49 protein-coding genes and 2 tRNA genes (1 of these 51 running past the window's edge) are annotated in these 57671 nt (G+C 68.5%); 16 read left to right on the top strand and 35 right to left on the bottom strand.

Annotated elements, in window-relative coordinates; translation table 11 throughout:
* The 3 genes from ACH34W_RS25375 to ACH34W_RS25385 form a co-directional block, all read right to left on the bottom strand.
* On the bottom strand, positions 1-380 hold a 380-nt coding region (locus tag ACH34W_RS25375), incomplete at its 3' end, for a hypothetical protein (RefSeq protein WP_395963530.1).
* Positions 377-2446, bottom strand: coding sequence for a hypothetical protein (locus ACH34W_RS25380; protein ID WP_395963531.1), 2070 nt, complete (start codon positions 2444-2446; stop codon positions 377-379). The genes ACH34W_RS25375 and ACH34W_RS25380, both read right to left, overlap by 4 nt.
* Positions 2447-2749: 303 nt before the next feature.
* Positions 2750-3538 carry a nuclease-related domain-containing protein gene (locus ACH34W_RS25385; RefSeq protein ID WP_395963532.1) on the bottom strand — a complete coding sequence of 263 codons (789 nt, stop codon included), beginning with the start codon at positions 3536-3538 and terminating at the stop codon, positions 2750-2752.
* 137 nt (positions 3539-3675) lie between these two features.
* Between ACH34W_RS25385 and ACH34W_RS25390 the strand changes: the two genes are divergently transcribed.
* Positions 3676-4479, top strand: coding sequence for a MerR family transcriptional regulator (locus ACH34W_RS25390; RefSeq protein ID WP_395963533.1), 804 nt, complete (start codon positions 3676-3678; stop codon positions 4477-4479).
* Positions 4476-7079 carry a VIT domain-containing protein gene (locus ACH34W_RS25395; RefSeq protein ID WP_395963534.1) on the top strand — a complete coding sequence of 868 codons (2604 nt, stop codon included), beginning with the start codon at positions 4476-4478 and terminating at the stop codon, positions 7077-7079. The genes ACH34W_RS25390 and ACH34W_RS25395 overlap by 4 nt, the downstream gene beginning before the upstream one ends.
* Positions 7080-7152: 73 nt before the next feature.
* Here the strand turns inward: ACH34W_RS25395 and ACH34W_RS25400 are convergent, their stop codons facing one another.
* Positions 7153-8595: an MFS transporter gene (locus ACH34W_RS25400; protein WP_395963535.1), complete on the bottom strand. Its 1443-nt coding sequence runs from the start codon at positions 8593-8595 to the stop codon at positions 7153-7155.
* 102 nt (positions 8596-8697) lie between these two features.
* On the opposite strand from ACH34W_RS25400, the gene ACH34W_RS25405 reads away from it, so the two are divergent.
* Together ACH34W_RS25405 and ACH34W_RS25410 are read left to right on the top strand one after the other, a co-directional pair.
* Entirely contained in the window at positions 8698-9099 is a 402-nt protein-coding gene (locus ACH34W_RS25405) for a MarR family winged helix-turn-helix transcriptional regulator (RefSeq protein ID WP_395963536.1), read from the top strand.
* 321 nt (positions 9100-9420) lie between these two features.
* Positions 9421-11037, top strand: coding sequence for a PP2C family protein-serine/threonine phosphatase (locus tag ACH34W_RS25410; RefSeq protein WP_395963537.1), 1617 nt, complete (start codon positions 9421-9423; stop codon positions 11035-11037).
* Here ACH34W_RS25410 and ACH34W_RS25415 read toward each other — a convergent pair.
* Positions 11015-11821 (bottom strand): SDR family oxidoreductase, encoded by an 807-nt coding sequence (locus ACH34W_RS25415; RefSeq protein ID WP_395963539.1) that lies wholly within the window; start codon positions 11819-11821, stop codon positions 11015-11017. The two genes, ACH34W_RS25410 and ACH34W_RS25415, sit on opposite strands and share 23 nt — an antisense overlap.
* A 189-nt stretch (positions 11822-12010) precedes the next feature.
* Positions 12011-12553 (bottom strand): peptidoglycan-binding protein, encoded by a 543-nt coding sequence (locus ACH34W_RS25420; RefSeq protein ID WP_395963541.1) that lies wholly within the window; start codon positions 12551-12553, stop codon positions 12011-12013.
* 231 nt (positions 12554-12784) lie between these two features.
* Here ACH34W_RS25420 and ACH34W_RS25425 point away from each other — a divergent pair, with 231 nt between their 5' ends.
* Positions 12785-13933, top strand: coding sequence for a serine hydrolase domain-containing protein (locus ACH34W_RS25425; protein ID WP_395963542.1), 1149 nt, complete (start codon positions 12785-12787; stop codon positions 13931-13933).
* A gap of 372 nt (positions 13934-14305) precedes the next feature.
* Here the strand turns inward: ACH34W_RS25425 and ACH34W_RS25430 are convergent, their stop codons facing one another.
* The 3 genes from ACH34W_RS25430 to ACH34W_RS25440 all read right to left on the bottom strand — a co-directional run bounded on the left by ACH34W_RS25430 (position 14306) and on the right by ACH34W_RS25440 (position 16880).
* The gene (locus tag ACH34W_RS25430) at positions 14306-15091 is read right to left on the bottom strand and encodes an ABC transporter permease (protein WP_395963543.1); all 786 of its coding nucleotides are present in this window, start codon (positions 15089-15091) and stop codon (positions 14306-14308) included.
* Entirely contained in the window at positions 15088-16104 is a 1017-nt protein-coding gene (locus ACH34W_RS25435) for an ATP-binding cassette domain-containing protein (RefSeq protein ID WP_395963544.1), read from the bottom strand. Before ACH34W_RS25435 ends, ACH34W_RS25430 begins: the two co-directional genes overlap by 4 nt.
* A 110-nt stretch (positions 16105-16214) precedes the next feature.
* On the bottom strand, positions 16215-16880 hold the full coding sequence (locus ACH34W_RS25440) for a DUF4097 family beta strand repeat-containing protein (protein ID WP_395963545.1): 666 nt from the start codon (positions 16878-16880) through the stop codon (positions 16215-16217).
* Positions 16881-17139: 259 nt separating this feature from the next.
* Between ACH34W_RS25440 and ACH34W_RS25445 the strand changes: the two genes are divergently transcribed.
* Complete coding sequence (locus tag ACH34W_RS25445) at positions 17140-17895, top strand: helix-turn-helix domain-containing protein (protein ID WP_395963919.1); 756 nt, start codon at positions 17140-17142, stop codon at positions 17893-17895.
* 622 nt (positions 17896-18517) lie between these two features.
* On the opposite strand, the gene ACH34W_RS25450 is transcribed toward ACH34W_RS25445, so the two are convergent.
* Positions 18518-18688, bottom strand: coding sequence for a hypothetical protein (locus ACH34W_RS25450; protein ID WP_395963547.1), 171 nt, complete (start codon positions 18686-18688; stop codon positions 18518-18520).
* A gap of 146 nt (positions 18689-18834) precedes the next feature.
* Between ACH34W_RS25450 and ACH34W_RS25455 the strand changes: the two genes are divergently transcribed.
* On the top strand, positions 18835-19305 hold the full coding sequence (locus tag ACH34W_RS25455) for a hypothetical protein (RefSeq protein ID WP_395963548.1): 471 nt from the start codon (positions 18835-18837) through the stop codon (positions 19303-19305).
* Positions 19306-19401: 96 nt separating this feature from the next.
* Here the strand turns inward: ACH34W_RS25455 and ACH34W_RS25460 are convergent.
* From ACH34W_RS25460 to ACH34W_RS25470, 3 genes are all read right to left on the bottom strand, one after another.
* Positions 19402-19477, bottom strand: a tRNA-Thr gene (locus ACH34W_RS25460).
* Between the two features lie 56 nt (positions 19478-19533).
* On the bottom strand, positions 19534-21048 hold the full coding sequence (locus tag ACH34W_RS25465) for an alpha/beta hydrolase (RefSeq protein WP_395963549.1): 1515 nt from the start codon (positions 21046-21048) through the stop codon (positions 19534-19536).
* A gap of 76 nt (positions 21049-21124) precedes the next feature.
* Positions 21125-21880 (bottom strand): TetR/AcrR family transcriptional regulator, encoded by a 756-nt coding sequence (locus ACH34W_RS25470; protein ID WP_395963550.1) that lies wholly within the window; start codon positions 21878-21880, stop codon positions 21125-21127.
* A 118-nt stretch (positions 21881-21998) separates the two neighbouring features.
* Between ACH34W_RS25470 and ACH34W_RS25475 the strand changes: the two genes are divergently transcribed.
* Both ACH34W_RS25475 and ACH34W_RS25480 read left to right on the top strand, forming a co-directional pair.
* Entirely contained in the window at positions 21999-23462 is a 1464-nt protein-coding gene (locus ACH34W_RS25475) for an MDR family MFS transporter (protein WP_395963551.1), read from the top strand.
* Between the two features lie 123 nt (positions 23463-23585).
* Positions 23586-24590: a glycoside hydrolase family 6 protein gene (locus ACH34W_RS25480; RefSeq protein ID WP_395963552.1), complete on the top strand. Its 1005-nt coding sequence runs from the start codon at positions 23586-23588 to the stop codon at positions 24588-24590.
* A 387-nt stretch (positions 24591-24977) separates the two neighbouring features.
* Here ACH34W_RS25480 and ACH34W_RS25485 read toward each other — a convergent pair whose 3' ends face one another.
* Complete coding sequence (locus ACH34W_RS25485) at positions 24978-25658, bottom strand: YceI family protein (protein WP_395963553.1); 681 nt, start codon at positions 25656-25658, stop codon at positions 24978-24980.
* 375 nt (positions 25659-26033) lie between these two features.
* Between ACH34W_RS25485 and ACH34W_RS25490 the strand changes: the two genes are divergently transcribed.
* The 3 genes from ACH34W_RS25490 (at position 26034) to ACH34W_RS25500 (ending at position 29236) form a co-directional block, all read left to right on the top strand.
* Complete coding sequence (locus ACH34W_RS25490; protein WP_395963554.1) at positions 26034-26792, top strand: DUF427 domain-containing protein; 759 nt, start codon at positions 26034-26036, stop codon at positions 26790-26792.
* A 195-nt stretch (positions 26793-26987) separates the two neighbouring features.
* The gene (locus ACH34W_RS25495; protein ID WP_395963556.1) at positions 26988-28097 is read left to right on the top strand and encodes a ferredoxin reductase; all 1110 of its coding nucleotides are present in this window, start codon (positions 26988-26990) and stop codon (positions 28095-28097) included.
* Between the two features lie 17 nt (positions 28098-28114).
* Complete coding sequence (locus ACH34W_RS25500) at positions 28115-29236, top strand: fatty acid desaturase family protein (protein ID WP_395963557.1); 1122 nt, start codon at positions 28115-28117, stop codon at positions 29234-29236.
* A gap of 385 nt (positions 29237-29621) precedes the next feature.
* Here ACH34W_RS25500 and ACH34W_RS25505 read toward each other — a convergent pair whose 3' ends face one another.
* Both ACH34W_RS25505 and ACH34W_RS25510 read right to left on the bottom strand, forming a co-directional pair.
* Positions 29622-30497, bottom strand: a complete 876-nt coding sequence (locus ACH34W_RS25505) for a M23 family metallopeptidase (protein WP_395963558.1) — start codon at positions 30495-30497, stop codon at positions 29622-29624.
* 85 nt (positions 30498-30582) lie between these two features.
* Positions 30583-31446, bottom strand: coding sequence for a M23 family metallopeptidase (locus ACH34W_RS25510; RefSeq protein WP_395963559.1), 864 nt, complete (start codon positions 31444-31446; stop codon positions 30583-30585).
* A gap of 1003 nt (positions 31447-32449) precedes the next feature.
* Here ACH34W_RS25510 and ACH34W_RS25515 point away from each other — a divergent pair.
* A complete protein-coding gene (locus ACH34W_RS25515) occupies positions 32450-33001 on the top strand; it encodes a hypothetical protein (RefSeq protein WP_395963560.1) in 552 nt (183 codons plus the stop codon).
* 194 nt (positions 33002-33195) lie between these two features.
* Entirely contained in the window at positions 33196-34089 is an 894-nt protein-coding gene (locus tag ACH34W_RS25520) for a BTAD domain-containing putative transcriptional regulator (protein ID WP_395963561.1), read from the top strand.
* Between the two features lie 74 nt (positions 34090-34163).
* On the opposite strand, the gene ACH34W_RS25525 is transcribed toward ACH34W_RS25520, so the two are convergent.
* From ACH34W_RS25525 to topA, 9 genes are all read right to left on the bottom strand, one after another.
* A complete protein-coding gene (locus ACH34W_RS25525) occupies positions 34164-35024 on the bottom strand; it encodes a stage 0 sporulation family protein (protein WP_395963920.1) in 861 nt (286 codons plus the stop codon).
* Positions 35025-35151: 127 nt separating this feature from the next.
* Positions 35152-36216: a hypothetical protein gene (locus tag ACH34W_RS25530; protein ID WP_395963562.1), complete on the bottom strand. Its 1065-nt coding sequence runs from the start codon at positions 36214-36216 to the stop codon at positions 35152-35154.
* A 91-nt stretch (positions 36217-36307) separates the two neighbouring features.
* On the bottom strand, positions 36308-37159 hold the full coding sequence (locus ACH34W_RS25535; RefSeq protein WP_395963563.1) for a fructosamine kinase family protein: 852 nt from the start codon (positions 37157-37159) through the stop codon (positions 36308-36310).
* 6 nt (positions 37160-37165) lie between these two features.
* On the bottom strand, positions 37166-37642 hold the full coding sequence (locus ACH34W_RS25540; RefSeq protein ID WP_395963564.1) for a low molecular weight protein-tyrosine-phosphatase: 477 nt from the start codon (positions 37640-37642) through the stop codon (positions 37166-37168).
* Positions 37643-37695: 53 nt separating this feature from the next.
* Complete coding sequence (locus ACH34W_RS25545) at positions 37696-38259, bottom strand: permease-like cell division protein FtsX (protein ID WP_395963565.1); 564 nt, start codon at positions 38257-38259, stop codon at positions 37696-37698.
* A complete protein-coding gene (locus ACH34W_RS25550; protein WP_395963566.1) occupies positions 38256-38753 on the bottom strand; it encodes a SigE family RNA polymerase sigma factor in 498 nt (165 codons plus the stop codon). Before ACH34W_RS25550 ends, ACH34W_RS25545 begins: the two co-directional genes overlap by 4 nt.
* A gap of 583 nt (positions 38754-39336) precedes the next feature.
* Entirely contained in the window at positions 39337-40476 is a 1140-nt protein-coding gene (locus ACH34W_RS25555) for a DNA polymerase III subunit delta' (RefSeq protein WP_395963567.1), read from the bottom strand.
* A gap of 19 nt (positions 40477-40495) precedes the next feature.
* Entirely contained in the window at positions 40496-42577 is a 2082-nt protein-coding gene (gene tmk, locus ACH34W_RS25560) for a dTMP kinase (protein WP_395963568.1), read from the bottom strand.
* A 136-nt stretch (positions 42578-42713) separates the two neighbouring features.
* Positions 42714-45410: a type I DNA topoisomerase gene (topA, locus tag ACH34W_RS25565; protein WP_395963569.1), complete on the bottom strand. Its 2697-nt coding sequence runs from the start codon at positions 45408-45410 to the stop codon at positions 42714-42716.
* A gap of 190 nt (positions 45411-45600) precedes the next feature.
* Between topA and ACH34W_RS25570 the strand changes: the two genes are divergently transcribed.
* Positions 45601-45786, top strand: coding sequence for a DUF5703 family protein (locus ACH34W_RS25570; RefSeq protein ID WP_151559254.1), 186 nt, complete (start codon positions 45601-45603; stop codon positions 45784-45786).
* 342 nt (positions 45787-46128) lie between these two features.
* Here the strand turns inward: ACH34W_RS25570 and ACH34W_RS25575 are convergent, their stop codons facing one another.
* The 3 genes from ACH34W_RS25575 to ACH34W_RS25585 all read right to left on the bottom strand — a co-directional run bounded on the left by ACH34W_RS25575 (position 46129) and on the right by ACH34W_RS25585 (position 50866).
* Positions 46129-48447: a chaplin family protein gene (locus ACH34W_RS25575; protein WP_395963570.1), complete on the bottom strand. Its 2319-nt coding sequence runs from the start codon at positions 48445-48447 to the stop codon at positions 46129-46131.
* Between the two features lie 208 nt (positions 48448-48655).
* A complete protein-coding gene (locus ACH34W_RS25580; RefSeq protein ID WP_395963571.1) occupies positions 48656-49441 on the bottom strand; it encodes a hypothetical protein in 786 nt (261 codons plus the stop codon).
* A 114-nt stretch (positions 49442-49555) separates the two neighbouring features.
* A complete protein-coding gene (locus ACH34W_RS25585; protein WP_395963573.1) occupies positions 49556-50866 on the bottom strand; it encodes a M20/M25/M40 family metallo-hydrolase in 1311 nt (436 codons plus the stop codon).
* A gap of 119 nt (positions 50867-50985) precedes the next feature.
* On the opposite strand from ACH34W_RS25585, the gene ACH34W_RS25590 reads away from it, so the two are divergent.
* A tRNA-Leu gene (locus ACH34W_RS25590) sits at positions 50986-51071 on the top strand.
* Between the two features lie 578 nt (positions 51072-51649).
* Here ACH34W_RS25590 and ACH34W_RS25595 read toward each other — a convergent pair.
* From ACH34W_RS25595 to ACH34W_RS25625, 7 genes are all read right to left on the bottom strand, one after another.
* On the bottom strand, positions 51650-52594 hold the full coding sequence (locus ACH34W_RS25595) for a zinc-binding alcohol dehydrogenase family protein (protein ID WP_395963574.1): 945 nt from the start codon (positions 52592-52594) through the stop codon (positions 51650-51652).
* Positions 52591-53415, bottom strand: coding sequence for an ABC transporter permease (locus ACH34W_RS25600; protein WP_395963575.1), 825 nt, complete (start codon positions 53413-53415; stop codon positions 52591-52593). Before ACH34W_RS25600 ends, ACH34W_RS25595 begins: the two co-directional genes overlap by 4 nt.
* Positions 53415-54248, bottom strand: a complete 834-nt coding sequence (locus ACH34W_RS25605; RefSeq protein ID WP_395963576.1) for an ABC transporter ATP-binding protein — start codon at positions 54246-54248, stop codon at positions 53415-53417. Before ACH34W_RS25605 ends, ACH34W_RS25600 begins: the two co-directional genes overlap by 1 nt.
* Before the next feature lie 7 nt (positions 54249-54255).
* Positions 54256-55233 carry an ABC transporter substrate-binding protein gene (locus tag ACH34W_RS25610; protein WP_395963577.1) on the bottom strand — a complete coding sequence of 326 codons (978 nt, stop codon included), beginning with the start codon at positions 55231-55233 and terminating at the stop codon, positions 54256-54258.
* A 183-nt stretch (positions 55234-55416) separates the two neighbouring features.
* Positions 55417-56640: an amidase gene (locus tag ACH34W_RS25615; protein ID WP_395963578.1), complete on the bottom strand. Its 1224-nt coding sequence runs from the start codon at positions 56638-56640 to the stop codon at positions 55417-55419.
* Positions 56640-57269, bottom strand: a complete 630-nt coding sequence (locus ACH34W_RS25620; RefSeq protein WP_395963579.1) for a flavin reductase — start codon at positions 57267-57269, stop codon at positions 56640-56642. Before ACH34W_RS25620 ends, ACH34W_RS25615 begins: the two co-directional genes overlap by 1 nt.
* A gap of 298 nt (positions 57270-57567) precedes the next feature.
* A protein-coding gene (locus ACH34W_RS25625; protein ID WP_395963581.1) for an IclR family transcriptional regulator crosses the window boundary here: on the bottom strand, positions 57568-57671 show its final stretch. The gene runs 676 nt beyond the window's last position; 104 of the gene's 780 nt are visible here — the last part of the coding sequence; its start codon lies beyond the right edge, outside the window; its stop codon occupies positions 57568-57570.

The raw sequence follows: 57671 nt of genomic DNA on the forward strand, positions 1-57671 counted from the left end.
GCGGGGGGGGTGGGGGCGGGGGGGGGGGGGGCGGGGGGGGTGGCGGCGGGTGGGGGGGCGGCGGGTGGGGTGGCGGGCGGGTGTTTTGCAGGCGCGGGCGGCGTACGCGCTGGGTCGATGGCGGGGGCTGGGCCGATGGCCGGTGGGCTTGTTCCGTCCAGGCCGTCTTGGGCCAGCCAGGACAGGAGGGTGAGGCCACGGGCGGCTTGGAGGCGGCAGAGTTCGACGACCTCGCGGCGGGTGCGAGCGGCGGGCTCCGTCCAGAGGGGCCATTCGACCAGCTGGACCTGGGCGACAAGGCGGGCCAGCTCGGGCGGGACCGGGCGCGGGCTTACCCGTGACTCCGGTCGTTGCGCGAACGCGTGCCCACTCAGGGTCATCCGGTGCCCTTCGGCTCGGGGGTGGACTCTGAAGCGGGCGGCGACTGCGGAGGCGGGTCGGATGACGGTGTCGACGCGGGCGGCGGAGGCGGCGGGGGCTCGCTGCTCGACGGGGGCGGGTCCGACGACGGGGGCGGATCGGAGTTCGGTGGGGACGAAGGCGGGGTTGAGGAGGGCGGCGGGGTGGACGGCTTCGACGGGGGCGGCGTACCAGGCGGGGTGGGCGTTGGCGTGGTGGGTGTGGGCGTCGGCGTACCGGGGTCTGTGGGAGTGGGAGACGGGCGGGGAACGGGGCGCCAGGTGATGTGTACCTGCTGGCCGCCGGGAAGGAACGTGATGCCGCCTTCACCATGACCGCCGGGCCGCCGGAAGACGTGCACGGCGAGGGTGATCGACTGGCCGTTCTGGAGGTGGCCTGAGGAGTCGCTCGGCCGTACGGGACCCCAGGTAACGACACGCCAGGTGACCGGGCCGCCATCAGCTCGGAGCGTGACCGCAGCATCTGATCCGCCCGCCAGGTCGATGTACAGCGGGGACACCGACAGCGTGCCGCTGCCCCCGGGCCGCCCTGGAGCTGGCGAGCCGTCATCGGGTGCTGCGTGGTATTCCCTGCGTGGCGGTGACGGCAGCGCGGTGGGTGGAGCGGCCGAGCGGCGCGCCCCAAGGGGGAAGGTCGCGGACACCGGCGAACTGGCGAACTCGCCCACTCCAGAGTTGTCGGGCGGATCGTACGGCGCTCCGGTGGGCGGGAGGATCGGCGCCACACCGGGACTCGGCAGGCGGCCCGACGCGGTCGTTCCGGTCTCCCGGTCGTTGGCGCCGACGAGCCAGTTGAACGCCGCGGCGCCGGCGCCGAGGAGGAGGACGACCACTGCGGCGACCGCCAGTCCTCGCACACCGGCCAGCAAACGCCCGTCGCGTATGACGTCGGCGAGCGGGCCGACCACAGAGACACGACGGCCGCCCCACCCGGCGCCGGGTGCTGCGCCAACGGGTGATGTGCCGCCGAATGGTGTGCTGCTGGGTGATGTGCCGCCGGATGCCGCGGCGCTTGGTGCTACGGCGCTTGGTGCTACGGCGCGGGATGCCGCGGCGCCGGATGGTGTGCCGCCGGGTGCTGCGGTGGCAGGTGCTGCGGCGCCGGATGGTGAACGGCGCCCTTCGCCCCGTCGCCACCCAGGCAGGCGACGGCCGCCCTGCCACCAGGGCAAGGCGCCGCCTCGCGAGAGGCTGGGGCGGCGGGGGAGGACGGAGCGGCGCGGCTGGGCCGGGAAGCCACCAGGCGTGAACTCGGTGATCCGGGTCGCCACGAACAGCCGGTATCCCACGAGTTCCGGGTCGAGGAAGCAGCTCATGACGCGCAGGCGCAGCGCGTCCGGCGGCTCGGCCTGCGGCAGGAGCCCGTACACCTTGGCGGCCGAGACCGTTCGCGGCCGGAACGCCCCGCACAACGGGCATTCCTCGGCGTGACGCAGGAGCCGGAGACGCAGGTCGTGGTCCATCTCGCCGCGGCGTTCCCGGAGGATCATGCCGCGTTCGGGACAGCCGTACGGCCCCTGGTGCGCCAGGATCTCGGCTGTCAGGGCCACATCAAGCTCGCCGTGTGCCCGGTCGAGCGCACCCTGGGCCTCCTTGACCGGCAGGTCGAAGACGGCGGCGAGATCGGGCACGGAGAGCTGGTGCCGTACGCGCAGCTCCAGGATCTCCCGGCTGAGCGGCGCCAGCCCCTGCACGGCCTGCCACGCCATGATCCGCTGGTCGACGTCCTCCTGGTCATGGCTGGCGACCGGCAGGTCCGGCGGCTGACTTCCGTACGGCAGCCGGCGCCCGCACTCCAGCCGCGCGACGGCGTACAGCCACGGCCCGAAGCGGTCTGGATCGCGCAGCTTGTCGATATGCGACTCGGCCACGATGAACGTGTCGCGCAGCGCCACCTGGGCGGCGTCGCGGCCGCGCAGCTGGAACCAGCAGTACGCGTAGAGCCGGTCGGCGTACGCCTCGTACAACGCAGCGGGCGCACCGGAGTCTCGTGATCGCAAAGCCTCGACCAGGAGGTGGTCATTCATGCTACTGAAACTAAAGGTTCTTCAGTCTCTTCATGGGCGATTTCAAAGGATCGAACTCCAATGGCCGCAATGTTTGTGTCCAGCCCTTGATCGCGATCCGCTATTCCATCCACTAGTGATGCACTTAATGGCATTAGTCGGGATTGTACGGCTTGTCGGACTGTAGAGATCGACTGCTTGGACCTGCGTCGCATACCTCAACGCGTTCAAGGCGACACGAGGAGCAATGAGACTGGTCAGGCGATATGACCGGGCATTAATGACAGAACGAAATTGTGTTACAGGACCCGACACTCGACGTTCCTACTTGCGGAAAAGCGTCTCCAGCATCGGCGGAAGCATCCGTTCTGCAGCGGCGGTGACGGTCGCCACCTGCGCGCTGGTAAACACCACGGGCCGGGCTGACAGAACATCCGGCAGCGGCCGGGCCGCCACGAAGAGCACCCCGCCGTGACGCAGCCCGCTCCGCGGCACTTTCGCCCCATGGACCGAAACCATCGGCGTCACCGGCACCTCATGATCAAGCTCCAGCGAGAGCAGCTCGGCGACCGTCCGGGCAGCCCGCGCGGCAGCACCGGCAAGGTCCCCCGCGGGCTTGTTGCCGACCCACAACCGCCGCCCCTCGGAACGCAGCCGCAGACCCCAGCGCCACCGCCGGCTGGCGATGGCGTACACGCCGGTGATGCCGATGACCAGGTGGTCGAGGTTGGTCGCCGGTGCGCCCGGCAGCGCCCGGTCATGCAGAACCTGGAAACCCGCGGAGTCGAGCCTTGCGAGGCTGCGCCCCGTACGGCGCTCGGCCACCGCGCCCTGCCGCCAGCTGGTCGCCGGGCTCGGGCGGGTGCGTTCGTACACGGTGAACGCGGCGAACGCGGCCATGGCGGTGCCCGGACCGGCCCACCACACGCTGAGCCCGGCCACGACGACGCCGATGCCGCAAGCCAGGACGCCACGAAGCAGGAGCCGTTCCTGCCGGTGTTCCGCGACGAGCATGCGGTATCGCGACCAGGCAGAGGCTCCGGCGTTGGACGTGCCAACACCGATGATCCGCACCGAACGCCCCTTCTCCTCCAGCCGTCCAGGGCTGCCCAAGTCGCCAGCGTGAGCCCCTGACGTCGCGAGTTCAAGGACTTTGACCTTCTTGATGCCGACTCGGGGGAAAGTCCATGATCACCTGACGTGGCCGACGTAGTTGACACTGTCATTATTACAGTGTCACTATCAGAACCATGGAGAGCATCTGGACCATCACCGAGCTGGCGGACCGCGCCGTCGCGGCCCTCGCCGCCGACGACTCCCCGCGGGCCAACGGCCGGGTGCGCGATCTCCCCAACGAGCGGCTGATCCGCTGGTACACCACGATCGGCCTGGTGGACCCGCCCCTGGGCCGCCGCGGCCGCACCGCGCTGTACGGTCGCCGCCATCTCCTCCAGCTGGTCGCGATCAAACGCCGCCAGGCCGCCGGCCGCTCGATCGCCGAGATCCAGACCGAGCTCACCGGCGCCCCTGACGCCGCCCTCCAGCAGATCGCCCGGCTTTCCACGCTTCTTGACGAACCCTCCGGCGAGCCCCTCGACGAGCCTGTCCCCGCAGCGCCGGCCCCGCAGCGTGGCCGCTTCTGGACCACACCCCCCAGCGGCGCAGGCACCCCCGACGCCCCAGCCACACTCGACGGTTCAGCCACGCTGGATGCTTCGTCCACGCTGGATGGTCCAGCCACGGTCGATGCGTCGGCCGCGCTGGATGGTTCCGCCGCGCCCGATGGTTTGATCACGCCCGATGCTTCGGCCGCGTCCCGCGACCCGCACGCCGGTCGAGAGGCAGCCGCACAGGCGGGGGCCGCTCAGCTCGTTCAAGGTGTACGGCTGGCGCCTGACCTCACGCTGCTCTTGAACGTTCCGTCACTCGATGAAGCCGACCTCGCCGCGATCGAGACGGCGGCGCGGCCCCTGCTGGACGAGCTCCGGCGGCGAGGCCTGATCGGCACCGACACCAAATCCCAGTCCGCCGCCACTCCCGGGAGGTCCTCGTGACCGTGCACATCACACCGCTGCCAGAGCCCGTAGCGCCGCCCCCGGCACCTGACGGCGGACTCGGCGCACTCGCCACCGACAAGGGCAACCTGCCGCTCGACTCCGTCGACGTGCATGCCACGATCACCGGCCTGGCCGCAGGCATCGAGGTCGTGCAGGGCTTCCGCAACCCGTTCGACGTGCCGCTGGAAGCCACGTACATCTTCCCGCTGCCCGACCGCGCGGCCGTCACCGCGATGCGCATGGAGGCGGCCGACCGGGTGATCGAAGGCACGCTCAAGGAACGCGGCCAGGCGCGGCAGGACTACGACAATGCGATCGCCGCAGGCAAGCGCGCCGCGATCGCCGAGGAGGAACGGCCCGATGTCTTCACCATGCGGGTCGGGAACATCCTCCCCGGCGAACGGGTGACGATCCGCCTGACCCTCAACCAGCCGTTGCCGTACGAGGACGACGCCGCGACCTTCCGGTTCCCGCTCGTGGTGGCCCAGCGGTTCATCCCCGGTGCCCCGTTGGACGACGCGTCCGCGGGTGACGGCGTCTCGCCCGACACCGACGCGGTGCCGGACGCCTCACGGATCAGCCCGCCGGTCTTGCTGCCGGGTTTCCCCAATCCGGTCCGCCTGTCGGTCACCGCGGACATCGATCCGGCCGGACTGCCGCTCGCCGAGATCCGTTCCGCGCTGCACGTCGTGGCCGAGAGCCGGGAGAACGGCGAGAGCGGCCGTACGACCGTCCGCCTTCAGCCCGGCGAACGCCTCAACAGGGATTTCATCTTGCGCCTCGCCTACACGCCGGGGGACGGCGATGACGAGGCGGTGGCGTTGTCTCTCACTCCGGACGAATCTGAGGAAAAGGCCGACACGTTCTCCGGAGAAGGCACGTTCGCTGGAGAAGGCACGTTCACGCTGACAGTGTTGCCGTCGGGCGCGTCCCAGCGCCGTTCCCGCGACGTCGTCCTCATCCTCGACCGTTCCGGCAGCATGCACGGCTGGAAGATGGTCGCGGCACGGCGGGCCGCGGCACGGATCGTCGACACGCTCACCGGTGACGACCGTTTCGCGGTGCTCTCGTTCGACAACGTCATCGAACGGCCGCGCGACCTGGGCTCGGGGCTGTCCGCCGCGACCGACCGCAACCGGTTCCGCGCGGTGGAGCATCTCGCCTCGGTCGATGCGCGTGGCGGCACGCAGATGTTGCAGCCGCTGGAGGAGGCGTGCACGCTGCTGGCCGACTCCGCCAACGATCGTGTCGTCGTCCTGATCACGGACGGCCAGGTCGGCAACGAGGACCAGATTCTCAGGCACCTGGCACCGCGCCTGCGCGGCGTCCGTGTCCACACGGTCGGCATCGACCGCGCCGTGAACGCGGGTTTCCTGCACCGCCTCGCCGCCGACGGTGAAGGCCGATGCGAGCTCGTCGAGTCCGAAGACCGGCTTGACGAGGCGATGGAGCACATCCACCACCGCATCGGCGCCCCGCTCGCCACCGATCTGACCCTGCATCCCGAAGGTCTCGAGCTCGTGCCGGACACGATCGCGCCTCGCCGCCTCGGCGCCTTGTTCCCCGGCGTACCGCTGGTGATCTCCGGCCGGTACCGCGGCGCCTCGCCGTCCGGGACCTCGCCGTCCGGGACCCTGACCGTACGCGGCGTCACGTCCGACAGCTCCCCATGGGAACAGACCGCCGCCGGCACCGTGACCAAGGACCCTGCGACTGCGGCCATCTGGGCCCGCGCGCATCTGCGCGACCTGGAAGATCGGTACGCGGTCGACGGTGGTGACGACCTCGAACGCCGCATCGTCGACACGTCGCTGCGCTTCGGTGTGCTTTGCAGGTTCACCGCGTTCGTGGCGGTGGACAGCCGGGTCGTGGCTGAACGCGAAGGCTCACCCCATCAAGTCGTCCAGCCGGTCGAGATGCCGGATGGATGGGACGCAGGGCCCGCTATGGCACCTAGGCTGGCCGCTCCGGGGGCGGCCCTGCCTATGTCCTACGGTGGCGCGCCGCTGTCCGCCCAGGGCTCGGCCCCTGCGGCAGACCTTTTCGGAGCACCCCCCGCGCCAGCTGCCGCTGGAGCGCCCCCTGCGGCCCCTGCCGCGCCCGGCGGTTTCCGTGGGAGCAGTGCGCGGCCGATAGACCTCGGAAGCGCTCCGGAGTCTGCCGCTTCTGCAGAGTCTGCCGCTTCTGCGTCACCGGCGTCCGGACGTCCCCGCGCTGGCAGGCCAGGTGGCAGGCATGGAAGTGTCCACTCAGCCCAGGCACTCTCCGGAGCCCGCCATGACCTCGGCAAAGAGCTCCGGCGGCTCCGGCGGGTCGGCGACCAACGCGACGTAGAGCACCTCCAGGAGCTGCTCACCAAGCTGGAGCTGATCGTTCACCGCCTGGAAGGGCGAGGTGTCGACAGCAAACTCGTCGCACCGCTTGTGGCACTGGCGGCGGACCTCCAGGTCGTACGAGCCGAAACCGCCCCCGCGGATCTCGACGTGCTCTGGGAGCGTGCCCTGCAGGTCCTGGCCGACTTCGTTGGTGATCCGGGCAAGAGCGCCACCACCGGCAAGAGCACCACCAAGCGTGCCTTCTGGAAACGTGGCAAGTAGCAAGTAGAAGGCAAGCAGAAACGTGGGCGTCCTCCCGGGTCAGAGGGGGAGGACGCCCACGTCAGCGGAACGATCAGGCGTGCTGCGGCTGGTAGCGGCGCCGGATCAGCGGAACGAGGTTGAACAGGAGCCCGGCCAACGCCACCCCGGTGACGAGGTTGATGCCGGGGTGGAACTGGCCGAAGTCGTTCCCGCCCACGGAGCCGCTCGAGAGCAGGGCGGTCACCACTGCCAGCACCAAAGCGGCACCGACCTGCATCGCGGTTTGCACCAGGCCGGAAGCCAGACCCTGCTCGTGGTCGGCAATGCCCTCCGTCGCCTGAGCCATGATGGAGCTGAAGCCGAACGCGAACCCTCCGCCCAGCAGCAGCATCGTCGGCAGCACGGTGAACGCGTAGTGCGGTGCGTCCCCAGCCGTCGACAGGAACCACACATAGCCCAGGGACATCGAGATCATCGCGGTCAGGATGAGCGGTGACGTCCCGTACCGGTCGATCAGGCGTCCCATGAACGGTGAGCCGAAGGCGACCAGGAGACCGGCAGGCAGCAGCGCCATCGCCATCTTCAGCGGCGACCAGTGCAGAACGTCCTGCAGGTAGAGCGTCATCATGAACTGGAAGCTGAGGTATGAGCCCATCAGCGCAACGACGCTCAGGTTGGCCCGCACGATCGTGCCGACCTTCAGGATGCCGAGACGGATCAACGGGTGGGCCACCTTGTTCTCCGTGTAGAAGAACGCTCCCAGCAGTGCCACGGCCAGCACCACGGAACCAAGGGTGACCGGGTCGAGCCAGCCCCGTTCGGGAGCCGACACCACCGTGTAGACGGCCAGCAACATGCCCGCGGTCAAGGTGATCGCGCCGACCAGGTCGTGGCCGCCCTCCTCGGCGCGCTTGTCACGGGGGATCAAGAAGTAACCGGCCACCAGAGCGAGCACCGCGAGGGGAACCGGAGTGAGGAAGGTCCACCTCCAGCCGAAGCTGGTGAGCAGGCCGCCGAGGATCAGGCCGGACGAGTAACCGCTGGCGCCGAACACCGAGAACACAGACAGTGCCCGGTTGCGCGCGGGGCCCTCATGGAAGGTCGTGGTCAGGATGGACAGCGCGGTGGGCGCGGTGAACGCGGCCGCCAGTCCCTTGACGAAACGGGTGACGATGAGCAGCGTGCCGTTGTCGACCAGACCGCCGATCAGCGAGGCGATGGCGAAGACGGCCAACGCGATCAGGAAGATCTGGCGCCTGCCCAGCAGGTCGGCCGTTCGGCCGCCCAGCAGGAGCAGACCGCCGTACCCGAGCACATAGCCGTTCACGATCCACTGCAGCGAAGTGGTCGACAGGCCGAGCTCGGCGCCGATCGACGGCAGGGCCACACCCACCATCGACACGTCGAGACCGTCAAGGAACAACACGGCGCACAGCACCGCGAGGACGCCCCACAGTCGCGGGGTCCAGCGCTGCTCGCCGGGCTCGGTGGCTTGGGCCGTCTTAGTGACGGGAGACGTTTCGGTGATAGTCACGTCGGAGGACAGTACATGCACGCGCATCAAATGTCTACGCAAGAATTTCTGACGCATTTAATGCGTTTGCATCCATCAACACCCGTCCCCTAAGATGCGCCCATGGAGTCGGAGCCCGAGTTGGTCGGCCGCTGGAGGAGCCTCGCGGCCTGCTACAACCAGGTCGCCTGCCACCTCGATCGCGAGCTGCAGGCGCAACACGGCCTGTCCATGAGCGAGTTCGAAGCCCTGGACCGCCTCATCGACCTTCAGTCAGAGAAGTGCCGTATGCAGGAGCTCGCCTCCGACATGTACCTGAGCCAGAGCGCCCTCTCCCGCACGGTCGCCCGCCTGGAGAAGCACGGCCTTGTGGAACGCGGCCTCTGCGAAGCGGACCGCCGCGGCGTCTTCGTCAAGCCCACCGAAGCCGGCATCGAACTCCACGCCAAGGCCCGCGAGACCCATCTCACAATCCTCGGCGAGCACCTCTCCGACTCCTCCGTCCCTGCGCCCGCGTCCGGCTGACCAGCCCCGCGCGGTCCTCGGGTGGGCGTCGTTAAAGGCATCAACGTCCTGGCCGAAATTGAGGGCCGTGATGGCGATCGATAATCGCCCGTTCTGTCGTGGAAGATCGGCACGATGGCGCCATCCCCGGAGCATGATCGGCCAATGCCGCACATGACCGGGTGGCCATAGTTCGGGATCCCGCTATTCGATCTTTGATGGCGTGAGAGAAATCGGACGGAAATGACAAAGAAGATTGGCCGTCCTGGATAGGGTGGGAAACCGAACTTCCGCGCCACGTTCTTGATGTTGAGGAACGGAGCCCTCCACGGAGTTGTGGATGTGAACGCTTTCGTGATGCGATCCAAGGACACAGACCGTGAGGCGGACGAGCCGATCTGGGCCCTTGCTCCCTATCCGGCGCTGGCCGCCGACACCGACGGCGTGATCAGACAGATCAACGATGCGGCCCGGGTATTGTTCGGCATCGCGGAGCTCGGCGTACCACTGGCGGACGCCGCGCCGACCTGGCTCCACCAGGCCCATCGGCATCTCATGCGCGAGAGCCGCACGACCCCGGCCACCCCCGTACGAGGCCCGATAGGTGACCGGACATTCGAGGCGCATCCGACTCGTTGGACCGATAAGGGCGTTCCCCATATCGTTTGGTGGCTTGCCGACAGCACCGATCAGCAGTCGGCCTCGGATGCGCTGCGAATCGAGCGCGAGCGGGCCGCATTCCTGACTGAGGTGTCAAACGACCTCGCGTCCTTGGACGTCGGTCTCTGCCTGAATGCGACCGTGCGTTTGGCGGCACGGCATCTTGCTGATCTGGCGCTGGTGGTGGTGCCGAAGACCGGTCGCGGATACTCGGCCGTATTCTGCGGTCCCGACGGGCAAGTGGTCAACGACGACCTGGACATTGATCCCGGCGAGGTGCCTGGTCTGGCCGAGACTCTGCGGGGATTCCCCTCGGCGGTGGCACGCTGGATCGATCCCGCGACCGTTCCGGAACGGTTCTTCCGCGGCCTGCTCGACGCGCCGAGTTCGATGATGGTGACGACACTGCCCGGCCCGGGAGCCCCCGCCGGTGCCATGGTGCTCGTACGACGGGCCGGTCGCGCCGCGTACACCGAGGGCGAGGAGGCGTTCGCGCGGATGGTCGCGGTCCGGGCCGGTACGGCGATGTCCGCCGCCCGCCTGTACGCCGAGCAGACGTCCATCACCGAGATCCTCATGCGCGAGCTGCTGCCTCCCCGCGCCCGTGATCTCGACGGGGTCGAGCTGGCCGCCAGATACCGGCCGTCGGGGAGCGGCGAACGGGTCGGCGGCGACTTCTATGACCTCTACCCGGCGGGCAACGGCGACCAGGAATCGCTGGTGGTGCTGGGCGACGTGTGCGGCAAGGGCCTCCAGGCCGCCGTGCTGACCGGCAAGATCCGCAACGCCCTCCAGGTGCTCCTGCCGCTCGCCGACGATCACCACCATGTCCTCAGCCGGCTGAACCAGATGATGTTGCTGAACGGCGACCCCACCAAGTTCGTCACCCTGGTGCTGGCCTCGGTACGCCGCCACGGCGAACGGGTGCGGTTGCGGCTGACCAGCGCCGGACATCCCGCACCGTTGATCATCCGGGCCGGCGGCGCCGTCGAGGAGGTACCGACGGTCGGCACCCTCATCGGCGTCATGGAGCAGCTCTCGACCGACACGGTCACCGTCGAGCTCGCGCCCGGGGAGATCTGCCTCCTGCACACCGACGGAGTCACCGAAGCCAGGGGCGGCCCCGGAGGCGACGAGATGTTCGGTGAAGACCGGCTGCAGCGGGAGCTGGCCCGATGCGGCGGAATGACACCGGACGAAATCGTCGAGCACGTCCAGATGCTGGCGTCCGAATGGGTCGGCGACGGCCATCACGACGACACGGCCGTCATCGCGATCACCCCACGCCAAGGCCACTGACACCTCCGCCGACACGCTCGGCCAGAAAGTCCTCCCAGGTCCGCTGACCGGTGGCCTCGTCGAGGGAGAGGTTGGCACCGTCGCTGTACGCGCGGGCGGCCTTGCCGGGAAGCTTGACCGGCACCATCAACCGGCGCTTGCCGACAACGTTCAGGTAGCTGCGGATGGCCTCCCCCATCCCGTACACGTTCGGCCCGGCGATGTCGGGCACCAGACCGGCCGGCTCACCGAGCGCCAACTCGGCCAGCCGGGCTGCCACATCCCTGGCGTCGACGGGCTGGAAGTGCATCCCGGTCGGCACCGGAATGATCGGCATCTTGGCCATCCCCTGCGCCGCCGTCAGCAAGAAGTCGTGGAACTGCGTGGCCCGAAGGGTCGTCCACGGCAGTCCCGACTCCGCCACAACCAGTTCCGCGGCCCGCTTGGCGGCGAAGTAGCCGAACATCGCCCGGTCGACCTTGCTCTCGATGGGCATCCGCTCAGCACCGACGACCGAGATGTACACGAGATGCGGGGCACCGGCCCGTGCGGCGGCCTCCACCAGGTTCCGCGCCTTGTCCTCGTCGCCCTTGGCGCTTCCGGCGCAGTGCACGATGGTGTCGGCGCCACTGATCGCGGCCTCGAGTCCCTCACCGGTCGCCAGATCCCCGGTCACGTACTCGATGCCGTCCTTGGCCTCATGGCTGCTCCGGCTGAGCACCCGCACCTTGCGGCCCGCGTCTGCCAGAAGCGGCGTCACAAACTTTCCGAGCGTTCCCGTGCCACCAGTGAGCAGGATCGTCATGGCTTTCTCCGATTCAGTACGAGGTCGTCGATCTACTGCACTGACGGCTCGAACCGATCGGATGTGACGACTCACCCGGCTGACTTCAGAAAAACTTCACACGCGGCGCCCACCCACATAAGAAGGCCCCCGCCTCGCCTTTGAGGGGGAGCCGTTGTTGTCCGCGGGGCCGTCACCGGCCGCCGGCGGTCAGGAGTCCTTGGCGTGGTAGTAGGCCAGCGCGTGGAAGGTCTTGACGTCGACCTGGCCGGTGACGTTCAGGCCGAGGCCCTTCTGCAAGCCCCGCACCTTCGCGGCGGTGCGATCGCCGAATTGGCCGTCGACTCGCAGTTTTCCGTTGGAGGTGTCCTTGTTGAGCAGGACCTGCACCGCCCTGACGCAGTCACTCTTGGCGCCGCGGGAGATGATTCCGGTCCTGGTGTACAGGCTGTGCCAGGTGGCGGCACCCACGTGACCATCCGGCTTGCCCGCGCGCCCGTCGGCTTGCTGGAACTTGGTGACCTGCTTCTTGGTTGTGGGCCCGAAGTGCCCAGGCGGCTTCGGCTGCTTCTTGGTCGCCACCGAGTAGCCCCGGCAGTTGAGCATCCACTGCAGGGCGAGAACCTCATTGCCCTTGTCCCCCTGCCGCAGTGTCTGAGGGAAACCGTGGCCGTCAGCAGTGGCGGTCTGGGTGTCCGCCGAGGCCGGCGAGGCCATCGCCGCACCGCCCGTGACGATCCCGGCAACCGCCAATCCCGCAATCGTGATCCGCTTGATGTTTGCCCCCCTGTGTCGCTTTTGTCCGTGTCCAGAGTTAGAGGGCCTGTGACCTTGGATTGTTCGGCGTTCTGTCGTCCCTGTTGCGGGGTCGGCCGGAGTAAGGCAGAGACGGAAGATCCGCAGCGTGGCGGGTGCGGTTTCCCACAGGAGGGACGGGCGGTCGTCCCCATGGGCACGACAGGTGCGGCTCCGTAGCGTCCACCCGTGATCAAATTTTCCCGATGGACGGCGTTCGCGGTGTCCGGCGCTACGGCGGCGGCCCTTGCGGCGGCCATGGCCGTCCTCACCGCTCCTGACGCGCGAACGGCGCAGCCCCAGTCGAGCCACACCCGGTCGTCCCAGGACGGTTTCCAGGAGACGTTGAACGATCTGGTGAAAACCAAGGCGGCCACGGCCGTTCTGCTCCGCGTACGAACCGCGGGCGGCGGCGAGTGGTCCGGCGCGGCGGGCGTGTCTGATGTCCGAACGGGACGGCCCGCCGATCCAGCCGGGTACTTCCGGATCGGCAGCGTCACCAAGACGTTCGCGGCAACCGTTCTCCTGCAGCTCGTCGATGAAGGACGGCTGCGACTCGACGACCCTGTGGCCAAGCACCTGCCCGGCGTCGTCCCAGACGGGGAGCACATCACGGTGCGGCAGGTCCTCCAGCACACCAGTCTGCTCCGCGACTACATGAGCGACCCGGGATGGTCCACCAACCGCTGGCGCGGGGCGGAACGGTTCCGCAGTTACAAGCCCAACCGGCTCCTCGCGCAGGCGTTCCGCATCCCCGCCCAGAATCCCCCGGACGTCACCTGGAGGTACTCCAACACCAACTACGTGGTCGTGGGCCGGTTGATCGAGCGGCTGACCGGGCGACCCTACGGGAAGGAGGTGGAACGACGCGTTCTACGACCGCTCCGGCTGACCCAAACGATCGTTCCCGGCGACCGCCCCGGGCTCCCCCGCCCGCACGCGCACGGCTACGCGCTGCTGCCGGACGGGCGGACCGTGGACGCCACCCGCATGAACCCCTCCCTCGACTGGGCGGCGGGCGAGATGATCTCCACCACCCGGGACCTCGGCCGGTTCCTCGACGGACTGCTCGGCGGGCGGCTGCTGTCCCCCTCGGCGCTCGCCGCGATGCGCACCGTACGGCCCACCGACGCCGGGTTCGCGTACGGGCTCGGCCTCCAGGAGTACGCGCTGCCCTGCGGCAAGCGCATGATCGGGCACAGCGGTCAGCTCATCGGCTACACGACCTACGCGCTCCGTTCCGACGACGGACGGCAGATGAACCTGTCGGTCAACCTCGGCTCCACACCGCCGTCGGCCGACAAGCTGTACGCCCTTGCGGGCAAGGTGTTCTGCTGACGGTCACCCCGACCCGGCGAGAAGGGACATCGGCCCCACGCGTTCAGAGTCAAGATCGAGCGCCATCGCTGTCGCCAGCGCTATTGCTATCGCGGCAGCAGGATCCCAGCCCCCTGAACCACCGAGCCTCACGTGCTCGCGCGCGTTGGGGGTGTCCAGAAACTCGGCCCAAGAGGTCAAGCGGTGTTCGCCCGAGCGTGACCCCCAGGTCCAAGTGACGCTGTGGTGGGCCACGGTTATGTGGTTGCTGTTGTCACGGGTTGGGGGTCCGTGCCGGAAGCGCCGGTTTGGCCCTGGATCGGTGCCGGGGTATGCGGAAAGGTTCAGGGCCGTCAGACCCGGGTCTGACGGCCCTGTATGGCCGGTTCATGGTCAGGCTTTGTTGAAGGTGTTCTTGGCCCACAGGTAGGAGACCAGGGCAATGCCAGCGCACCAGGCGGTGGCGGTGGTGGCGCTGTTGCCGATCGGGGTGCCGAGCAGGAGGCCGCGGATGGTTTCCATGATGGGGGTGAAGGGCTGGTATTCGGCGAACCAGCGGATGGCGGTGGGCATGGAGTCGGTGGGGACAAAGCCGCTGCCCAGGAAGGGCAGCAGGATCAGGGGCATGGGTGCGTTGCTGGCGGCTTCGGGGGTTTGGGAGGTCAGGCCGAGGGCGACCGCGAGCCAGGTGATGGCCACGGCGAACAGGGTGAGCAGGGCGGTGGTGGCCAGCCATTCGATGGGGGTGGCGTTGGGGCGGAAGCCGATGGCGGTGGCGATGGCGATGAGGACGGTCATGCCGAGGAGTTGCTGGATGACGCTGGCGACGACGTGGCCGGTCAGGACCGAGGCGCGGGCGATGCGCATGGTTTTGAAGCGGGCGATGATGCCTTCGGTCATGTCGGTGGCGACCATGACGGCGGTGCCGGTGGCGGCGGTGGCGGCGGCCATGAGCAGGATGCCGGGGACGACGTAGTTGACGTAGGCGTCACGGCCACCGCCGGCTGCGCCGGCGATGCCGTTGCCCAGGGTGCCGCCGAAGACGTAGACGAATACCAGTAGCAGGATGACGGGTGTGATGATCAGCTGGATGGTCATGGAGGGGTAGCGGATCAGGCGTTTGAGCTGGCGCCGGATCATGGTGGCTGAGTCGCGTGCGGCCAGGGTCGGGGTGCTCATCGCAGGGACTCCTTCTGCTGCTGGTCCTGCTGCTGGTTGGGCTGTGGCTGGTTGGGCTGTGGCTGGTTCTGCTGCTGGCCGGTGAGGGTGAGGAAGACGTCGTCCAGGTCGGGGGTGTGGATGGTGAGGTCGGCGGGTTCGATCCCGGCGGTGTCCAGCCGGGTGAGCAGGTGGCGTAGTGAGGCGACGCCGCCGTCGGAGGGGATCTGCAGGGTGAGCCGGTCGTCGTCGGAGGGGTCGATGAATCCCTGGCCGAGTGCGGTGAGTGCGCCGGTGAGCGTGTCGTGGTCGGTGAACCGCAGCGAGATGTGGCCGCCGGGGATGAGTCGTTTGAGTTGGTCGGCGGTGCCTTGGGCGATCAGGTGTCCGTGGTCGAGCAGGGCGATGTGGTCGGCGAGCTGGTCGGCTTCTTCCAGGTATTGGGTGGTGAGGAAGATGGTGACGCCGTCGGCCACGAGGTCGCGGACGATGCTCCACATGGCGCGGCGGCTGCGGGGGTCCAGGCCGGTGGTGGGTTCGTCCAGGAAGATCAGGCGGGGGTCGCCGACCAGGGTCATCGCCAGGTCCAGGCGGCGTTGCATGCCGCCCGAGTAGGTTTGGGCCGGTTTGTTGGCGGCGTCGACCAAATCGAAGCGTTCCAGCAGTTCGGCGGCCTTGCGTTTGCCAGCTTTGCGGGGCAGGTGGTGCAGGTCGGCCATCAGCAGCAGGTTCTCCTGGCCGGTGAGGAGTTTGTCGACCGCCGAGTACTGGCCGGTGACGCCGATCGCGCCGCGCACCTGGTCGGGTTGGCGGGTCAGGTCGTAGCCGGCGACCTGGACGGTGCCGCCGTCGGCGGGGAGCAGGGTGGACAGGATCTGCACGGTGGTGGTCTTACCGGCGCCGTTCGGGCCAAGCAGGGAGAACACTGTGCCTTGGGGGACGGCCAGGTCGATGCCGTCGAGAACGACCTTGTCGCCCTTCTTGCCGCGGTAGGACTTGCGCAGCCCGTTCACCGCGATGGCCAGGTTCGTCATGATGCTGCTCCTTCACAAAGACTGCGGGTCACACGTTGCGGATCACAGGCCGCGGGTTACCGGCCGCGGCTCAGGCTGCGGGGTTACAGGCTGCGGCTCAGGCTGCGGGGTTACAGGCTGCGCGCGGCGATGTCGCCGTAGGCGGTGGTGGCGTGAATGTCCAGGTCGGCCGAGCCATCGTTCTTCAGACCGTTGCTGATCCGGCCGTAACCAGTGCCCGCGTCCAGCGAAGCCGAGACGCCCGGCGCCGCACAGACCTCGATGTCGCCCATCTCGGTACGCAGGGTGACCGTGCCGCTCACGGCCTCAGCGACGCGGATGTCGCCCTTGCTGGTGCTGATCTCCGCGGTCCCGGTGAGGCGGCCGACCTCGACGTCACCGGCGACGGCGGTGAGGCGGACGCTCGCGGCCTCGTCCAGCTTGATCTGGTCGTAGGCGCCTTCGAACGTCACATCGCCCAGCTGTCCGACGGCGCGGAACTCGGTGGCGGCGGCCTTACCCTCGACCCTGGAACCAGCGGGCAGCTGAACCGTCACCTCGACCGATCCCGACGGGCCCAGGTACTGGTTCTTCCCCGCCGGGGCCGCGATCCGCAGGACGCCGTCGGCGTATTCGACGGTGGTCTGCTCGGCCGCCTTCACATCGCGGCCCTTGGAGGCGTTGGCGGGCAGGACCTCCACCGTGGTGTCGGCCCGGTCGGCGGCGATGAACTGCACCCGCCCCGCGGGGATGTGAAGGACGGCGGAGATCGGGGCGGGGGTGTTGAACTTCTGCATCGTGCTCTCCCTTTGCGCTTGCGGCTCGTCGTTTCGAACAACGCAAAAGCTACGTTGCTTTCCAGATTCCCACAACAAGATCTTTGCCTCGAAACAGCATTTACGCAGGTAGAGACAGAACAATCATTGCAACAGCCTTCGCGTTTAACGCAACGTGCGACTGTCGATCGTTGCAATGTGTTGAAGGTGAACGCTATGGTGGCGTCAAGGAACGCCGAGCAGCGCCATGGAGCACCCGTGGGGCATGAAGGGGGTCGTGATGCCGGGAGGCAGGCTCACCCAGCAGGAACGCCAGCAGATCGCGGTGGGGCTGGCCGACGGCCTGGCCTACGCCGAGATCGCCCGGCGTCTCGATCGTCCGACGTCGACGATCACGCGTGAGGTGATGCGGAACGGCGGCCCCGCCGGCTACCGCGCCGACCTGGCCCACCGCGCCACCGAACGTCGCGCGCACAGGCGCAAGCAGGCCACGCCGCGGGGTTCGGAGACGGTTCCGCAGCTCAACGGACGCGACGCCGAGGTCGTGCGCGAGTACGAGGAGACGCTCACCACCGTCTTCATGACCTCGGGCCTGCCCAAGATGATGGCCCGGGTACTGGCCTGCCTCTACACCACCGACTCCGGCAGCCTCACCGCCTCCGAACTCGCCCAGCGCCTCAAAGTCAGCCCGGCGACCGTCTCCAAAGCGATCACCTTCCTCGAGAGCATGGAACTCATCCGCCGGGAACGCGACGCACGCCGCCGCGAGCGCTACGTCGTCGACGACGACCTCTGGTACCAGTCGATGATCCGCAGCGTCCGGGACAACGCCCTGCTTGTCGAGACCGCGCGACAGGGCGTGCACATCCTCGGCCCCGGCACCCCGGCCGCCACCCGCCTGGAGAACACCGCCCGCTTCCTCGACTTCGTCACCGAGAACCTCACCCGCGCCGTCGAACAGGCTCGCGAAATCCTCTACACCAAACCCGAAACACCCCCAGGCGACACCGCCGAGTCGGCTTCAGATCACGAATAGACAGCCGCCCCGATGGCCCCAGCATCAGACGAAGCCGACCATGCTCTCCCACCCGCGCCGCCCTTGTGAGTCGCCCGCAACAGCGCAGTCGTCCACACCCATCCCCATCCAAGAACCTCTACTTTTCTGGACGGCGCAGCGACCCATCCCGCACCGGCAAGTTTGTCGTTCTTTATCCAGCGATGAGTGAGGCCTGGCTCGGCCTGAGGCCCGGTCACCGGGGCGGATCCGGCACGCCATAGTGAGGGTGCTTTTAGAAGGGCTTCCAGTGCGGCTTAGGCGAGTTCGTCGACACTGTCACTGTCGACGTTCAGTGATGATCTGAGACTTGATGACCGAGCGGGGCACGAACTGCAGCACAGCATGGGCGACCGTGCTGGTGAGATTGCCCCTTGCGCGCCATGGCAAGACATCAGCATTGGCGAAGTCCATTTCACCTTCGCCAATGCTCTACAAACGCCCTCATCATCGTGGGGTCGGAATGCCGGTCCGGCTAGAAACCCTCGTTTCCCGATCGCCACTACTGGTAGCGGTGTCTATGGCCGTGGCGTGGTTTTTGCCCGGCGCCGGGCGGGCGGCCCCGGCTGTGCAATCGGGGTGCCCGCACGGCTCCGGCAGGAGGTCAACTCCGGTCTGCCTCGAAGGCGCGGACCTCGGTGATGAAGGGGCCACCGTATCCGGCGTCCTTGTCACCGTCGATTTGGAGGACGTCGTATCCCCGGGCGCTGAAGGTGTAGGTCACCTCGCGCCAGTAGTTGGGCCAGAAGCCGTCGTCCTCGATCCCGCTGACCACTCGGACGGACCGGTATCGGGACCGCGGGGGTGGACGATCACGGAACCTGACCGGCTCGACTGATCTCTAACCTGGCAGCATCGACCGACCCGGGGCCGACTCATGAGAGATCGCCCTCCTTGTCACCAAAGGAGAAGTCCCAGCACATGCCCCGTTGGCCCCAGCTCAGTCCGTCCGAACAAAAACAAAAACTCGACCAGATCACCGTGCAGGTGGTGCCGACCTTGCCCGACGGCTGGCAGCGCCTGGTGGTCCGCGTCCTGACGATCGGGAAGCACAGCGAAATGTCGGCCGGTGTGCTGATGCCCGACCGCTCAACACGCGGCTGGAGCTTCCCACCGGAGGTCTGGCGTCAGTTCATGCAGCTCCGCAAGGGTATGTATGCCGAAGGTGCGGGAAGTTGGGTGGGGTTTGAGTACATCGTCGACCCGCCCGGCAAGTTCACGATCAGTTACAACCGACATGCCGAACCAACCTTCGAGTCCGCGCCGACCGCAGAAGATTTCGCCACCGAGAACCGCTGGTTCCCGCGCTCAGAGGACACCATGCCCGACTGGTTCCGCCGGGGTCTGAAGGATCCGCCCGGCGCTGCTGGCCGGCGCCGAAGCCATGGATGAGGTGTTCACCGAGGACGGCGAGGCCGCCTAGTCAGGCAGTTTGTCAGGCACTCGCAGCAAGAGGCCCGTTCCGAAGATCGGAACGGGCCTCTGAGGTGGAGCCGCCTATCGGAATCGAACCGATGACCTATTCATTACGAGTGAATCGCTCTGCCGACTGAGCTAAGGCGGCTTGCCGCGCTAGGACGGCGGGCAAAAGTCTACCGGGTCCCGGGCGGTGCGTGCGCATCAGCGGCAGAGGGTTCCGTCCTTCGGTGGTTTGGCGGTTACCAGGTACTGGTCGGTGGCCTGGGTGATGCAGGGGTTTCCTTGGAGGTAGGCGGTGTGGCCGTCGCCGTCCAGGGACAGGAGGACGCCCGAGTCGAGCTGAGCGGCTAGGGACTGGGCCCACTTGTACGGGGTGGCGGGGTCGCGAAGGGTGCCGATGACCAGGATGGAGGCCGCGCCCTTGGCGGTGATGGGCTTGGGCTTCGCCTGGGCCTTGGCGGGCCAGTAGACGCAGGGCAGGCCGCCCCAGACGACGAACGGGCCGAAATGCGGTGAGGCTTTGGCTGCCTCGTCTACGGACTTCTTGTAGGTGGCGACGTTCGGCGGGCTGGGCTTGTCCACACAGTTGACCGCCATGTTGGCGTCGGTTTGATTGCTGTATGTGCCGTCCTGCTCACGTTCCACCATCTGGTCTGCCAGGGCTAGGAGGAACGTGCCGTCGCCGTTCTGGATGGCCTGCGTCAGGGCTTCGCGGAGCCTAGGCCAGAGCTGCTTGAGGTAGAGCGCCAGGGCGATGCCCATGGTGACGAGGGTCTCGGTGACGAGACGAGAGTCGCGGCGGTTGGTTAGGGGTTTCTGGTCAGCCTGCTTCTGGAGCGCGGCGATTTTGGCGATCGCGGCGGTGGGGTTGGTGCCCAGGGGGCAGTCGGGGAGCTGGACGCAGTCGGCGACGAACGCGCGGAGGGCCGTCTCGAAGCCCTTGGACTGCTCGACCAGGGTCTGGGTGGAGGATTCCTTGGGGTCGACGGCGCCGTCGAGGACGAGGGCTCGGACGTTCTGCGGGAACTGTTCGGCGTAGAACGAGCCCAGGTACGTGCCGTAGGAGGCGCCGTAGTAGGTCATCTTCTGGTCGCCCAGGGCGGCGCGGAGGACGTCCAGGTCGCGGGCCGCGTTGACGGTGCCGACGTAAGGGAGGCGATCGGGTGCCTTGGCCTTGCAGTTGTCGGCGTACGTCCTGCTCTCGACGGAGACCTTGTCGATCTCGGATTGGTCGTCGGGCGAGGCGTCGGTGGCGAAGAAGCGGTCGAGCTGCGGGCCGCCCATGCAGCGCACGGGATCGCTCTTGCCGACGCCGCGGGGGTCGACGCCGATGATGTCGAAACGTGAACGCAGGTCGGCGCCGAATGCGCGGCCGTTGGAACGGATGAACTCGACACCGGAGCCTCCGGGACCACCCGGGTTGGTGAACAACGATCCGATGCGACGCGCCTGGTCCTGGGCTGGCAGGCGGATCAGAGAAAGCTTCAGTTGACGTGCGGTCGGCTTGGCGTAGTCGAGCGGAACGTTGGCAGTGGCGCACTGGAAGCCGCCACCGCAGTCCGTCCAGTCAATCTTCTGGTTGTAGTACGTCCCCAGCCCGGCGGGTGCGTTCGCGGAGGGAGTCTGGGCGGGCGGCTTTTCAGGTTTGGCTGCGCTACATCCCGCCATTGCGAGCGTCAGCACGACGGCCGCACTCGTGAACCTCGTTGCCCGCACCTGGAGTCCCCGTCTCGTCGTCGCGGCTCGTACAGCTCCGCCTACGCTACGGGTTTCCAGCTAGTACATCCAAGGTTCACGCAACGCCGTACTGCCGCTCGATGCCGTCCAGCAGCCAGGTGAGGCCCCGCTCGAAATGCTCCCCACCGTAGATACCGCGCCTGAAGACATGCTCCAGGTGAGGGAACTCTCCCGAGGAAATGAGGTCGCGGAAGTAAGGATGGTCCAGCTCGTCGAGGTCGTCCTCCCCTAGGCCCGCCAGCTGCTTTCGCTGCCGGCTTGTCACCTCGCGTACGACGAAGCCCAGCATGTAGTGGTCGACCGCAGCGACGATCTCCACCTGTGCCTGCGGGTCATCAGTGAGCCCGGAGACGGCGGACAGCGACTGTTCGACGTGCCGCAACGCGTTCGGCCCTATATGAGGCAGGTTGGGCTGACCCGACAGTTCGACGATCCACGGATGCCGCAGGATGTAGTCCCGTTCCTGACGGGCGATCAGACTGATCGCCTCGCGCCAGCCGGAGGGCAGCTCGCCCTGGACAAGGATCTCCGGGACCACCTCGTCGATCATGAGCGCGAGCAGGTCTTCTTTGCGTTCGATGTGCGTGTAGAGGCTCATCGCGCGCACACCCAGCTCGCTCGCCACCCGCCGGATGGAGACCGCTTCCAGGCCTTCGGCGTCGGCCAGCCTGATCGCCGCCTCGACGATCGCCTCGCGCGTCAGCCTCGGCCGGCGCCCGCCCCGCGGCCGTGCCCAAACAAGATCGGGAACGGTCGATTTCGCGGGTGCGGCGGTGTCCTCGGTCTCGCGTACGCCCTTGGTCTCTGACACGACCCCGATCCTACCCACCGACCGTACGCCGTACGCCCGAAATGAGACGGTGTACGGATCGCTCGATACGGTGTACGGTTAGCGATACGCCGTACGGAAGCTGAGGAGGGCGCGGAGAATGACGACCACGCAGACCGGCGCCCCCGCCGGGAAGTCCGCGATGGACCCGCATCTCCGGCGCCTGGCGATCGTGGTCGTCCTGGGCGCGATCATGACGATCCTCGACACGACGATCGTGAACGTGGCACTGCCGACACTCGGTCAGGACTTCAACGCCTCGTTGTCGTCCATCCAGTGGGTGGCCACGGGCTACATGCTTGCCCTGTCGATGGCGATCCCCCTCACCGGCTGGGCGGTGCAGCGGTTCGGGGCGCGAACGATGTGGCTCGTGTCGCTCGGCCTGTTCATCACGGGTTCGCTGCTCTGCGGGATGGCCTGGGACGTGACGTCTCTGGTCGCCTTCCGTGTCGTCCAGGGACTGGGCGGCGGGATGCTCTTGCCGGTCGGGCAGACCATGCTCGCCCGCGCCGCCGGGCCCGAACGGATGGGACGGGTGATGAGCATCGTCTCGGTGCCCGCCATGCTGGCGCCGGTGCTCGGCCCTCTGCTCGGCGGCGTCGTGGTCGACCATCTCGACTGGCGCTGGATGTTCTACGTCAACATCCCGTTCTGCGTGTTCGCGCTGATCGCCGCGATCCGCCTGCTGCCGCGCGACAGCGACCGCGACCCCGGCAGCAAGCTGGACTTCCTCGGCATGGCCTTGCTCTCGCCTGGACTGGCCGCCCTGGTCTATGGGCTGTCCGAGGCATCCGAGGGCGGCGGCGGACCGCGTGCCGTGATCAGCGCCATCGGCGGGGTGGCCCTCACCGCCGCGTTCATCGTGCATGCGCTCCGCAAGCGCGACGGCGCGCTGGTCGACTTGCGGCTGCTGCGCAGCCGGGCCTGGGCGAGTGCGGTCGGCGGGCTGTTCTTCTACAGCGGAGCGATGTTCGGCCTGATGATGCTCGTTCCGCTGTACGCGCGGATCGTGCGCGGCGACACCTCTTTGGAAGCCGGGATGCTCCTGGCTCCCCTGGGGGTCGGGGCGGCCGTCATGATGCCGCTCGCCGGCAAGCTGGCCGACCGGTACGGCTCGCGGCTCCTCGCGCCCATCGGACTTCTGATCATGATGTCCGGCACCGTGCTGCTCACCGGCATCGACGTCGATACTCCGCGCCTTGCGCTCATGGGCGCCGTCCTGCTGATCGGCGTCGGGCACGGCATGCTGGCGCCGTCCCTCATGGCGACCGCCTACCAGGGCCTGGCGCGAACCTCCATCCCCACCGCGACCACCGGCTTGAACATCCTCCTGCGCGTGGGCGGCTCGTTCGGCGTCGCCGCGATCGCGGTCATCCTCCAGGTGGCCATCCGCGACCACGTCCCCGGCGCGAGCGGCAACCTCAGGGAAGCGGCAGCGCACCAGACCCCCGCCCTCCTCACGACCGCGTTCAGCGACACCTTCTGGTGGGCGGCAGGCATAGGGGCGATCGGGCTGATCCCACTACTCTTCCTCCCCCGCCGGACACAGGATTCCCGGCCATGAAGATCGACGAATTTGGTGGTTTCTGGCCCAGAAGCGACTGGTTCGTACCACACTGACGTCTCGGCACAGTTGATCATCACGCGTGCGTGATGGTCTCCCCCGGTTTCAGAGGAGAGACGTCAAGTGCTGATCAGGAAAACCTCCCTGGCCGTCGGCGCGCTGGCGCTGGCCCTGACCGGCTGCTCACAGGGTTCCGCGGACCTCAAGTCCGCGAACCAGCAGACCGGATCAGGGTCGGACGCCGCCGCGGAGGCTGCCAGTCCCTTTTATGTAGACCCCAACTCCAACCCCGCCGTCTGGGTGCGCAAGAACCCCCGTGACGCCCGCGCCGCGGCGATCAAGAAGTCGATCGCCACCAAGCCGGGCGCCAAGTGGTTCGGCAACTGGAGCGGAGACATCGGCAAGTCGGTCTCCGCCTACGTCGCGGCCGCCCAGAAGGCGAAGAAGACCCCGATCCTCGTCGCCTACAACATCACCGACCGCGACTGCAGCGGCCACTCCGGCGGCGGCGCGGGCAGCGCGGCCAAGTACCGCGCCTGGATCTCCAAGTTCGCGTCGGCGATCGGCAACCGCCCCGCCGTCGTGATCATCGAGCCGGACGCGGTCGCTCAGCTGGACTGCCTCCCCGCCGCGTCGCGCAAGACCCGGACCGCGCTTCTCTCGTACGCGACGAAGCAGTTCCAGACCAAGGCGAAGAAGTCCCGCGCCTATCTGGACGGCGGCAACTCCAACTGGATCGCGCCCGCCACCATGGCGACGCGCCTCAACGCGGCCGGCGTGAAGAACGTCCGAGGCTTCTCGATCAACGTCTCCAACTTCTTCACCACCGCCCAGTCCGCCGCCTACGGCAAGAAGGTGAACGCTGCGCTCAAGAGCAAGTACCGCTACACCAAGCGGTTCGTCATCGACACCAGCCGAAACGGCAAGGGCGGCGTCGCCGGCCAGTGGTGCAACCCCGCAGGCCGCAAGCTCGGCGCCACCTCGCGCGTGGGCGGCACCAGCGGCGCCGAGTACCTGCTGTGGATCAAGGTCCCCGGTGACTCCGACGGCCCCTGCGGCGTCGGCGCCGGCGTCCCCGCCGGCACGTTCAGCCCGGTGCTGGCCACCCGCCTGATCAAGGGCTCCTGATCAAGGGCCGCTGACCGGTCGGGTTCCGGACGCACCCGCTCCTGGGCGTCCGGAACCCGCCGGCCTCTCGCACGGCCCGGCCGGGATCGGGGGCTCCCCCGACCGGGCCGTGCATCAGGGACGGCGCTGTCGAAAGACACCGCCCCCGGTCCAATCCCCCGCCAACGGCGACCCGGCCTCGGCCACACGCCGCCCCTGCCACCAGCCAAGGGGGCCAGCCCACTGCCCCAAGGCACCCGGCCCCCGCACCAACTCAGGGGCGCATGCCCACCCCCGGCATCAGCCCAAGGGCGCGTGCCCTCCCCAGCACCAACTCAAGGCGCGTGTCCTTCCCCCGCACCAACCCAAGGCCGCATGCCCGGTGGGCATGACCCTTGGGGCGGTTTGTCACGAGCGGGTGAGCTTGAGGAGAAACTCGACCTGACCGTTGTCTTCGGTCTGGATGGGGCCGATGCTCGGATTCGCGATGCCGTAGTCCGCGAACTTCACGGGGATCGATCCGCTCACCTCGACCGTTCCGTCGCCGGTGCGGGAGGCTGTGACGTCGAAGGTGACCGCCTTCTCGGCGTCCTTGAGCTTCAGCGTTCCGGTCGCCTTGGCGGTGACCTTCGCGCCCACCGCCGGGACCGTGCCGAGGTCGATGGGCTGGGTCAGCTTGAACGTGGCGTCCGGGTACTTCGAGACCTCCATGATCCGGCCCTTGAACTGCTGGTCACGACGGTCCTCGTCGCTCTTGACCGCACTGAGGTCCACCGTGAACGAGCCGGTCGCCACCTTGGAACCGCTCAGCGTGAGGTCACCCGTGACATCGCTGGTGCGGCCCACCCCTTCGACCTTCTGGCCGAAAAGGACCTCTTTGACGCGGTACCCGGCCTGCGAGCCGGAGCCTGCCTTCCACGTACCGTCCACCGAGGTCGCCGGGCCGCTCGCGGTGGCGCCCGACGAGACCGACAGACGCTCGGGAGCGTCGCTCTGGATGAAGTTGATATAGACGAACGGGCCGCCCACCACGAGAACCACCGCGGTGATGGCCCCGATCAGCGTCCAGCGCTTCCAATGCCGTTTCATGAGATCAAGGAATACGTGACCACCTGGTAAGACCGCATAAAGCGTTCATGAGAATCCCATGAGACTCAACCGCCCAGCCTGCCCGCGGGCGCGGCCAAACACGCAGACCCCATTGCCTGCTGTAGGGACATCGGCCGCCCGACCGAGCACTCCTCGTTTGGCCCACCAGTGGGCCAGGTGTTCCCTGCGGACTCGTCCCGACGTCTTCAACTTGCTTCTGCAGGCAGTAACGGTATGTCTGGCTGCTTGCCGCAGGCCGCAAGCCGCAAGGCTTGCCGCAGGCCGCAGGCCGCAGGGCTTGCCGAATTCTGAAACTTCGGCACGAGATACACCCGTCTGCCGAAATAGGCGTGGCGGAGGGGCTGTTGCTCGGACATGGGCACACAACAGGAGACGGCCAAGACTCGCGTGCGGATCGAGCAGAGCGCCAAGAGGGTTCGTGCTTACCTCGGCGGCCAGGTGGTCGTGGACACGCTCCACGCCGCCCTTGTTTGGGAAATCCCCTACTACCCGACCTACTACGTTCCGCTGTCCGACGTACGAGCGAAGCTGGTGGAAGACGGGGTCGGCAAGCGGTCGCCCAGCCGGGGCGACGCCACCACCTACACAGTGAAGGTGGACGGGCGGGAGGCGCCGAGTGCGGCGCTGCGATACACCGACTCCCCGGTCGAAGAGCTCCGCGACCTCGTACGCCTTGAGTGGGACGCGATGGATGCCTGGTTCGAAGAGGACGAGGAGGTGTACGTCCATCCGCGCAGCCCGTACAGCCGGATCGACATCCTGCCCAGCTCGCGGAACGTCCGCATCGAGGTGGACGGCGTGACGGTGGCAGAGTCGAGCAACGCCCGGCTGCTGTTCGAGACCGGGCTGCCGGTGCGCTACTACTTGCCGAAGACCCACGTACGAACCGACCTGCTCGAACGCAGCGAGACCAAGACGGGCTGCCCCTACAAGGGCACCGCCGAATACTGGTCCGTCCGCGCTGGTGGCCAGGTTCACAAGGACCTGGCGTGGTCGTACCCCACGCCGCTCCCCGAGAGCGAACGGATCGCCGGGCTGGTCTGCTTCTACGACGAGAAGGTCGACGTCTTCGTCGACGGGGTCAGGCAGGAGCGGCCGAAAACGAAGTTCTGACCGCGGGGCACGCGCTCAGGCAGCTCACAACTCGACGGCCGGATTTATCAACAGGCATTACACCATCCGATGTCACATCTTGGGATGGTGTGATGCCTGTCCCTTTTGCCCGGGAAGACTTGCCAGTGAGGCTACGCCTACGTAAGCGTAGGTTACGCGAGAGTAAGTTAGCGAGCCGCCCGGGGGAGGCCCCTTTTGATCACGACCCCGCTTCACCGGCTGGGTGACGCCGCCCGCTGGCTCACCACCCCTCTGTTGCCCGAGGACTACCTGGCACTCGTCAACCCGCTCTGGTCCACCGCCGAGCTACGGGGCCGGATCGAGACGATCCGGCACGAAGCCCCCGGCGCCGCGACCATCGTGATCCGGCCGGGACGCGACTGGCCAGGCCACCGGCCGGGTCAATGGCTGAAGATCGGGATCGACATCGACGGCGTCCGCCACTGGCGCACGTTCTCGCTGTCCTCGCCACCCCGCGAGGACGGGCTGCTCACCATCACCGTCAAGGCCACGCCCGACGGCACCGTCTCACGGCACCTCGTGCACCACATCCGCCCCCGCACGATCGTCCGCCTAGCCGCGGCCGAGGGTGACTTCGCCCTCCCCGGCCAACTCCCCGAGCGCATGCTCTTCATCACGGCCGGCAGCGGCATCACCCCCGTCATGGCCATGCTGCGAGCCCTGGCCAAAGACCTCCCCTCGAACGCCCCGCCAGCAATCTCAAGTGGCGCTGGGCGGGTGAATTCGGTGGACGTTGTGGTTGTGCATTCGGCTCGTACGGCTGGAGACGTCATCTTCGGGGGCGAACTGCGGGCATTGGCACGGCGGATTCCATGGTTGCGGTTGTACGAGCGGCACACTGCGGAGGACGGGCGCTTCAAGCCGGCCGAGCTTGCCGACATTTGTCCTGATTGGGCGGAACGTGACACGTGGGCTTGCGGGCCGGGTGACCTGCTGGACGAGCTTGACGAGCACTGGCGGGCAGCCGGGGTCGATGGACGGCTCAGGATGGAACGTTTCCAGCCCGTGCTCGCGGTCACCGATGGCGAGGGCGGCCGGGTGACCTTCTCCAAGAGCGGAGTCGAGGTGGACGCCGACGGCGCCACCCCGCTGCTGGAGGCGGGCGAGGGCGCGGGCGCGCTGCTGCCGAGCGGATGCCGGATGGGCATCTGTTACAGCTGCGTTGGGCGTCTCTGCTCCGGCAAGGTCCGTGACCTGCGCACCGGCGAGGTGCACGGCGAAGAGGGCCATCTCATCCAGACCTGTGTCTCGGCGGCCGCCGGCCCCGTGGACATCGAACTCTGACCACCGAAGGAGGCGTCATGACCGTTGCAACGACCAGCGCGCACCCGTTCGGCCCGGTCCGATCTCAAACCACCGCGCATCTGTCGCCCGAGGACCACGAGGTGATCGCGCGCGAACTGGATGCCATCCGCGACGAGATCAGTGCCGACCTGGGCGAACGCGACGCGGCGTACATCCACCGGATCATTCGGCTGCAACGTGGCCTGGAGATCGGCGGCAGGGCGCTGCTGTTCGCCTCTGCATTGCCACCCGCGTGGTTCGCCGGGACGGCGACGCTCACGTTCGCCAAGATCCTGGAGAACATGGAGATCGGGCACAACGTCATGCACGGCCAGTGGGACTGGATGCGTGACCCGAAGATTCACTCGACGACGTGGGAATGGGACAACGTCTCGCCCGCCGAACAGTGGAAGCACTCCCACAACTTCGTCCATCACACGTTCACCAACGTGCTGGGCAAGGACAACGACGTCGGCTACGGCATTCTGCGCGTCACGCCCGAGCAGGAGTGGCACTGGGCCAACATCCCGCAGCCGATCTACAACGCGCTGCTGGCGATGTTCTTCGAGTACGGGGTGGCGCTGCACGACCTGGAAATCGACAAGGTCAGGGAGGGCACGAACGACCCGGAGGAGACCAAGGAGAAGCTGCGCGCCATCGGCCGTAAGATCCGCCGCCAGTGGGCCAAGGACTACGTCGCGTTCCCGCTGCTCACCGGCCCGCAGTTCCTGTCCACGCTGGCCGCCAACTTCACCGCCAACGTCGCCCGTAACGTGTGGGCGCACACGATCATCTTCTGCGGCCACTTCCCCGGCGACGTCGAGGTGTTCGAGGAGGAGATGCTGGAGGGCGAGACCAAGGGCGAGTGGTACGTCCGGCAGCTCCTCGGCTCGGCCAACATCTCCGGCGGGGGGCTCTTCCATCTCATGACCGGCAATCTCAGCCACCAGATCGAGCACCATCTCTTCCCCGACCTGCCCAGCAACCGTTACGCCGAGATCGCACCCCGCGTGCGGGCACTGTGCGAGAAGTACGACCTTCCGTACCACACGGGCTCGCTCCGGAAGCAGGTCACCAGCACCTGGGGCAAGATCGCCCGCTTTGCCTTGCCCGGTGGGAGCCGACCGAACGAGGGCTAGGCGTAGAGGGAAACCGCGCCGCCGACAAACACGCGAGCGGTGCGCCGACCGGACAGGGTCCGTGCACCGCTCCTTCGCAGGTCTCTCTGCGGACGGCCCTGGTAGGGCGGCCCTGGTAGGGCGGCCCCGGTAGGGCGGCCCTGGTAGGGCGGCCGCAACGACACGAGAGGTTCGTTACGAGAGGCGCTTCATGAGAAGGGCATCGCGAGAAGCGCGTCACGAGAAGCGCGTCACGAGAAGCGCGTCACGAGAAGCGCGTCACGAGAAGCGCGTCACGAGAAGCGCGTCGTCCACGGGCCACCGACCGTGGACGACGCGCTCTCCCCCGAGACACGCAGGCGACCTGGATGGGAGCGTTGAGGCCGCGTGCATGGTCCAGTTCCTGTTACTTGCAGCGGGGGATGGTCTTGCCCTTGATGTCCTTCGGCTGGCCGCTGCCCTTGCCGAGGTAGGCCGCCGGAACCCACCTGCCGGTCTGGCCGCTGTCGAGGTCGGTCTTCAGCCACCACTTGGACGTGGTCTTCGGCTTCGGCAGGGTCTTACTGATCCCCGGAGCCGTGCAGAAGACGTAGTTCTTGCCCTTGTTGAGGTAGCCGACCCTCTTGTTGCTCTTAGGCGAGGTGTAACCGCTGGTCTTGGCCTTGGTCACCACGTAGTACTTCTTCGGAGCGGGGCTCTTGCAGTTGGTGCTCTTCCAGTTCTTGATCGGGGTCTCCTTGTACATGTCGAGGGGACCCCTGCCCTGGATGATCGCGCGGACCATGTGCTGGTTGTCGGCGTCGTTCTTGCCAGGCGCGTAGAGCTGCTCGTAGTGGAGGTGGGGCCGGCCCTTGGAGCCCACGTCGCTCATGTAGCCGACGATGTCGCCCCGCTTGACCTTGCTTCCTACCTTCACTCTCTTCTTCATGTGCATGTACGTGGTGAACCAGCCCTTGCCATGCCTGATCTCGATGCCGCCTGGCGAGAAGTGCTGGTGCACCGTCCCGGAGGCGGAGGCGGTGATGGGGCTGTTCCATTCCATGCCGTACCGCAGCATGTCGATCTTCTTGCCGTCCTTGTCGTGACCCGGGTAGGTCTGCGCCAGGACCTTCACGCCACAAGGGAACGGCAGCCGGAAGTCCGGCCGGTTCGGCAGCGGGTCCTTACCCCTGACCGCGGCCGCGTCGGCGGAGTTGGCCGCCACGGATGCCGCACTGGTCGGCGCCGTGTCCGTGGAGACCATGACGGCGAGCGCGAGGCCGCCGCTCAGAGAGGCGGTCATCACGCCTGCGATGAGCAGCCGGCGATTTGGCTGGAGAGTCTGCATCAGATCTGTGTCCGCTTCTGCTTCGAGGGAGGGAAGATGATCACTTGCAGCGGGGGATGGTCTTGCCCCTGGTGTCCTTCGGCTGGCCGCCGCCCTTGCCGAGGTACGCGGCGGGGACCCACTTGTTGACGTGGCCGCTGTCGAGGTCGGTCTTCAGCCACCAGCTCGACGCGGTCTTCCCGTACTTCTTGCTGGCGCCCTTGGCCGTGCAGAAGACGTAGTTTTTGCCCTTGTTGAGGAAGCCGACCTTGGTCTTGCCGTTGGTCGAGGTGTAACCGCTGGTCTTGGCCTTGGTCACCACGTAGTACTTCTTGGGGGGCTTGGGACCGCACTTGTTCTTGCTGGTCTCGTAGTGCTGCCAGTACTTCCACTTCACCGGCAGCGTTCGGCCGTTGAACCTCGCCTGCACGACCTTGCCGTTCAGCTGCTGCTGGTAGTGCAGGTGCGGGCCTGAGGTCCAGCTGCCGGTGTTGCCGACCGTGCCGACCTTCGTGCCCAGGTTGACCTTGGCGCCGACCTTCACCGACCGGGCGTCCAGGTGCATGTGGCGGGTGCTCCAGCCACCGCCGTGGTTGACCGTGATGACATTGCCGGCGTCGTTGTAGAACTTCGACTCGGTGACCTTGCCGCCGGCCGAGGCCAGTACCGGGGTCCCCTTGGTCTTGCCGGTCTTGTTGATCATGTCGACCATGAACGTGCTGGCATGACCCTTGTGGGTGGACGTCGTCCACGTCTGGCCGCAGGGGATCGGCAGCTGGAACTTGGGGCGCGCGGCGGTCCGCGCCGTGTCCTGGTCCACGGTCTGGGCCGATGCGCCGGCGGTCAGCTGACCGCTCGCCAGGGCGGCCGCCGCGACAACGGGGACGGACATCCGGGCCAGCCGTGTACGCCACTTTCCGGACATGGTGATCTCTCTTCGTCGAGGGGCTGGGAAAGAGGTCTGCGGCGGACGAGCGGCAAGGAGAAGCTCCGCCCGTCCGGCGTTGATCACCGTAGGAAGAGGCGTTATCGATCTCTTTTCGCTCCGTTAAACGTGCGATTTGCACCCGTGCTGACCTGGCTGGACCTCTGGTCGCACGGGCCGGCGAGCCGGCAGACGACGTGATCGCCGGGTGGCGTGGGTGAACCAGAGATGCCACCGTTCCGTCCCATAACCCGAAAAACCAGCCCACGTTCCATTGGAGCGTCACGTGTCCAGCCCAGCCCCACCATCACCGCCCGGCCCACCGCCTGGCCCTGAAGGCGCCGACGCCTGGATCGAATTCACAGCTCGTCTGCGTGCGTTGTATGAGTGGTGCGACACACCGAAATACCGCACCTTGACGAGCCGGGTCACCGGCCTGTCACCGGCGGCCATCTCCAACCTCATCGGCCGGAACCCCCTGGTAAGGCCGCCAGAGACCGCTTGCCTGCGCTTCGTCGAGGCATGCCTCAGGTACCGCGGGCACCCTGATCTGGAAGCCGAGCTCAGCCGCTGGAAGGGGCAGTGGGACGCCCTCTTCGATCGCGAGGCGAACGCCATCGGCTCACCGAGTCCCGCGGCCGAGCCAAACTCGCCGAGTGCGGCGGCCCAGCCAGACTCATCGGGCGCGGCGGCCCAGCCAAACTCATCAGGCGCGGCGGCCCAGCCAAACTCGCCGGGTGCGGCAGCCGAGCCAAACTCGCCGGGTACGCCGGCCCAGCCGGACTCATCGGGTGCGGCGGCCCAGCCAAACTCGCCGGGCACGACGGCCCAGCCGGACTCATCGGGTGCGGCGGGCGGGCCAGACTCGCCGAGCGCGGCGGGCGGGCCGGACTCGCAGGGCACGGCGGTCCCTCACTCGCCGTCACGCCTCCCGCAAGAGCAGACCCAGCCGCCGAGCGCGCCCAGTGCGCCGGGGGCGCCCGGCGCACCGGATCCGGCCGTTGTGACCATTCCCTCACTCGGTCAAATCCCCCCAGTACGGCGGAGGCCAGCGGTCCATCCCCTTGGACTGGCGGGCGTCGCCGCGCTCGTCGTGCTGGCGGCCGTGACCGTCATCGTGGTCCTCACCGGCCGCGACGACGCGCCGGGCGCGCAAGGCGGTGCGTCGGCGGGCCCTGATGCCCAGCCGGTGAGCAATCCGACCGGCAGCACGGAGGAGATCTGCCGGCCGCTGGTCAACACCGTCCACTCCGACACTCGGCAGAAGCAGCTCTGGAAGAAGGTCTTCCAGTGCTCGAACCACCCCAACTCCGCCCTCTACGAGCATCCGCGCGAAGGCCCCAAGATCAGCTTCATGTACACCAAGAACAGCTGGTTCGTCTGCTGGGTGCGCGGCGAGAAACACGCTGGCGGAAACGACATCTGGTATTACACCCAGGGGGATCGGTCAGCCGACAAACCCGAACTCGACGCGTGGGGGTTCATGCCCGCCTCCCAGTTGGTGACCGCCAAGCATCCCAATCCCGGCGTGGCACGCGAGTGCCCGTTCAGCTGAACCGCCACCACCTGCGTGAACGCCGTTCAGAACGACGATGAACCGGCCGCCGACCCGTTTGGCAGGCGGATCGCAACCGGCCCGTGTTTGTCTACTGCAGTCCTGCAGGGGGCAGTGACGCAGCGGCCGCACAGGGGGTTCGGCCCAGCAGAGAAGGGAAGTCGGATCCGGTGGAGTTCCATATCTTGGGTCCATTGCAAGCCGTCGACGGGGGCCGGCAGATCAGGCTCCCCGGGCCGAAACCTCGGCTCGTTCTAGCAGTGCTCCTCCTCGAACCCGGGCGGGTGGTCTCCGTGGACCGCCTCGTCGAGACGGTCTGGGACGGCGAACCGCCACCCTCGATGCGGACGCAGATCGCCATCGCGGTCTCCGCCCTCCGGCGCACGTTCCGCGAGGCCGGTCTCGGCGACGTGATCGAGACCGTGAGCCCGGGATATCGGATCAAGGCCGAGACCGTACGGGTCGACGCGCGCATCGCCGAGGAGCACGTCGCAGGGGCCCGTGACGCCGCGGCCGACGGGCGTGCGGATGAGGCCGCCGCTCTTTATCGGCAGGCGCTGGCGTTGTGGCGTGGCCCGGTGCTCGCGGGGTTGGACAGCTCCCAGATCACGACGTGCGGCTTGCGCTGGGAGGAGCTGCGGCTGACGGTCGCGGAAGAGCTGGCCGAGCTCGACCTCGCCCGCGGTCAACACCATCAGGTGGCCGGAGAGCTGATGGCCCTGGTCGCGGAGAACCCTTTCCGCGAGCGGCTCCGCGCCCAGTTGATGACGGCGCTGGCCCGTTCCGGTCGCCAGGCCGAGTCACTCGCCGTCTACCACGAGGGACGCCGGATCCTCGCGGACGATCTGGGCTTGGAGCCGGGCCGCGCGCTGCGGGACCTGCACGAGGCGATCCTCAAGGACCTGCCGTCCGTTCAGCAGCGGCCAACGCCGCAGCAACGGCCGACGCCGCTTCATGGTTCATCCGCTCTTCATGGCACATCCGCTCCGGTGGCCGCACGAGCGGGACTGGCCGCACCGTGCCGCCATCGGGGACGGCACCGCGCCGGTGGCCTCCGTCGTGCGGCCGTTCACCACTCCGGCCGCTGATCGTCGCCGACCAAAGACCGCCGAGCGTCTTCGAGCCGAGCGCCTTCAAAGGGCGCTCGGCGGTCGTTTCCGGATCAATTCGCCGAGGGGCCTTCGCCGCTTGAAGCGGCCGTGTCTCCGCCCTCGTTGTAGAGGGCGTCATGCTGCTGGCGTGGCGAGCAGACGGACGCGGAGAGGCACGAGCAGCGGCCCCCGCTGCTGAGGCGGACGGTCACGCGGTCGGACGGGACGTTGCGGCCGACGACCTGGCCGGGACCCTCGGGGGTCTCCACGCGTTCGCCGAGCTTGGGCATCCGTTCGTGCGCCTGGATGTAGAGCGGATGCTCGTACTTGAGGCAGCACATCAGCCGGCCGCAGGCCCCGGCGATGCGCAACGGGTTGACCGGCAGGTCCTGTTCCTTGGCCATGCGGACCGAGACCGGCTCGAAGTCCTTGAGGAACGTGGCGCAGCACAGATCGCGGCCGCACGGGCCGATGCCGCCCTGGAGCCTGGCCTCGTCGCGCGGGCCGACCTGGCGCAGCTCGACCCGGGCCTTGACGTTGCGCGCCAGATCGCGGACCAGCGCCCGGAAGTCGACGCGGTGCGGCGCTGAGAAGTAGACCTTGAACACGTTGTCGGCGTCGAGGTAGTCCACGCCGATGACCTTCATCGGGAGCTCATGCTTGCGGATCAGCCGCTTGGCGATGCTGCGCCCCTCGGCCCGGCGGCGGCGGTTGGTCTCGTCCCGGGTGAGATGCTCCTCGGCGGCCGGGCCGCCGCACAGCGGCAGACCGTCGACGTCCTCGCTGACCCACTGCGGCGCCCACACGCATTCGGCCACCTCATGGCCCGAGTCGGTGGGAACGAGCACCTTGTCGCCCACCTTCGGCGAGTGCGATCCCGGATCCAGGTAATAGAGGCGGCCGTAACGGGTGAAGCTGACAGCCATCACCATGCCCACGGTTCGCTCCGTTCGCCCGGTTTCCTGTCACCCAACCCTACGTCGTCCAACGCCCAGGTCGCGCTCAATCAAGATCAGGACGCTGTGGACGATGTCGGGATACCAGGATGCCGATGCGGGGCTACCAGGCCGCGTCGGCTAGGTCTTCGGCGGGTACGGCGGGGGCGCCCTTGATGTACAGGCGGCCGTCGCCACCCGTGATCAGGAGGTGGCCACCGGTGGCGTCGGAATCCAGGCCGGTGAGGTCGCCGGTGCCCTTGACCTGCTGCTGCCAGAGCAGCTTTGTGGGCCGTCCGGTCTCCACGGAGAACGCCTGCAGCGCGATCTGCGACCGGTCGGTCACGCCCGCTACGACGGTCTGGCCGTCCTGGCTGAGCACAGCCGTCTCGCTGCCCTCCGGCAGCTTGAGCACCGGCTTGCTGAGCTTGAGATCGCCTGCGGGGCCGGCGGTGTCGAGCGTGTGCACCTGATGGTGGATCTCCACCAGCTTGCCGTTGACCTTGCGGAGGGGGTTCCAGACGAAGGAGAGGGTGTCGCCCGCCCAGGACATGCTGCTGAGGCGTGCGGAGGCCCTGGTCGTCCAGGTCTTGCGTTGCCCGGTGTCGATCGAGATGACGTCGAGGCGGCTCCGGGTGCCGCGGTACGTCACGTACGCGATCTTGTCGCCGTCGGCGGCCACCGCGAGGTCGGACCACGTCGTCGAGATGCCGGCGACCGCGACGCGCGGTATCTCGGCGAGCTCCTTGGGGTGACCGTTCTTGTCCAGGTTGAGCCGCTGGAAGGTCACCTTCTTTGCTGCCTTGGTCGCCACGACGTACGAACCGTCGCCGCCAGAAGCGATCCGCTGGAAGCGCTGGCCCTGCGGGGCTGCGACGGGCAGTCCCACGTCGTCTCCGGTACGGACGTCCCGGACGACCAGGGCCATGCCCGTACGGCGGACGCCGACGACGTAGCGCGGGCTCTTCGTGTCGGCCTTGCCCACGGCCTTCGTCTTGGCGGCTTTCGGCTTGGGTTCGTCCGAGTCCTGCCTGGAATGGACGAGATCCACCCCACCACCGACGACGAGAGCCACGCCTATGGCAGCGGCCACCGGAACCGCGGCACGCCACGCACCGCCCAGCCGGCCCGCCCTGCCGGGCTCCTTGTGCTTGCCCTCACGCTCGTCGTTCATGGGGTTGCGCCGCACCCACCTCTCATGTTTCGCCCCGTTTACGCCAAGTAGTTTCTATCTCATCTACCTCATGACAAACAGCCATTCCGGGCTGTTCACGCCCAGGTCAACCCAGAGCCGAACGTGCCGCCTCGATCATGGCCGAACGGTACGAGCCACCGAACAGGGCGACATGGACGAGCAACGGGTGCAACTGGTGCAAAGGCACCCGCTCGCGCCAGCCTCCGGCAAGTGGGGCGACCTCATCGTAGGCGCCCAGGACGTACGAGATGTGCGGAGTGCCAAAGAGAGCAAGCATCGCGAGATCGGTCTCGCGGTGACCGCCGTGCGCGGCGGGATCGATGAGCCATCCGCGACCATCCGACCAGAGCACGTTGCCGGACCACAGATCGCCGTGGATGCGGCTGGGCGGCTCCGGCGGCCCGGCCAGGGACTCGATCTCGGTGATGACGCGTTCGACCAGCGCCACGTCTGACCCGCTGAGATGGCGGGAGGCGCGGCTGAGGAACGGTGCGAGCCGCCGCTCGGCATACCAGCTCGGCCAGGCCTCCGCGTCCGTGAGCGTGTTGTCCAGCGGAAGATCGGCGATATAGCCCGGCCAGGACGCCCCGTATGCCGAGGGCGGCGACGCCGTGTGGAGAGCCGCAAGCTCGCGTCCGAACCGTTCGGCGGCGGCGGGCGTGGACGGCTCGGCGGCCAGCCACGGCAGGATCAGATGGTGGTCGTCGGCGGCCACGACCTCGGCCACGGGCATGCCGGGGCCCGCCTCCGCCAGCCAGCGCAGGCCCGCCGCCTCCGCCGCGAACACCCCGGCCTGATCATGGGCGGCCTTGACGAAGACCTCGCGGCCGCCAGCCAGCCGGACCTGGTGCAACGTCCAGGAGTGGCTGGAGCCGCGATCGGTGACCCCCTCGACCGGGACGCCGAGGAGCTCACCGACACGCTGCGGATCGAGCACGGATGCTCAGCGTTCCTTCAGCATGGTCCGGGCCTGGTCGAGGAGCCCCGGCACCGCCGCCTCGACCAGGTCCCGGACATGCTCGAAATCACTTCGCCCGCCGTAGTACGGGTCGGGCACATCCAGGTCGTCCCCCGCCGCCGGGTCGAACTCCCGGAGCAGCCGGATCTTGTCGCGCGCCGCCACGTCCGGAGCCATCGCCCGCAACTCACGCAGGTGCCCCTCGTCCAACGCGATGATCATGTCGTACGTGTCGAACCAGGAGTCCTCGAACTGCCGCGCTGCGTGCGCCGACCGGTACCCGGCCCGTCGCAGCGCCTGCACCGTCCGGTGGTCCGCGTCGTCACCGACATGCCAGCCGCCGGTGCCCGAGCTGTCCACCTCGACGTCCAGGCCCTCCTCCTCGACATGGTGACGAAAGATCGATTCGGCCATCGGCGAGCGGCAGATGTTGCCCGTGCAGACGAACGTGATGCGCAGCAATCGCGGCCCTTCCTCCCAGTCCTGGGATCAGGCTAAGGGGTTCGCCCCGATGCCTACAGAGTCACGACCTGGTCCACGCCATCCCGGCCCAGCACGATCTGGCGGACCTTCTGGGCGTCCGACGCGGTACGAGTCGTCACCCGAAAGGAGTCCGGGATGTCGCCCACCTTGGCGTCCTCCTTGGCCATCGACTCGGCGAATTTGTCCTGAAAGCGTTCCCACGCATCCTGCAAGGACTCGTATTCGACCTTCTCCACACCCGGCGCCGAGGTGAGCACCCGGCGGATTTCGCCCCTCAGTTGCTGGGTGGTGTTCCGCTGCTGGCACGCCACATTGCTCGAAGTCTTCCGGCACAGGAACACCTGCACCTGGTGGGTTCCTGACGGCCGAGCGAGCGGCCGCTCAGCGAGCGGGCCCTCGTCCCGGACGACGGCGACTCCCCCAACAGCGACGGCGACCGAGGCCGCAGCCGCCGCGACGATGAGCATCGGCCGCGCGAAGAGCGACTTGCCGTCACGGGCACGGCCGAGTTCGAGGGACGGGACGTCTTCGGGGCCGAGCGTGTCACCCACGGTCTTCAACGTGTCGACGAGCCGTTCTTCGATGCTGGTGTTCATCTCTCCCCCTCCAGGATCCGGCCGAGCGCCGCCAGGGCGCGGGACGTGGTGGACTTGACCGTGCCGCTGCTGATGCCCATGGCCTCGGCGGTCTCTCTCTCGCTCAGTTCCGCGAAGTAGCGCAGCACCAGGGCCTCGCGCTGCCGCACCGGAAGCCGGTGCAGCGCGACCATGACCTCTGCCCGCTCCTCGCCGACCATGACCTGAGCCTCTGCCGACCAGACCGGTGGCAGGTGCTCGCCACGGAACGGCCGCCGGCGCCGTCGCAGCGCAGAACGGCAGCCGTTGAGCACGGCCGAGCGCACGTACGTCAGCGCCTTCGCCCGGTCCTGAACGTTCGACCATCGCCGGTAGAGCCCCAAAAAGGCCTCCTGGACGACGTCCTCGGCGGTGGCGCGATCGCCGACCATCATCAGGGCGAGCCGCATGAGGCCGAGCGCGTGTCCGCGATACAGCTCGGTAACCGCGACGGTCGCCTCGTCTTCTCGTGCCACATGTCCCCGTTCGTCCCTGGGGTTCATTAGCACCGCTTCAACTTCCATATCCCAGAGACGCCATAAGCACCCAGAGGTTGCCTCCCGTACCAAGAAACCACCATCGTCGCTACGAACACACGTCGCCAACATTCCTGCGTCGCGCTAGCCACGTCGTGCTGAAGGCAGCGTGGCACGAAAGGACGCGTGGGCAGAGACGCCAACGCTGACCGGCCGCATCGCCGCGTAGAAGACACCTGGCGCGGAGGCAACGCGTCGCACAGTCGCATAGCTGCTGACGCGCGTGGCTGAGAGCGTCGCATGGCGCTGCTGACGCGCGCAGCCAAGGGCGCCGCATTGCGCTGCTGGCGCGCGTGGCGCGGAGGGGCACGTGGCGCCACGGACGCACGTCGCTGAGCGCACGCGACCGGGTCGTTGAGACGGCGGCGGGTCGCTGAGGGCGCGTGAGGCCGACGGCACGCGTCGCGCAAGGGGCTGAGGGCACGTCGCTGGGGGGCGCGTGTCAAAGGCGTGCGTTGTGGAGGGCGCGTGACACTGACGTTGTGCGCAGGCGGCTGGAGGGCGTGTGTTTTGAGGTCCCGGGTTAGCGGGGGATGCGGAGGGCTAGGGCCATGGCTTCTACGGCTAGGAGGGGGTTGACGTTGGCCTCTAGGCGCTCGCGGCATTCCATGATGGCGTCCAGGCGGCGGAGGGTGGCTTCGGGAGGGCCTGCGGCTGCGGCTGTGCGGAGTTCGGGGGCCAGGTCGATGTTGACCAGGTCGGTGCTCGCGCCCAGTTGCAGCGTGAGTACGTCTCGGTAGTAGGAGGCCAGGTCTAGAAGGGCCAGGTCCAGCGCGTCGCGCTTCACGCGTGTGGCGCGGGACTTCTGGCGGTCTTCGAGCTCCTTGAGGGCGCCGGCGGTGCCGCGCGGCATGCGGCCTTTGGCGCTCTCGCCGAGGGCTTGGCGCAGCGCGGACGTCTCCGACTCGTTCAGCCCCTCGCTGGTCGTCTTGGCCTCCGCTTCGGCGGCCTTGACTAGTGCCTCGGCGGCGGACACGGCGGGGCCGACCGAGGTGAGGCGGCGTGGCACGGCCAGGACCTCGCCGCGGCGCTTGCGCGCCTCAGGGTCAGTGGCCAGGCGGCGGGCCCGGCCGATGTGACCCTGCGCGGCGCGCGCGGCCTGCTCGGCGATCTCCGGGACGATGCCGTCGCGTTGGACGAGCACGTTCGCGACGGCGGCGACCGGTGGTGTGCGCAAGGTCACCTGGCGGCAGCGGGAACGGATCGTCATGAGCATGTCCTCCGGGGAGGGCGTGCACATCAGCCACACCGTCCGCGGCGGCGGCTCCTCGATCGCCTTGAGCAGCGCGTTGGCTGCGGCCTCGGTGGCGCGGTCGGCGTCCTCGAAGAGCACGATCTGCCAGCGTCCGCCGCTCGGCGAGGACGAGGCGCGCAGGACCAGCTCGCGGGTCTCCTTCACGCCGTACGAGAGCCCGCTCGGCCGGATGACCTCGACGTCGGCGTGTGTGCCCTGCAGCACCTGGTGGCAGGAGGGGCAGTGGCCGCATCCGCGCGGCGTCTCGGCGCACTGCAGCGCGGCGGCGAACGCGCGCGCGGCGGTGGAACGGCCCGACCCGGGCGGCCCGGTGAACAGCCAGGCGTGCGCCATCTTGCCCGTCCCGGCTGCGGAGCTCAGCTGCTCGACGACCTGCTCCTGGCCCACCAGGTCATCCCATACGCTCATGCGGACAAGGCTATTGCCTTCAGGCGTCGGTGATGGCGGGGAAGGTGCTGGTGATGTCCTCGGTGCCGGCCGGGATGGGGTCGGGGAGGATGGCCCGGATGCGGTCCTGGATCAGGCGGCTGATCTCGGCCTGCGAACGGGACGCGTCGATCACGAGGTAGCGCTCCGGATGGGCCTCGGCGATGGCGCGGAAGCCCGCAAGGACACGCTCGTGGAACAGGTGGGGCTCGGACTCCATGCGGTCGGCCGGGCCGGTGATCCGGTCGAGCCCGGCCTCAGGTGGGAGCTCCAGGAGCACGGTCAGGTCGGGCACCAGACCCGCCGTCGCCCAGGCGTTCAGCCGCGCGATGTCGTCGACCCGCTGCCGGCGGCCGAAGCCCTGGTAGGCGAGCGACGAGTCGATGTAGCGGTCGCTGACCACGATGGCGCCGCGTTCCATGGCGGGCCAGATCACGTTCGCGACGTGGTCGGCGCGGTCCGCCGCGTACAGCAACGTCTCAGCACGGTCGGACAGGCCGGTCGTCTCCTTGTCGAGCAGCAGCGCACGCAGCCGCATACCGGTCTTGGTCGCGCCGGGCTCGCGCGTCGAGACGACCTCGAAGCCGTGGTCGCGCAGCCAGATCGAGACGAGCCGCGCCTGGGTGGTCTTGCCCGCGCCCTCGCCGCCCTCGAACGCGATGAAGATGCCGCGGTCGCGGACGACCGGGGTGGCGACGGTCGGCGTCTCGGGCGCCGGGAGCGCGTAGACCTCACCGCGCAGGGCGGCGGCCAGGTCGGGCACCAGCGGGATGCCACGCCGGTCGTCCAGACGGCGGTACGCGATCAGCCCGGACAGCAGGGTCAGGACCGCGACGATCAGCAATGCGGCCCCCGCGCCGGCGAGGTCGTAGACGCCGTCGCCGAGCAGCGTGATGCGATGATCGCCCACGACGCCCGCCACCGGGGGCACCACGGCGACGGCCGCCAGCACGGAGATCAGCGCCACGGAGCTCAGGTAGCCGAACGCACGCTCGTGCCCGTCCTGGTCACTGCCGGCCAGGATCGTTCCGGCGGCGTACGCGACCCCGGCGGCGACGCCCAGGAACCCGGCGGAGAACACCACCACGACGAGGTTCTGGACCAGGGAGATCAGCAGCAGGTCCAGCGCGACCGCCACGACCGCCAGGCCGAGCAGGCGGCGCCGGCTGAACGGGCCGAAGATGCGCGGGCCCAGGAAGATGCCGGACGCGAGACCGAGGGACAGCGCGGTGGCGATCGCTCCATACCCGGCGTCCCCGCCGCCGAGCTCACGCGCGTACACCTTGGCCACGGAGATGACCGCCCCGCAGCTCAGCGCCACCCCGACGACGCCCAGCGCGAGTCCGCGCAGCGGCGCGGGCCCGGGTTCCCCCTCGGCCGGCGCGGAACGCGGGCCCTGGAAGGCCAGCCGGAGCGGCGAGGGCACCGAGACCCCGCCCCCCGCTGGCAGCCCGGACAGCGCCGAGACGGCGGCCGCCGACGCGAGGAAGATCACGGCCGTGATGTAGAGGGCGAGGTCGGCACGGTCTGCCGCACCCCACGCGGCGCCCGCGATCAACGCCAGCACCGAGAAGAGCCCGGCGGCGACCGGAGCCGTCCCGTACGCGGCCACCCGGCCGGCACGGCGGGCATCGTCGTACCGGTCCTCGGGGACGAGCTCCGGCCCGGAACCGCCCACCATCGGGATCCACAACAACGTGACACAGGACACCAGGAACGCCGCCGCCAGCGTCCACGCCACCGAGTCGATCAGCGGCACCGACACCAGCAGCGCGAACCGCACGACATCGGCGGCGATCATCGTCGTACGGCGGTCGAGCCGGGCCGCGAGCGCGCCCGCGAGCGGCGCGAAGATCACCGCTGGCAGCACCATGGCCAGCAGGACCGTCGCGATGATCTGGGCCTGTCCCTGGACGTCCTTGTCGCGCGTGAGGGCACCGGCCATCGCGGTCAGCGCCAGCACGCTCAGCCAATGGCCAAGGCTTGACAGTGACACCGCGATCAAGAGCCGCCGGAACGGCTTGATCGAGGAAAGGCCTTGCGCTGCGGCGACTGGCGGCTGGACGGCGCCCGATCTCGTCATGTCGGTCAGGGTATCGGCGCCGATGTCCTCAGGAGGAAGACTTTGCGTCCTGAGGACATCGACTTCACCTCGCTGTCAGTTCGTCACCCGAATGCCAGGATCAAGCACCGACAGTGTCCAGATCTTCACCCTTTGGTCATGACTTGGTCGGGGCCTTGCGGCGGGCGGGCGGCTTCTTCTTGCCACCGCCGGCGGCCACCTTCTCGCGGCGTTCGGCGAGCAGTTCGGCGGCGCGCTGGATGGTGATCGACTCGACCTCGTCGCCCTTGCGCAGGCTGGCGTTGGTCTCGCCGTCGGTGACGTACGGGCCGAACCGGCCCTCCTTGACCACCACCGGCTTTTGGCTCGCCGGATCGTTGCCGAGCTCGCGCAGCGGCGCGGCGGCCGCGGCCCGGCCGCGCCCACGCTGCTTGGGCTGCGCCAACAGCTCCTTGGCCTGCTCGAGCGTGACCGTGAACAGCTCGTCCTCCGAGCCGAGCGAACGGCTGTCGGTGCCGCGCTTGATGTACGGGCCGAAGCGGCCGTTCTGCGCGGTCACCGGCTCGCCGTCGATCTCGCCCAGTGTGCGGGGCAGGGAGAGCAGCTTGAGCGCGTCGTCGAGGGTGACGGTGTCGAGCGTCATCGACTTGAAGAGCGAACTGGTGCGCGGCTTGGGGGTGTCCGCCTTCCTGGTCCGCTTCTTCTTCTCACCGTCGGCGGGCGGCTCCGGCTCGGGCAGGATCTCGGTGACGTACGGGCCGAACCGGCCCGACTTGGCGACGATCACGTGCCCGGTCTCCGGGTCGGGGCCGAGTTCGCGGTCGCCGCTCGGCTGCGCGAAAAGCTCCTCGGCCTTTTCGGCGGTCAGCTCGTCCGGCGCGATGTCCTCGGGGATGTTGACGCGGTCGCCCTCGCGGTCGAGATAGGGCCCGTACCGGCCGACGCGGATCATGATGTCGGTCCCCTTGATGGGGAACGAGCTGATCTCCTTGGCGTCGATGTCGCCGATGTCGCCGGTGAGGTCCTTGAGACCTTCCTCACCGTTGTCGCCGAAGTAGAAGCGGGTCAGCCAGCGCACCCGTTCGGCCTCGCCGCGTGCGATCTCGTCGAGACCGTCCTCCATGTGCGCGGTGAAGTCGTAGTCGACCAGGTTGCCGAAGTGCTGCTCCAGCAGGTTGACCACGGCGAACGCCAGGAACGACGGGACGAGCGCGGTGCCCTTCTTGAAGACGTAGCCGCGGTCGAGGATGGTGCCGATGATCGAGGCGTACGTGGACGGCCGCCCGATCTCGCGTTCTTCCAGCTCCTTGACGAGGCTCGCCTCGGTGTAGCGGGCCGGCGGCCGGGTCGAGTGGCCCTCGGCGTCCATGGTGAGCGCGGTGAGCGGGTCGCCCTCGTCCAGGCTGGGCAGCCGCCGCTCCTGGTCGTCACGGTCGGTGGACGGGTCGTCTGCGCTCTCGACATAGGCCTTGAGGAAGCCGTAGAACGTGATCGTCTTGCCGGTCGCGCCGAACTCGGCGACCTCGTTCTGCGTCGAGGTGCCGGTCACGCGGATCGACACCGACTGGCCGCGCGCGTCGTTCATCTGGCTGGCGATCGTGCGCTTCCAGATCAGCTCGTACAGCCGGAACTGGTCACCGGACAAGCGGGTCTCGCCGGGCGTGCGGAAGCTGTCGCCGGCGGGCCGGATCGCCTCGTGCGCCTCCTGCGCGTTCTTGACCTTGCTGGCGTAGACGCGCGGCTTGTCCGGGACGTACTCGGCGCCGAACAGCGAGGCCGCCTGGCGCCGGGCCGCGGTGATCGCGGTCTCCGACAGCTGGATCGAGTCGGTGCGCATGTAGGTGATGAAGCCGTTCTCGTACAGCTTCTGCGCGACCGACATCGTGTATTTGGCGGAGAAGCCCAGCTTGCGGCTGGCCTCCTGCTGCAACGTGGTGGTGCGGAACGGCGGGTAGGGCTTGCGGGTGTACGGCTTGCGCTCGACCGACTTGACCTCGTACGGCCGGCCGGTCAGACGTCCGGCCAGCGCGCGCGCCGCGTCCTCGTCGAGGTGCAGCGCGTCACGGGTCTTGAGGGTGCCGTCGGAGGCGAAGTCGCGGCCCTGGGCCACACGCTTGGCGTCGACCGAGATGAGCCCGGCCTTGAACGCCTTGGGCTCGTCCGCCTTGCCGGTGTCGAACTCGGCCTGGATGCCCCAGTAGTGCGCCGGAACGAAGGCGATCCGCTCCCGTTCGCGCTCGACGACCAGACGGGTCGCCACGGACTGGACTCGGCCCGCCGAGAGCTTCGGCATGACCTTCTTCCAGAGCACCGGGCTGACCTCGTAGCCGTAGAGGCGGTCGAGGATGCGACGGGTCTCCTGCGCGTCGACCAGGCGGAGGTTGAGCTCGCGCGGGTTGGCCGCGGCCGCCCGGATCGCGTCGCGGGTGATCTCGTTGAAGACCATCCGGTGCACCGGGACCTTGGGCTTGAGGACCTCCTGGAGGTGCCAGGCGATCGCCTCGCCCTCCCGGTCCTCGTCCGTGGCGAGGAGGAGCTCGTCGGCCTCGGCCAGCGCCTTCTTGAGCTTGGCGACCTGTTGTTTCTTGTCGGCGTTGACGACATAGAGCGGCTCGAACTCGTGGTCGACGTTGACGCCGAGCTTGGCCCACGCTTCGCCCTTGTACTTGGCCGGCACCTCCGAGGCGCTCCCGGGAAGATCCCGGATATGGCCGATACTGGACTCCACGATGTAGCCGCCGCCCAGGTAACCGGCGATCGTCTTCGCCTTTGCAGGCGACTCGACGATCACCAGGCGGGTACCGCCACCCGCATCCTGGCCACCACGCTTCGCAGTGCCGTTCTTGGCTGGCACAGTCGCTCCAACCTCGCTGTCTGGTTCTCTTACACGGGCTAACTACAACATTCGAAGACGACGCGCTCATGCCCGTGAGTTCCCGCCGCTGCAAACCTCCGACAGGATGACACGTCCCCGGCGGGGTTGCGGACCAAGGCCACCACCGATGCGTTCCCCGTCGTACATCCAGGCGTCATAATGGTGCGCAATGGTGGAGTACACCTACCTCGTCCTGCGGCTGCCCCGCGGTACCACACGTGATACCGCCCGGCAGGTCCTGACCGAGCACGCCGAACACGGTGGCTGGGAGCTCCACAGAGTGCGCCTCTACCCCGACGGTAGCCGCCGAATCCAACTCAGGCGCAAGATCATTCGCCAGGTCCGGACTTTCTGACCGTTCTCGTCCGGAGAGTAGCACTATGTACGACCGCTATGACGTGCCGTAATCATAATGCCCGATCCCGGCGAGAGCTTCGTCCACGCAGGGCTTTGCCCGCCCCGGACCGCGCCTCCGGGACGGGCAAAGCGTCCTGCGACTTTGCCTGGAGGAGGGCCTGTGGTCCGGAGACCGCGGCAACCGTCCGACGCAGGCAAAGCGTACTTATGGAACTTTTGGGTCAAAAACCTGCCAGAGATCTCAGGTCGTGCGTACCGGACCATCCGGTGCGCGGCGTGCCGGACGATCCGGTGCAGGGCGTGCCGGACGATCCGGTGCGCGGCGTGCCGGCCGTACCGGTCAGCGGCGGCCGCCCAGGCGGGCACGGCGGGTCAGCGCCACCGCGCCGGACATGGCTGCCAGCATCGCGGCGGTGGCCAGCACCCAGATCGACGAGCCGGTGTCGGTCATCGGCTCCGCGGCGGCCATCGGCTTGATCGCACCGAGGTCGCCAAGGCCACCGACCTCGGGGATCTTGACGTCACCGGTGGCGGGCAGCTGGCCCAGGCCAGGCAGCTGCAGCTGGCCGGTGCCGGGCAGCTCCGTCTCCGGGACCGGCGTGGCGGTACGGGCGTTCGCCGGGTTCGCGGTCGTCGCCGGGACCTTCACGGGCACGGCAGGGACCTTGACGTGCTTGGTCGGAACGCTGGGCAGCGCGGCCATCGAGCCGGCGGGCAGCGCCTTGGTCACGTCGGTCGACAACGCCTTGGTCACGTCGGTCGACAGGGCCTTGGTCGCATCGGCGGGCAGCGCCTTGGTCACATCGGTGGACAGCACGCCGGCCACCTGGTCCAGACCCGGGATGTCCTTGGTGGGCACCCGCGAGGTCTCCGTGCCGTAGGCGTTCACCTTGGGAAGCTTGGTGACCTCCTTGGGAACGCCGGGCACGGCCGGCGACGTGCCGGTGAGCTCGTCCGCCCCAGCCGTACGGCCAGTCGGCAGCTGCTCGACCTGGCCGGGCAGCGCCGGGGTCGCCCCGGGGAGCGCCGGCTTACCGGCCAGCGCGGAGTTCGTCCCTGGAAGCGCCGGCTTGCCGGTCAGCGCGGAGGTCTTACCCGGGAGCACCGGCTTACCGGTGAGCGCGGGCTTGCCGGTCAGCGCCGGGGTCTTGCCGGGCAGTTGCGGGAGCATCGGCAGCGCCGAGGTCAGCCCGGTCGGCAGGCTCTCGGTGGCCCCGGGCATCGTGGGCAGCCCCAGGAACTCCCCGGCCGCCGGGCCGGGCAGACGCGAGCTGGTGGTGCGCCAGTGGGGCTCGTAACCGCCGTGGCTCGGGCCGTCGCCGCACTGCGGCTCGGCGTGTCCGGCCACTGCGGCGGCGTTGCCGCACACGCTCACCGGAGCACTCACCGGAGCGTTGGCCTGGTTGCCGGATCCGATCCCGGAGTTCCCGGAAGTGGTGGCGCCCGACCCGTTCGAGCCCTTGACGACCACGGAGCCGTCGCAGCTGGCGGCGGCGTCGCCCAGCACCGCGACGGCGTTGCCGCAGATGTTGACCGGAATGCTCACCGGAGCGTTGATCTGGTTGCCGCCGAGGACGCTGTCCTTGCCCGAGGTGGTCTGGCCGCCACCGGAGCTGCTGCGTACGTGCGCGCCGCCCTCGCAGAAGGAACCGGCCTCGCCCAGCACCGCGACGGAGTTGCCGCAGGCGCTGACGGGAACGCTCACCGGAGCGTTGGCCTGGTTGCCGCCGAGGACGCTGCCGTCGCCATTGGTGGTCTGGCCGCCGGAGCCATGCCCGCCGTTACGAACCGAGGCGCCGCCGTCGCAGTCGGCCACCGCGTCGCCGCCGACGGCGTTTCCGCAGACGTCGACCGGTGCCGAGATCGGCGCGGTCGCCTGATTGCCGCCGAGGATGCTGTCCTTGCCGGAGGTCTTCTGGCCGGCGCCGGTGTGGCCGCCGTTCTTGACCTTGGCGCCGCCCTCGCAACCGGCGACGGCCTCGCCGAGAACGGCTGCGGAGTTGCCGCAGATGTTAATCGGTGCCGAGATCGGCGCGTTCACCTGGTTGCCCGCGATGACGCCGCTGGCGCCGCTGGTCTGCTGGCCGCCGCCGCCGTTCAGGACCTTCGCGCCGCCTTCGCAGCCCGCCTCGGACGATCCGAAGACCGCGACGGCGTTGCCGCAGGCGTTGATGGGGGCGGAGATCGGGGCGTTGACCTGGTTGCCCGAGGCGATCCCGCCCTTGCCCGAGGTCCGCTGGCCGGATCCGCCGCTGTTGTCCTTGACCTTCGCGCCGCCCTTACACCCGGCGTCCGCGGTGCCGAAGATGGCGATCGCGTTGCCGCAGGCGTTGATGGGGGCGGAGACGGGGGCGTTGATCTGGTTGCCCGAGCCGATCCCGTTGTCGCCGGAGGTCCGCTGGCCGGATCCGCCGCCGCCGGCGACCGTCGCGCCGCCTCTGGAACCGGCGTCCGCCTCGCCGAGGACGCCCGCGGCGTTACCGCTGGCGTCGATCGGCGCCGAGACGGGAGAGTTGAGCTGATTACCGCCGAGCACGCTGGAGTCGCCGCTGGTCGTGTCGGCGAACGCACCGCTGGGGAAAGCGGTGCCCGCACCGAGAGCGACGAAGCTCGCAGTGAGCATGGCGGCACGAGCAGTGCCCTTGGCCCACGTTCGCATGATGCTCCGTTCGGGGAGTGAATGATTCTGAGTGGAGATGGACAGGTGAGACCGGTCGCTTGTCGCGCGCTACCGCGTGGTGTTGGTCTCCGCGGCGTGTGCGCGCCGGGTCGCGAGATCTCGGGGGACGACGTACCGCCAGGGGACGGCACGTCCCGGCCCCGGTGGGTCCGAACCGCACGGATCCAGAGCCGGAGTCTGTGGCGTTCTAGTCGGGTGAGAAGGTCGGCTCGTCCGCTGCCGTGCGAACTGCCGGGGGGACCGCCCCGTTGGCGGGCATGAGCACCGGCTGCGGCCGGGCAACGGTCCAGGACCAGCGGCTGAGGAGGCCGCCGAATCCGGTGAGGAGGCCCACACCGCTCGCTGGACCGGTCGTTCCGGCCTGGGCGGGCGCGTTGAGCGGGGAGATGGGGGCCGGCGCGGGCACCGGGTGCGACACCTTCGCGTACGACACGGCCGGGCCGGTCTTGAGGGCGTTCTTGGGCGCCCCCGATGCGGCCGGGGCCAGAGGACCCTGGCGTTCGCTGTACGTCGCGTCGGTGGCGTGCTCTGGAGCCCAGGACGAGTCGTCCGTCACCGAGCGGCCCGTCGTCTTGAGGCCCGCGAGCTCGTTCCCGATGCCGTCCGCCAGGCCCGAGGAGGGCACAGGCAGGGGAAGGTCGGGCTGCGCCGCCTTCAGACCCTCAGGGCGCAGGACGGTCTTGGCCGCATCGTTGGCGGGAGCGACCATCGCTCCCTTGGCCGCATCCCGGACGCCATCCTCGGCCGCATCGGGCACAGCGCCTTTGACCGGCGGAACCCCGCTCACCACAGGCGTCTGCGCCACGACCCGGGACGCGGGGTCGTCGTCCGCGTGCGCCTCGGCGGCGGCGCCGATCAGCCAGCAGGTGACCACGACTCCCGCGAGCACCAGCAGCCGGTGAACCAGACGGCTACAGGCGACACGGCGCAGCAGGACGGAGACCGTCCTGCTGCGTGCCGGGTCGTGAGCCACAGGTTCTCCTCGGAAGTCGCCAAGAGGAAGTCGATCCACTCTCTACGGATGGTGACCGTAGCACCACGGTAAGCATGCGTGGCGGCAATTCCGGGAAGCTTTTTCGCTTACATCTCAAGCACGATCAAGGAAATGGTCAAGAACGCGCACGCCGAAGCGCAGCCCGTCGACCGGAACCCGTTCGTCGATGCCGTGGAACATTCCCGAAAAGTCCAATTCCGGCGGAAGTCTCAGCGGCGCGAAGCCGAAGCACCGCATGCCCAGGTGAGCGAAGGCCTTGGCATCCGTTCCCCCGCTCAGGCAGTACGGGACGGGTAGCGCGCCCGGGTCCTCCGAGATCAGAGCCGCCTCCATGGCCGCGACGAGGGCACCCTCATAGTCGGTCTCCACGGCCCAGTCGTAATGGACGAAATCGCGCTTTACGCCCGACCCAAGCAATTCGTCCACCGTCGCGAAGAATTCTTCCTCATGCCCGGGCAGAAACCGTCCATCCACCTGCGCCGTCGCGCTCTGCGGAATGACATTCGTCTTATACCCGGCATCCAGCCGCGTCGGATTGAGCGTGTTCTTGAGCGTCGCGCCGATCATCCGCGCCAGCGGCCCGATCTCCTCCAGCGCCCGCTCCGGCCGTTCCGGATCGAACTCCACCCCGTACGCCATGCAGGCCCGCTCCAGGAAGGCCCGCACGGTCTTGGTCAGCCGTACCGGGAACTCATGCGACCCCAGCCGCTCGACCGCCGCCGCCAGCGCCGTGACCGCGTTGTCCGGATGCACCATCGACCCGTGCCCCGCCGTCCCCTGCGCGGTGAGCTGCATCCACGCGATGCCCTTCTCAGCCGTCTCGATGAGATACATCCGCTTGTCGCCAGGCACAGTGAGACTGAACCCGCCGACCTCCCCCACGGCCTCGGTGCACCCCTCGAACAGCTCCGGATGCTCCTTGACGAGCCACTGCGCGCCCCACTTGCCTCCGGCCTCCTCGTCGGCCAGGAAGGCGAGGACGACATCCCGCGGAGGTTTGCGGCCCTCCCTGAGACGCTGCCTGACCACCGCCAGGATCATCGCGTCCATGTCCTTCATGTCCACGGCCCCGCGACCCCAGACGCACCCGTCGGCGATCTCCCCGCCGAACGGATCCCGCGTCCAGTCCTCCTTACGTGCCGGCACCACGTCCAGGTGCCCGTGCAGCAGCAGCGCGTCCCTCCCAGGGTCCTCCCCCTCGATCCGCGCCACCAGACTGGCCCGCCCCGGGTGGGATTCGAAGATCTGCGACTCCAGCCCGACCTCTTCGAGCCTGGCCTTCACATACTCCGCGGCCTCACGCTCCCCCGGCCCCGAGTGGTCCCCGGGGTTACTGGTATCGATCCTGATCAACTCCTGGCAGAGCTGAACGACCTCGTCCTCGGCGGTGGGAAGCTGTGCCACAGTGATCACCTTTTCGTCCCGACTCTTACCCGACCATGGTGCCCCCCGTTCGACTTCGCCGCGAGTCGGGACCTTTGGTATGGTGAAGCCCGCCGCAGCGCACTGCGGCGTGCACACCTGTCCGGGTGGCGGAATAGGCAGACGCGCTAGCTTGAGGTGCTAGTGCCCTTTACGGGGCATGGGGGTTCAAGTCCCCCCTCGGACACTTCGGTCCTGGGGTCAGTGTGGTCGGGAGCCTTCGGCTTCCTTCCCTGCTGGCCCTTCGTCATGCCTACCCGGGGGGCGACCCCCGGACCCCCGATGCAGGGGGCTCCGCCCCCCGCACCCCCCGGTCGGGGCTCCGCCCCTTTGCCCTTCGCTTCGCTTGGGCTAATCGACCCTCGGGCTCCGCCCCAGACCCCCTGCTCCACCTCGCCGCGGGCGAGCTTGCGGTCGCATTCGGCGATGGCATCCCTCATTCACGGCCCGGACGGCGCCACCTGGCAACTCGGCCGCATGTCCACGGCCATCGATCAAAGTGTCGCCCTGGCCCATAGATATCTGCGGTGACGGCTCCGCCCGCCGGTATGAGGCCCTGGAGTTCACGCGAACGGAGTGTTCTTCAGAATGAACAGAGGGGCTTCAGGATTTATGGAGATCTGGACGGTGCCGGGACTGTCGGGCAGCTCAGGGGTCATCGAGCGGCTGATGCCCGCGAAGTGCGGATCCGATCAGGCGTTGTAGCAGGTCAAGGCGCGGCGAGGCCGAGAGCAACAACCCGGCAAGCACTGTCAGCGAAAACGATCACTCTGTCGTCAGCGTGACCTTGCCGATCGCGGAACCCGTGCGCAGCCGTTCCACGGCCGTCTCCAGTCGGTCGAGGGCATATCGTTCGATGGGCAGGTTGAGCTCGCCCGAAGCGATCTCGGTCAGGAGGCGGTCGGCCACCGGGATGAGATTCCCGGCGCGTGCCATCAGGTTGATCGGCAGCAGCGCGACGTCCGCGAGCAGGAAGTCGGCCAGGTCCACGGAGAACTCCCGGCCCGCCGAGTAGCCGATCAGGACGGCTCTACCGCGTGGCCGGACCAGCTTCAGGGCAGTGGGCAGAACGGACCCGCCAACGGTGTCGATGAGCGCGTCGGGGGGCCCGCCCACCGCCTCCGCCGACAGATCATCGGCCAGGATCGCCTTAGCCCCGGCGGGGACGTGCCCCAGTTTGGCCTGCCGCCCGACGACGCCGATCACCTCGGCCCCTGTTCGCACGGCCAGTTGCACCACCAGGGAACCGACCGCGCCGGCCGCGCCCGTCACCAGGACGCGCTCCCCTTCGGCGACGGCGCCCACGTCGTGAACGGCGGCCCACGCCGTCCCCGCCGCTGAGAAGAAGCAGCAGGCCAAGGCGGGGTCCGTGCCGGGAGACACCGGGACGACGGCCTTGTCGGGAACAACGGCGTGCTCGGCCCAGCCCCCGTCTCGGCTGAGTCCCAGCCCCGCCCCGCGTATGCGGACCAGCGTGCCCTCCGGGTGGACGTCAGAGGCGACGATCGTGCCGCAAGCCTCGGTACCCGGTATGAACGGGAGTGAGGGCAGGATCCCGAACCGCCCGTCCAGGATGTTCAGGTCGAGGTGGCCCACCTGTGCCGCGGCCACTCGAATGAGCGTCTCGCCCGGCGACCGCGCCGGTACCGGCCGTTCCGTCATGCGGGGCGGCGTGCCGAAACGTTCCAGGAGCAGGACGCGCGAGGTCACAGCTTCACCCCGTACCGGCGCAGCGCTCGCGAGGCCACGAGGCGCAGCACCCGGTCGAACACGAACCCGAGGGTGCCGAGGGTGATGATGCCGACGAAGACCCAGTCGATACGGCCGTAGTTCCGCGAGGTCCAGATCAGCGAGCCGAGCCCGACCTGGGCCGCCACGATCTCGGCCGAGACGATGGTCAGGAAGCTGTTGCCCATGGCCAGGCGCGAGCCGGTGACAATGTGCGGCACGGTGGCGGGCAGTACGACGGAGCGCATCACCTGCCATCGGCCGGCACCCAGGCTGGCGGCGGCGCGCAGCTTGGACTCCCCCACCGACAGCACGCCGGCGATGGTGTTCAGCGTGACGATGAAGACGGACGTGTAGAAGATCAGCACGACCTTGGACGACTCACCGATGCCCAGCCACACCACGGCCAGGGTGACGAAGGCGACCGGCGGGATGAAACGGAAGAACTCGATATAGGGGTCCAGCAGCCGCCGCATCATCGTGAAACGCCCCATCAGCAGGCCGACCGGCACACCGACCACCAGGCCGAGCCCCCAGCCGATCAGGATGCGGCGCCCCGAGGCGATGACCGAGTTTGCCAAGGTCCCGTCCGCGGCCAGGTCCTTGGCCGCCATCACCGTGTCCCTTGGCGAGGCGACCAGCCCCGGGCCGTACCGGATCGCCAGCAGCTGCCACACCCCCAGGCCGAGAAGGATCGAGGCCAGATAGGTCCCCGCCGTCCTCAGCCCGCCGGGGAGCACACGCGCCCGCCGTTCCGTCTTAACGGACGCCGGTCCGGCGGCCTCGGCCGAGGTGACAGCCATCAGTACTCCTCCCCCGCCTCGAACACCTGATCCAAACCCTGATCACGGAGCGCGGCGCGGACCTCGGCGCCGATGTCCCGGCGCAGCATCTGGTGCAGCGCGATCGCCTCTGGCGAGGTCTCTTCGCGCGGGCGGGGCAGGTCCACCCGGTAGATGTTCTTGATCGAGGCCGCCGGTCCGGCCGTCATGACCGCGATCCGGTCGGCGAGGATGATCGCCTCGTCGATGTCGTGGGTGACGAACACCACCGTGCAGCCGGACTCCCTCCAGATGCGGTCCATCTCCATCTGCATGACCTGCCGGGTCTGGGCGTCCAGCGCGCCGAACGGCTCGTCCATCAGCACGATCCGCGGCCGGTTCGCCAACACCCGCGCGATCTGCACCCGCTGCCGCATACCCCCCGACAACTGGCCGGGGAACCGGTCGGCGAACTTTCGCAGCCCGACCAGCCCGATGTACTCATCGGCCAGCGCCGCCTGCTCCTTGCGCGACAGGCCCCGCATACGCGGTCCGAACGCCACGTTCTGCCGCACGGTCAGCCAGTCGAACAACGCATCGCTGCTCTGAAAGACCATCCCACGCTCAGGCGAAGGCCCATCGATCACATCCTGGTCGACGGTGATCGTGCCGGACGTGACCGGAGTGAAGCCTGCCAACGCCGACAACAACGTCGACTTACCACACCCGCTCGGGCCCAGCAGGCACAGGAACTCGCCCGCGGCGATGTCGAGGGATATCCCGCTCACGGCCTGGTAAGAACCGAAGCGGATGCCCACGCCGTCGATGCTCGTGGGGGCGCCACGGGCGGCCCGCTGGTCGATCCCGATGGTCATCGTCTTCTCACTTCCCGGTGTGCTGGGAGGCCCAGTTCTGCAGGACGACGGCGCGCACGTCCGGCAGGGACTTCACCTTGCCGGTGTCCACATAGAACTTGGCCACCGCCTCGTAGCCCGCCAGGTCCGCGGCGGTGATGTCGCGCACCCCGAAGTCGATCTCCTTGATCGCGGTCAGCGTCAGTGCAGGCGGGATCTTCGCGACCTTCTGCGCGGCCTGCGCCGCCGCCTGCGGATCGCTCTCGGCCATCGCGGACGCCTCGGCGAGGGCATTGGCGATCTTGGCGGCCGCGTCCTGGTTGCCGTTCAGCCACGTGGCGTCCGTGACGAGCCAGTGAACGGACTGCACGCCGAAGTCCCCGGTGGTCCCGGCGGTCTTCCCGCCGAGCTCGAGCGCCTTGGCCGGCCACGGCTCCCACAGGACGAACGCGTCGACGTCGCCCTTCTGAAGCAGCACCGGGATCTCCGGCGGGTCCGCGGTCACGAACTTCACCGACTTCGGGTCGATCTTCTTGGACTCCAGGAACCGGAGCGCGGCGAACTCCGAGATGCCAGGCACGATCGCCATCTTTTTGATCTGTTTGGCGTCGCTGACGCCGTCGCGCTGGACGACCTTCACGTAGCTGCCGGACTCCTCGTACTTGAACATGGCCCGCAGGTCCGGGATCTGCTGGAGCTTGCCGATCGCCGTCACGTCCGAGAGGCCGGCCAGCTGCACCTGGCCTGCCGCGATCGCGTCGACGGCCTCACCGCCGCGGCCGAATTGGACGACCTTGACGTTGACGCCGTGCTTGGCGAACAGGCCCTTCTGGTCGGCCAGGAAGATGTGGGCGTACGAGGCGTCGATGCCCACCCCGAGCCGGATCTCGGGTCCGGCGGCGTTCGCCCCGCCGGAGTCGGTGGAACCGGCGCCGCACGCGGCGGCGGTCATGGCCAGCGCGACGGCGGCCACGACGGCGCGCCACGCGATGATCGGTTTCTTCATGAGCACCTCGATGTGGGGGCCGGGGAACCCGGCCGGTGGCTGCGGCATAGTGCTGGAGTTCGTCGAACCGTAAGGTCGCGGCCCGCCGGGCCAAACGCCTGGGACCGCTGACCGGACCGCCGAACCCGACAGGGGGCGGCGGCTTCTGCACAGCGGATGGTTCTCGTGGGCGGCGGCTTCTGCTCAGCGGATGGTTCTCGTGGGCGGCGGCGCCGTCACGCGCCGCCCACGGCGCCCGGCGAGTGCCTCAACGGAACGGGCGACGTGGAGAAGGCGGCCAACACGGCCGGGGTGGCCGACGAGTTGGAGACCGAGCGGCATGCCGGACGCGTCGCGATGGCCGGGGACGGTCACGGCGGGCAGCCCGAGCAACTGCCAGGGGCGGCTGAGAATGGGTGAACCGGTGGCCTGGAGACCGCGGGGTGCTGGGCCGGGCGCGGCCGGCCCGAGGATGGCGTCGACGTCGGTGAGGACCTCCAGGAGGCCGGTGCGGGCCGTGCGGGCGGTCTCCAGTCCCGTCCGGTAGTCGGCTTCGGCCGTCCGCCGTCCCTGTTCCAGCAGTTCCCGCAGGGGCTTGCTCAGCGCGGCCGGGCGCTCGGCCTCGGCAGCCAGCGACCGGGCGGCCTCGTAGGCCATGATGACGGCGTGCGCCTGAGCGAGTTCGGGCGTTCGAACGTGCAGGTCACCGGCCTCCGCTCCGATTTCGAGCAGCGCCCTGCCCGCATGATCCACCGTGTCGGACATGGCGGGAGCGATGTCGGCGAGTTCGGTGCCCCGCCAGAACAGCACCCGCATCCGGTCGGTGGCGTCGATCGACGTGCCGTCGACGGCCTCGACCGCCGCCGCGAGGTCCGCGACCGTGGCGGTGATCAGTCCCGGCGCGTCCAGGCTCGGGCTGAGCCCGGTGATCCCCAGGGTGGACCAGGCTCCGACCGGGGCGACGTATCCGGCGACGCCGCAGTAAGACGCGGGCCGGGTCAGTGACCCGGCTGTCTGCGAGCCGAGCGCCAGCGGCACCACCCCCGCCGCGACGGCGGCCGCCGAGCCGCTGGAGGATCCTCCCGGGGTCCGGGTCACGTCGTGGGGATTGCGGGTCGGTCCCGGCTGGAAGTAGGCGAACTCGGTGGTGACCGTCTTGCCGATCGGTACGGCACCGGCGCGGCGCAGCCGGTCCACCAGCCAGGCGTCGGCCGTGGCGATCCGCCCGCGCCGTAGCGGCGAGCCGCACTCGGTGGGCAGGCCTGCGACGTCGATGATGTCCTTGACACCGAACGGTATGCCCCGCAGCGGCCCGGCCGGGGCCCGTCCGGCCGCCGCGCGCGCTCCCGCTTCGTCCACGAGGGTCCAGGCCTGGATCTTCGTCTCGGTCTCCGCGACGCGCCGCAGCGCGGTCTCGATCGCTTCCATCAGCCGGTCGTCGGCGCGACGGAGTCCAGGCGATGGAAGCTCCGGTTGAAGTGGACCAGGCTCCGGCCGTCCCGGCGGGTGCGCACCTGCTCGATCTCCACGAACAGGACGCTGTGCGACCCCATCGGCTTGCAGTCCTTCACCACGCCGATCACGGTCACCAGCGCGTCCCTCAGGACCGGCACCTGCTGACCGGGATCCCAGATGTCCCAGGTGAACCGTTCGGCCATGGAGACATTCGTGACACCGGCGAAATGCATCGCCAGTTCCTGCTGGTCACCGTCCAGGACGTTGACGCAGACCCGGCCGTTGGCCTTGAACACATCGTGCATGGCGCTCTTTCGGTTGAGGCAGACCAGGACGGTCGGCGGGTCGTCGGTCACTGAGCAGACCGCGCTGACGGTCACCCCGCAGCGGCCGCTCGGCCCGTCCGTCGTCATGATGTTGACCGCCGCGGCCAGGTGCGCCATCGCCTCCCGGAATTCGTCCTGTGAGGGCGGCTGGCCGGGTTCTCTGCCGGTCACGGCTTGCTCCTTTTCGGGTGCGCTCACCACGGTCCGGCGGGCGGAGTCGAACTCGGCCACCGAACGCGGACTGGCGGCGACCGGAAGGTTCAGCGAACGCGCCATGATGATTTCTCCTCATATTGCCTGGCCCGCGAGCTTTCTTCGGCACTCTCACGCTATGCGCCCAGCGCTGGACCGGAAATGAGGGATTGGCTGGACGGCCTAGGGGTTTTCCTTAGTCACCTGCCGTCAGCTGCGCACGTGAAATGCACTCGCCCCGGCGGCGACGAATTCACAAAATCCTCATGGACACGAATGGATACGAATGGATACGAACAATTCAGGGTCCACTGGCGGAAAACGCGGGGGGGGTCATTCTCGTAGCAGGGCTCGGTGAAACGACGCGCGACCGCCCCGGCGTTCAGCCGACGAGCTTGGCCCAGTAGGGCGAGTCGTCGCACAGGGCCGCGGCAGGCCAATGAAGGTTACGGCTGATGTCGGCCGCGGCCGCCCACAGGGCATGGA

The organism is Actinomadura sp. 6N118, assembly GCF_044326415.1.
In the GTDB taxonomy this organism is placed as follows: Bacteria; Actinomycetota; Actinomycetes; order Streptosporangiales; family Streptosporangiaceae; genus Spirillospora.

Bases quoted from the DNA above. Each gene is read 5' to 3' on its own strand.
- ACH34W_RS25510 (WP_395963559.1), bottom strand. From the start codon at position 31,446: ATGTCCGGAAAGTGGCGTACACGGCTGGCCCGGATGTCCGTCCCCGTT.
- ACH34W_RS25440 (WP_395963545.1), bottom strand. From the start codon at position 16,880: ATGCAGAAGTTCAACACCCCCGCCCCGATCTCCGCCGTCCTTCACATC.
- ACH34W_RS25615 (WP_395963578.1), bottom strand. From the start codon at position 56,640: ATGGAAGCGATCGAGACCGCGCTGCGGCGCGTCGCGGAGACCGAGACG.
- ACH34W_RS25490 (WP_395963554.1), top strand. From the start codon at position 26,034: ATGGGCACACAACAGGAGACGGCCAAGACTCGCGTGCGGATCGAGCAG.
- ACH34W_RS25570 (WP_151559254.1), top strand. From the start codon at position 45,601: ATGGTGGAGTACACCTACCTCGTCCTGCGGCTGCCCCGCGGTACCACA.
- ACH34W_RS25380 (WP_395963531.1), bottom strand. From the start codon at position 2,446: ATGAATGACCACCTCCTGGTCGAGGCTTTGCGATCACGAGACTCCGGT.
- ACH34W_RS25505 (WP_395963558.1), bottom strand. From the start codon at position 30,497: ATGACCGCCTCTCTGAGCGGCGGCCTCGCGCTCGCCGTCATGGTCTCC.
- ACH34W_RS25445 (WP_395963919.1), top strand. From the start codon at position 17,140: ATGCCGGGAGGCAGGCTCACCCAGCAGGAACGCCAGCAGATCGCGGTG.
- ACH34W_RS25500 (WP_395963557.1), top strand. From the start codon at position 28,115: ATGACCGTTGCAACGACCAGCGCGCACCCGTTCGGCCCGGTCCGATCT.
- ACH34W_RS25600 (WP_395963575.1), bottom strand. From the start codon at position 53,415: ATGGCTGTCACCTCGGCCGAGGCCGCCGGACCGGCGTCCGTTAAGACG.
- ACH34W_RS25620 (WP_395963579.1), bottom strand. From the start codon at position 57,269: ATGGCGCGTTCGCTGAACCTTCCGGTCGCCGCCAGTCCGCGTTCGGTG.
- ACH34W_RS25610 (WP_395963577.1), bottom strand. From the start codon at position 55,233: ATGAAGAAACCGATCATCGCGTGGCGCGCCGTCGTGGCCGCCGTCGCG.
- ACH34W_RS25455 (WP_395963548.1), top strand. From the start codon at position 18,835: ATGCCCCGTTGGCCCCAGCTCAGTCCGTCCGAACAAAAACAAAAACTC.
- ACH34W_RS25605 (WP_395963576.1), bottom strand. From the start codon at position 54,248: ATGACCATCGGGATCGACCAGCGGGCCGCCCGTGGCGCCCCCACGAGC.
- ACH34W_RS25545 (WP_395963565.1), bottom strand. From the start codon at position 38,259: ATGAACACCAGCATCGAAGAACGGCTCGTCGACACGTTGAAGACCGTG.
- ACH34W_RS25435 (WP_395963544.1), bottom strand. From the start codon at position 16,104: ATGACGAACCTGGCCATCGCGGTGAACGGGCTGCGCAAGTCCTACCGC.
- ACH34W_RS25525 (WP_395963920.1), bottom strand. From the start codon at position 35,024: ATGGTGATGGCTGTCAGCTTCACCCGTTACGGCCGCCTCTATTACCTG.
- ACH34W_RS25475 (WP_395963551.1), top strand. From the start codon at position 21,999: ATGACGACCACGCAGACCGGCGCCCCCGCCGGGAAGTCCGCGATGGAC.
- ACH34W_RS25575 (WP_395963570.1), bottom strand. From the start codon at position 48,447: ATGCGAACGTGGGCCAAGGGCACTGCTCGTGCCGCCATGCTCACTGCG.
- ACH34W_RS25390 (WP_395963533.1), top strand. From the start codon at position 3,676: ATGGAGAGCATCTGGACCATCACCGAGCTGGCGGACCGCGCCGTCGCG.
- ACH34W_RS25415 (WP_395963539.1), bottom strand. From the start codon at position 11,821: ATGACGATCCTGCTCACTGGTGGCACGGGAACGCTCGGAAAGTTTGTG.
- tmk (WP_395963568.1), bottom strand. From the start codon at position 42,577: ATGACGAGATCGGGCGCCGTCCAGCCGCCAGTCGCCGCAGCGCAAGGC.
- ACH34W_RS25485 (WP_395963553.1), bottom strand. From the start codon at position 25,658: ATGAAACGGCATTGGAAGCGCTGGACGCTGATCGGGGCCATCACCGCG.
- ACH34W_RS25555 (WP_395963567.1), bottom strand. From the start codon at position 40,476: ATGAGCGTATGGGATGACCTGGTGGGCCAGGAGCAGGTCGTCGAGCAG.
- ACH34W_RS25405 (WP_395963536.1), top strand. From the start codon at position 8,698: ATGGAGTCGGAGCCCGAGTTGGTCGGCCGCTGGAGGAGCCTCGCGGCC.
- ACH34W_RS25430 (WP_395963543.1), bottom strand. From the start codon at position 15,091: ATGAGCACCCCGACCCTGGCCGCACGCGACTCAGCCACCATGATCCGG.